Genomic DNA, 53,096 nt, shown 5'->3' on the forward strand with positions numbered 1-53,096 from the left:
GGCGTCAAGGAATCCGGCCTCGGACGCGAGGGCTCGCTGCACGGCATCGATGAGTTCGTCGAGATCAAGTACATGCTGATGGGAGGGCTCGGCGCGTGAGCGACGCTCTGAAGAAGGCGGCGGCCGACGCGGCCCTCGCGCTGGTCGCGCCCGGCATGCGGCTCGGCCTCGGCACCGGCTCGACTGCGAAGCTCTTCGTCGACGGCCTCGGCGCCAGAGTCGCGCAGGGCCTGCAGGTCATCTGCGTCGCGACCTCGGAAGCGACCCAGGCGCAGGCCGAGAGCCTCGGCATTCCGATGTCGACCCTCGATCTGACGCCGGAGCTCGACCTGACCATCGACGGCGCCGATGAGGTCGATGCCGAGCTCCGGCTCATCAAGGGCGGCGGCGCCGCCCTGCTGCGCGAGAAGATCGTCGCGGCGGCCTCGAAGCGCATGGTCGTGATCGCCGATGCCGGCAAGCTGGTCGGAACCCTCGGACGCTTTCCGCTGCCGATCGAGGTCGTGCCCTTCGGGCTCGAGGCGACCAGGCAGGCAGTCGCGGCGGCCATCGCCGCTTCGGGCGCGAATGGCGAGCTCGTGCTGCGCAAGCGGCCGGACGGGACGACCCTTCTGACCGATGGCGGCCATTTCATTCTCGACGCCCATCTCGGCAGCATCGCCGATCCCGAGCGGCTTGCGGCTTTGCTCAACCAGGTGCCGGGCGTGGTCGAGAGCGGCCTGTTCATCGGCCTGGCGACGGCGGCTTTCATCGCGCGGCCCGAGGGCGTGCAGATACTTGGGGACATCGCGGCGCAGCGCGACTGAAGCCGCTCGTCGCCACGTTCGCGCCCGTTTTCCCGGCAATGCCCGGGCAGCGAACATGCCCAGCAAAAGTGGTTTCCACTTTGGCTGGACATGTTCTAAGAGCGGCCACTGGTGTGTCGGTCCGTGCACCGCCGCATGTGGCGCGTCTGATCGCGCGCGCTTCGACAAAGGGGAAACCTGCATGATCCGTCACAGCCTTGCCGGCGCGATCCTTTCGCTGGCGCTGTTTGCCGCGCCTGCCTCGGCGCAGCAGGGGCCAAGCCCCGAGCATCTCAAGGCAGCTCGCGAGGTCGTCGTCTCGTCGGGGCTCGCCCAGTCCTTCGATTCGATCTACACCGAGTTCGTCGCGGGCGTCCGCCAGAGCGTCGGCACGACCCGCCCCGAGCTGAAGAAGGACATCGAAGACGTCCTTGCCAGCCTCAAGGACGATGCCGAAGCCAAGCGCGGCGAGATCGTCGACACCTCGGCGCGCGCTTTCGCCGGCAAGATGACCGAGGCCGATCTCAAGGAGGTCGCCGCCTTCTTCAACTCGCCGGTCGGCCAGCGCTACAACTCGTTCCGGCCCGAGGTCATCGACGAGATCTATACCCTGCTGCAGCCCTGGAGCGTGGCGACCAGCAACCTGCTCTATGACCGCTTCTATGCCGAGATGCGCAAGCGCGGCCACCAGCTCTGAGCGAACCAGCATCGTTGCAGAAACAAAACCGCCGGTGGCAGCACCGGCGGTTTTTTGTTGGTTTCGCAAGTGCGGGCGGCAGGGCCGGGGTGGCTAATCCTCCGCCGCCTTGAACCGGTTCAGCCCCTTCATCACGAACGGAGCGACGAGCGCGATGAAGGCGATGCCGAGCAATGTCGCCGAGCCCGGATTTTCGAGCAGGATCATCGGGTCGCCGAGGCTGATCTGCAAGGCGCGTCGCAATTGCGCTTCCGCCATCGGCCCGAGGATCAGGCCGACCACCATCGGTGCCACCGGATAGTCGTAGCGGCGCATCAGATAGCCGAGATAGCCGAAGAGGAAGAGCATGCCGAGCTCGACCGGCGAGGGATTGACCGCGAGCGTGCCCATGGTCGCGAAGACGAGGATGCCGGCATAGAGCCAGGGCTGCGGCACTGCCAGCAGCCGGACCCAGAGCCCGATCAGCGGCAGGTTCAGGATCACCAGCATGACGTTGGCGACGAAGAGCGAGGCGATCAGGCCCCAGACCAGGTCCGGCTTCTCGGCGAAGAGCAATGGCCCGGGGTTGAGCCCGTATTGCTGGAAGCCGGCCAACATGATCGCGGCGGTCGCCGAGGTCGGCAGGCCGAGCGTCAGCAGTGGCACCAGCGTGCCGGCGGCCGAGGCGTTGTTGGCGGCCTCAGGCCCGGCGACGCCCTCGATCGCCCCCTTGCCGAACTCCTCGGGATATTTGCAGAGCTTCTTCTCGGTCGAATAGGACAGGAAGGTCGGCACCTCCGCGCCGCCGGCCGGCAGCGCCCCGATCGGGAAACCGTAGGCGGTGCCGCGCAGCCAGGGCGCCCAGGAGCGCTTCCAGTCCTGCTTCGTCATCCAGAGCGAGCCCTTGATCGGGATGATCTCCTCAGGCTCGCGCCAGCGCTTCGACGCGACGTAGAACGCCTCGCCGACCGCGAACAGGCCGACAGCGAGCGTCGTCACCTCGATGCCGTTGAGCAGTTCCGGCACGCCGAAGGTCAGGCGCGCCTGTCCGGTCAGCTTGTCGATGCCGACGAGCCCGAGCAGCATGCCGAGGAACAGGCTGGTCAGGCCGCGCAGCGGCGAGTCGCCGAAGGTCGCCGAGACCGTGACGAAGGCGACGATCATCAGCGCGAAATAATCCCAGGGCCCGAACTTGATCGCGAGCTCGACCAGCCAGGGCGCGAGGAAGGCAAGGCCGATCGTGGCGATCAAGCCGGCGACGAAGGAGCCGATGGCGGCGGTGGCAAGCGCCGGCCCGCCGCGCCCGGCCTTGGCCATCTTCGAGCCTTCGAGCGCTGTCGCCAGCGAGGCGCTCTCGCCGGGTGCATTGAGCAGAATTGCGGTCGTCGAGCCGCCATACATGCCGCCGTAATAGATGCCGGCGAACATGATCAGCGAGCCGGCCGGATCGAGCTTGAAGGTCACCGGCAGCAAGAGGGCGACCGTCAGCGCCGGCCCGATGCCGGGCAGCACGCCGACGGCGGTGCCGAGGAACACGCCGATCAGGCAGAACAGCAGCTTGGAGGGCTCGAAGGCGACGGAGAAGCCGTTGGCGAGGGAGAGCAGGGTGTCCATCGGATGCGCCTTTCAGCCCAGCAGCCGTTCGAGCGGCCCGGCCGGCAGCGACAGGGTCAGGAGCTTGAGGAAGAGCAGATAGATCGCGCTGCCGAGCACGAGGCCGATCGCGATGTCGGCCGGCAACGCGTCGCGGCCGAAGCCACGTGCCGTGCAGGAAAACAGGATCGCGGTGGCGACGATGAAGCCGCCGCCCAGCGCGATGCAGGCGATCAGCCCTGCGAGCCCGCCGCCGATCCAGAGCAGCGCCCGCACATCGGCCACTTCCGGCTTCGGCAGCCCTTCCTTGAAGGCCACGACGAGATGCGCGAGGCCGAGCACGACGAGCCCGGCGCAGACGACATAGGGCATGGCGGTCGGGCCGACGCCGTAGTTCGAGGTGATCGTCTGGCGCGAGGCGTCGAAGGCGACGATCGCCGCCGCAGCCAGCAGAAGCAGCCCGACGACGAGGGCAGGGCGGTCGATTGTGCGGGACATGGGCTTGCCGTCGAGCGGGAGCAGGAAAGGGTGGGCGGCGACGCCGCCCACCGGTCGAACGGAATCGGCTTACTTCACCATGCCGACATCACGCATCACCTTCTCGACGCGCACGGTCTCTGCCTTCAGGAAGGCGTCGAACTCGGCGCTGGCGAGATAGGCGTCGTCCCAGCCGCGGGCCTTGAGAATCTCGGCCCATTCCTTCGACTTCGCCATCTTGTCGATGGCGCCGGACAGCGTCGCCTTCTGCGCGTCGGTCAGGCCGGGGGGCGCCACGACCGAACGCCAGTTCAGCAGCTCGAGATTGACGCCGCCTTCCTTCAGGGTGGGCGCGTCGGGGGCATTGTCGAGGCGCTTGCTCGCGCTGACGCCGATCACGCGCAGCTTGCCGGCCTTGATCTGGCCTTCGAACTCGCCATAGCCGGAGATGCCGGCCGTGACCCGGCCGCCGAGCATGGCGGCCAGCGCCTCACCGCCACCCGAGAACGGGATGTAGTTGATCTTCTTGGGATCGCCGCCGGCGGCCTCGGCGAAGAGCGCGGCGAGGATGTGGTCGGCGCCGCCGGCCGAGCCGCCGGCCCAGGTCACCTTGGCCGGGTCGGCCTTGACGCGCTCGGCGAGATCCTTGGCGGTCTTGATCGGCGAGTCGGCGGGAACGACGATGACCAGCGCCTCGGCGGTCAGTCGCGCGATCGGCGTGGCCTGGCTCAGGTTGACCGGCGATTTGTTGAGCAGGATCGCGCCGACCATGACGAAGCCGTTGACCATCAGCTGATTGCCGTCGCCCTTGGCGCCGATCAACTGGGCGAGGCCGATCGTGCCGCCGGCGCCGGTGACATTGGTCACCTGGACGCTCTTGGCGATGCCGGCGGCGGTCAGCGCCTGCTGCATCGAGCGGGCCGTGCCGTCCCAGCCGCCGCCGGGCGCGGCGGGAGCCATGATCTTCAGTTCGAGCTGGGCGAAGGCGGCCGTGGTCAGGCCGGCGAGCGCGACCGCCGTGACGGCGCCGCGCTTCAGAATGGCTGTCAGCATGTTCTACCTCCCGCGCGCGGCCGTTCCGCGCAAAATGTTGTAGGCGCCTGCCTGTGACATCGCGTCGCCCGGTCGGTCAATTGCGCCTGATTGATCAATCCCAAGTCAAGGTCTTTCACGACGTCGCCGGACGCCCCTGTTGCGCGCCGGCGCGATGGCGTAAGAGCACGCCGATGTCTCGATCTGCTTCTCCCGTGGCGACGGGCACCCCCCTTGCCGGAGCCGCCGCCGCGGTCGGCCATGGTCTGCTCGCCGCCCTTCCTCTCGCCATGTGGGCCGCGACGCGCTCAGCGCCGCTGTTCCTCGGTTTGGCGGCGCTTGCTTTTCTTGTGGCGGGGCTGACGCGAGGCGGCGTCGGTGGGCTGTGGCGTGGCGTTGCGCCGTTGCTGCGCGCGCCGATCGGGGTTCTGTTGCTGGGCTTCGCGCTCTGGGCCCTGGTCAGCGCGGGCTGGAGCCATCGCCCGGCGGCCGGCCTGCGGATGTGGGGCGAATTCGTGCTGCCGCTGCTCGCCGGGCTGACGATCGTGGCGAGCGGCGCCTTCCATCCCTCCCGGCGCTTCATGCGCGTGCTCGCGGTCACGGTGATCCTGGCGTCCTGCCTGCTCTATTACGAGTTCGCCACTGAGTTCGCGCTGCGCAAATGGCTCGCCCTCGACCGGCGCCAGGAGAGCTTCTACTTCAACCGCGCCGCGCTCACCTGCCTCGTCCTGGCGGTTCCGGTGATCGACCGCCTCTGGCGCGAAGGGGCAAGGCGCGACTGCGTCCTGGCCTGCCTGCTCGGCCTCGTCGTCGCGACCCTGGTCTTCGCTTCCGACAGCGAGGCGGCCAAGCTCGGCCTCGTCGTGATGGTCGCAGCCAGGGTCGTCTTTGCCGCGGCGCCGCGGCTGATGCTCGCCGCTACGGCGGCCGCCTTTCTCGCCACCATGGCGCTCGCCCCGGCGATCGGGCCGACATTGGAGGCGCAGCTGCCGGCCTCGCTGCGCAGCCATCTCCAGCCTTCGCACGAGGTCCGCATCGACATCTGGGAGACCTTCGGCGAGGCGGCGATGCTGCGGCCGTTGCGCGGCTACGGCTTCAACGCCGCCGCGACATTGGACCAGGATCCGGTCGCGCAGACCATTTCGCCTCCGCGCCGGGCGATGCTGGCTATCGGCCATCCCCATAGCGCCCCCTTGCAGGCCTGGGTCGATACCGGCCTCGTCGGAGCCGCCTTGCTTTCGGGGGCCGGCTTGCTGCTGCTCGCTCGCTTGAGACGGCTGCCGCCGCCGCGGCCGGCGATGCCTGCCGCCTTCTTCGCCGGTTGCTTCGCGATCGTCGTGGTCGCGCACGGCGCCTGGCAGGGCTGGTGGATCGCCGTCCTGACCCTTGCGGCGCTGCTGTTCGCCGCTGCTCCCATAGACATGCGAAATCTCGAGGACAGGACATGAGCGCGTTCGACGTCGACCTCTTCGTCATCGGTGCCGGCTCGGGCGGCACCCGTGCTGCCCGCATCGCCGCCGGCCACGGCGCCAGCGTGGCGATCGCCGAGGAGGACCGTATCGGCGGCACCTGCGTGATCCGCGGCTGCGTGCCGAAGAAGCTCTTCGTCTATGCCAGCCGCTTCGCCGACGAGTTCGAGGATGCCGCCGGCTTCGGCTGGAAGCTCGGCAAGCCGGAATTCGACTGGCCGACCCTGCGCGATGCCGTCGCCAACGAGGTCGGCCGGCTCTCCGGACTCTATCGCAAGGGGCTGGAAGCGGCGCTGGTCCAGATCCACGAGGAGCGTGCCGTCGTCGAGGACGCGCGCACCGTAAGGCTGCAGCGCAGCGGCAAACCCGTCCGGGCCCGCCATATCCTCGTCGCCACCGGCGGTTACCCGGCCTTCGATCCGCCGATCCCGGGCGGCGAATACGGGATCTCCTCCAATGAGATCTTCCATCTGCCGGAACTGCCCCGCCGCCTTCTGGTCGTCGGCGGCGGCTATATCGCGCTCGAATTCGCCAGCCTGTTCGCGCGGCTCGGCGTCGCCGTCACCGTGCTGCATCGTGGCGACAACGTGCTGCGCGGCTTCGACGAGGATATCCGCACCCGCCTGCGCGAGGCGCTCGCCCATGCCGGCATCACCTTCAGGCTCGGCTGCACCATCGACCGCATCGAGTTGCTGGGCGACGGCACGCGCCGCGCCCATTGCGCCGGTGGCGAGCCTATCGATGCCGATGTCGTTCTGGTCGCCACCGGCCGCCGGCCCAACACGACCGGGCTCGGGCTCGAGGCGGCCGGCGTCAAGCTCGGGCCGATCGGGCAGATCCTGGTCGACGAGGGGTCGGCGTCGAGCGTGCCCTCGATCCACGCGGTCGGCGACGTCACCAACCGGATCAACCTGACCCCGGTCGCGATCCGCGAGGGCCACGCCTTCGCCGACTCGACCTTCGGCGGCAAACCCTGGACGACCGACCACAGCATCGTCGCCTCGGCGGTCTTCACCACGCCGGAGATCGGCACCGTCGGCCTCACCGAGCAGCAGGCGGTCGCTGCCGGTCATGAACTGCGCGTCTTCGAGGCCGGTTTCCGGCCGATGAAGGCGACTATTTCGGGCCGTCAGGAGCGCATCTACATGAAGCTCGTGGTCGACGCGAAGACCGACAGGATGCTGGGCGTCCACATTCTCGGCCATGATGCGGGGGAGATCATCCAGGCCGTCGCCATCGCCGTGACCCTGGGCGCGACCAAGGCCGATTTCGACCGCACCATCGCTCTGCATCCAAGCGCCGCGGAGGAGCTCGTCACCATGCGCACGGCCCGCAAGAGCGCGCTCTGAGGGCGCGCGAAACCGTCCAAAAGCCCGCTCTTTCACGACGCGCGCTTTGCTTCCGCCTCGCGATGAGCGCTTCGGCGGTTCGCGCGTGGCCTCACGGCTCGCGGTCCGAGCGCCTGCTGTCATAAAGCAGGCTTGCGTCGTTCAGGCCGAGGTCACGGCTCATGTGAGCGCTCAGCCCTTCCGGGTCGAGGCGTGCGTCCAGCGTGACCTTGTTTCCCCGTGTTCGCCTCAGGAAGCGGGGCCAGCGCAGCTTCAGGGGCGGCATAAGGCTGACATATCCGTTTTTTCTGCTAGTTTCGGCCGTCATCGTTCGGCTCCCGGGAAAGTCGATCTTTCGCTAGGGAATGCCGATCGAGGGCGCCGCGGACAAACCGGATTTCATGTCTGACGCATAAGGACAGCTGATGTCTGATCTGGCGATCGGCCTGCCGCCGCTCAGTGCCGTGCGGGCCTTCGAGGCAGCGGTGCGGCATGGCAGCTTCACCCTGGCCGCAGCCGAGCTCGGCATGACGCAGGCTGCGGTGAGCTATCAGATCAAGCTCCTGGAGGAGCGGCTCGGCGCGCCGCTGTTCCGGCGCCGGCCGCGCGGCGTCGTCCTCACCGAGACTGGGGAAAGGCTGGGCGTTTCGGTGACCGATGCGTTCGACGGCCTGCGCGGCGCCTTCGCTGCCGTCACCGAGACGGCCGAAGGCGTGCTTTCGGTGCAGGCGCTGCCGACGATCGCCGCGAACTGGCTGGCTCCACGGCTCGGCCTGTTCCAGTGCGCCAATCCCAGTCTCGCCATCCGGCTGGTTCCTCAAGTGAGCCAGCGTCAACCGGAGCTCGACGATTGTGACGTCGTCATCCGGCGCGGCAGCGGGCAATGGCCGGGGCTGGAGGCGCACTGGCTGATGACCAATGAATACACCCCGCTCTGTGGCCCGGGGCTGTTCCGGCATCTCGGTGGCGCGGCGCAGCCATCGGATCTGCTGGCGGTGCCGCGCTTCGGCTGTCCGAAATCCTGGGCCGGCTGGTTCGCCGCGGCGGGGGCCTCGGCGGACCAGGCTGGTGAAGCGCGGATCGATCTCGTCGTGCAGCAGTTCGAGGTCACGGCAGCGCTGGCCGGGAACGGCGCGGTGATGGCGCAGCCGGCCTTCTTTCGGCGGGAGCTGAACCAGGGCGTGCTGGTCCAGCCTTTCGACGTGATGCTGCGCGACGGGCAGGACTACTGGCTGACCTATCCGACCAGGCGCCGCAACGCCCGCAAGATCCGCCTGTTCCGCGACTGGCTGCTCAAGGAAGCGCGCGACGGCTGAGCCTACGCGGCGCGCCGGGCTTCGCGCTCAGCCAGCCTTGCCGAGATAGGCGGTGGCGTCGATCTCGACAAGGCAGTCGGGAGAGCCCAGCCCGTTGACGATGCAGGAGACCCGGTGCGGCGGTTCCTCGGCGAAATTCGCGAAATAGACCTCGTTCATCGGCTCCCAATAGGCGCGGTCGGTGACATAGACGGTGCACTTGACCACGTCTTTCAGGCTCGCGCCGGCCTCTTCGAGCAGGGCCCTGATATTGTCGATGCATTGCTGGGTCTGGCGCCTTGCATCGCCGATGGCGTACTTCCCCTGCAGATCCGCGCCGACGCAGCAGACGAACATGAAGTCGCCGGCGATCGTGGCCTGGGCGAAGGGCAGCCGGCTCTTGTAGACGCGGTCCGAGGAAACGCTGCGCTTGGGCATGGGCGGATCGTCCTTGTCTGGCCCGGCACCGCCGCAGGCGGTCCCCGGGCGGGTTGAGCTCATGGCTCGCAGGTCCGACCGCGATCGTGGCCGAAGGCGCGAGGCGCTTGCCGGCACGCGGTTTTTCGCCTGTCGGGCGCTGGAGTTCTGGCTTGCTCGTTGCCGTAGCGGTGGTCAGCGGCGGTCTTGGGGTGTATAGGCCGGCCTTCGCGCTTCAAAAGAGGTTAACGCAGGCGCGATTTGTGAAATCAGGAGCACTATGATGTCCGAGCGGTGGACGCCCGAGAGCTGGAGGGCAAAGCCCGTCCAGCAGATGCCGGAATATCCGGACCAGGCAGCCTTGAAGGCGGTTGAGCAGCAGCTCGCCGGCTTTCCGCCGCTCGTTTTTGCAGGCGAGGCGCGCAAGCTCAAACGGGCGTTGAGCAAGGTCGCGGCCGGCGAGGCCTTCCTTCTCCAGGGCGGTGACTGCGCCGAGAGCTTCGCCGAGCATTCGGCCGACAACATCCGCGATTTCTTCCGGCTCTTCCTGCAGATGGCGGTGGTGCTGACCTTCGCCGGCGGTTCGCCGGTGGTGAAGGTCGGGCGCATCGCCGGCCAGTTCGCCAAGCCGCGCTCGGCCCCGACCGAGACGATCGGCGGCGTCGAGCTGCCGAGCTACAAGGGCGACATCATCAACGAGAACGAGTTCACGGCCGAGGCCCGGATTCCGGATCCGCGCCGTCAGCTCGAGGCCTATCGCCAGTCGGCGGCGACGCTGAATCTGATCCGTGCCTTCGCGTCCGGCGGCTACGCCAATCTCGACAACGCGCATCGCTGGATGCTCGGCTTCGTCAAGGACAGCCCCCAGTCGGGCCGCTATGACGAGGTCGCGCAGCGCATCACCGAGGCGCTCGACTTCATGCGCGCCATCGGCATCGATCCGGAAACGCATCCCGAGATGCGCTCGACCGAGTTCTACACCAGCCATGAGGCGCTGCTGCTCGGTTATGAGCAGGCGATGACCCGCACCGACTCGACCACCGGCGAATGGTACGACACCTCCGGCCATATGCTCTGGATCGGCGACCGCACGCGCCAGCTCGACCATGCCCATGTCGAGTTCTTCCGCGGCATCCGCAATCCGATCGGCCTGAAATGCGGGCCGTCGCTGAAGCCGGACGAGCTGCTCAAGCTGATCGACGCGCTCGATCCGCAGAACCAGCCCGGCCGCCTGACGCTGATCGCCCGTTTCGGCGCCGACAAGGTCTTCGACCATCTGCCGGCCCTGGTGCGCGCCACCAAGCGGGAAGGGCGCAATGTCGTCTGGTCCTGCGATCCGATGCACGGCAACACCGTCAAGGCGGCGAGCGGCTACAAGACCCGGCCCTTCGACCTGATCCTCTCCGAGGTGAAGAACTTCTTCGCCGTCCATCAGGCCGAGGGCACCTATGCCGGCGGCCTGCATCTGGAGATGACGGGCAAGAACGTCACCGAATGCACGGGCGGCGCCCGCGGCATGACCGACGCCGATCTGAACGATCGCTATCACACCTTCTGCGATCCGCGCCTCAACGCGGAGCAGGCGCTGGAGATGGCTTTCCTCGTCGCCGAACTGGTCAAGCGCGAGCGTTCCGGACGGGCTCGTCCCGAGGTCGAGGCGGCCGAATAGGCCGCTATCGGCCTGCGGGGCACGCGCACAAAGCAAGAGGGCCGCAGCTCAGCTGCGGCCCTTTTTTGCGATCCGTAGGTTGCGTCAGAATTTCAGTGCGGCCGCGATGCGTCCGGTGTTGACCGTCGTACTCGTGCCCTCGACCTCGCCGAAGCCGATATACTGGTACTCGGCGCGCAGGAGGAGATTGTCGGTCACGGCCCAGTCGACGCCGGCGCCGAACGCCATGCCGAAGCCCCAGATGTTCTTGCGGGCGACGCCGACGCGCAGCGGATAGCCTGCCGCCATGCGTGATGTCTCGGTCGCGGTGTTGGCGTTGGTGACGATCGCGGCCGTCGCATCGATCGTTGAATAGGCGTCGAAGCGGCCGAAGGCGGCACCGATGGTGGCGAAGGGCATGATCCGCCCATAGGCGTAGCCCATGCGCAGGCGTGCCGTGGCATAGTCGTGCAACCGCGCCCCGAGCTTGGTGTCCATCGACCAGTCGAGTGTCTGGCCGCCGGCGGTGGTGCGGCGCGCGATGAAGTCGCGGAAGCCATAGCCCTGGTCCGCGCGCGTATAGTCCGCCTCGAGTCCGAGCACGACATCGCCGAACAGGTAATTATAGCCGAGGAAGCCGCCGAAATTGGTGCCGCTGTCGCGCCGTGCTCCCTGGTCGACGACGAACTGGCCCATATCGACGGTCTGGCCGAGTGCCGTGTTGCGGAAGGCGGAGCGGGCGAGGTCCGGCAGACCAGGCCCCGGTTCGAATTCGGTTTCGCTCTGGCCGGCGAAGCCGCCGAAATAGAAGCCCGACCAGTCGAAAGCGCCGGCACCGAAGGAGGGCGCCTCGATCGGCTGTTCGATCTGCGAGCCCCTGAGATAGTCGGCGCCCTGCGCCGCCTGCGGCAGCGTGAGCGCACAGGCCATCGCGACGACCGGGGTGAGGGCGGCGATAGATGCAGCACGCATCGATGACTCTCCGAACAGCCGCCGACAGAGAGTGCGGCAGGCTCGGCGATGATTCATGCCCGATTAACCCTAATACCGGGTTAATGATGCGGCATTCCCGGCCGATGGCGCGCTGAGTCCTCAGGCCGCATCGACGACTCGGCCGGCCGGCCGCTAACAGTCCGCCGGAAAGCCGGCGCGGCCGGTCCAGCGAGTTCGGGAACGAGACAATGCTACGTCACATCGTGTTCTTCACGGCGAAGGACCCTGCGCAGCGCGAGACGATCCTCCATGCCCTGCGCCGCCTCGGCGAGATCCCGCATTCGCTCGCCTTCGAGGTCGTCGCCAACGGCAAGATCGACCCCTACGGCAACGACATCGACATCGTCGTCTATGGCGAGTTCGCCGACGAGGCGGCGCTTCAGGCTTTCAAGGCGCATCCGATCTATGACGAGACCACCCGGCTCGTCCGTCCGATGCGCGAATTGCGCTACTCCGCCGATTTTCGTTCGACCTTGAGCTGATCGCCGTCCGGGAGAACCTGCGAGGAGGGACAGGGGACAACGCGCAAACGCAGACCGGCACGCACGCGCTGCCGTTGCCGCTCTCACGCCCGCAAGCTAAATCCGGATCATGACCGCGAACACGCTCCGCCTGGCCCTGGCCCAGCTCAACCCGACCGTCGGCGATGTCGCCGGCAATGCCGAGAAGGTTCGCACCGCAAGGCGCGAGGCGGCGACGCTCGGCGCCGAGCTGGTGATGTTCTCGGAACTCTTCCTCTCGGCCTATCCGCCAGAGGATCTGGTGCTGAAGCCGGCCTTCCAGGACGCCTGCCGCAAGGCCTGCGAGGAATTGGCGCGCGAGACCGCCGATGGCGGTCCAGCCTTGCTCTTCGGCCTGCCCTGGCTCGAGGACGGCAAGCTCTACAACGCCTATGCCCTGCTCGATGGCGGGCTGATCCAGTCGGTGCGCTTCAAGGTCGACCTGCCCAATTACGGCGTCTTCGACGAGAAGCGGGTGTTCGAGCCCGGTCCCTTGCCGGGCCCGGTGGTGTTCCGGGACAGGATCCGCCTGGGTATCCCGGTCTGCGAGGACATCTGGGGCGACGAGGTCGTCGAGTGCATCGCCGAGACCGGCGGCGAGATTTTGCTGGTGCCGAACGGCTCGCCCTTCCGCCGTAGCGTCATCGAGGAACGGCTCAACGTCGCCGTCGCCCGCGTCGTCGAGAGCGGTCTGCCCATGGTCTATCTCAACCAGCTCGGCGGCCAGGACGAACTGGTCTTCGAAGGCTCCTCCTTCGTCCTCAACGCCGACCGCAGCTTCGCCCACCAGCTTCCTGCCTTCCGCGAGGCGCTGGTCTTGACGCAATGGGAGCGCGGGCCCGAGGGCTGGCACTGCCTGCAAGGCGAGGTCACGGCCGTGGAGAGTGGCGACGAGGCCGATTATTCGGCCTGCGTCCTCGGGCTGCGCGACTATGTCGAGAAGAACCGCTTCCCCGGCGTCGTGCTCGGCCTCTCCGGGGGCATCGATTCCGCGATCTGCGCGGCGATGGCGGTCGACGCGCTCGGTGCGGAGCGCGTGCGCTGCGTGATGATGCCCTATCGCTTCACCTCGCAGGAGAGCCTGGACGATGCCAAGGCCTGCGCCGAGGCGCTCGGCGTCGCCTACGAGATCGTCTCGATCGCCGAGCCGGTCGAGGGCTTTGAGCGGGCGCTGGCCGGGCTCTTCGCCGGCACCAATCGCGGCCTCACCGAGGAGAACCTGCAGAGCCGGGTGCGCGGCACGCTGCTGATGTCGATCTCCAACAAGTTCGGGCCGATGGTGGTGACGACCGGCAACAAGTCGGAAATGTCCTGCGGCTACGCCACGCTCTATGGCGACATGAACGGCGGCTACAACCCGATCAAGGATCTCTACAAGACCGAGGTCTTCCGCCTGTCCGCGCTGCGCAACCGCTGGAAGCCGGTCGGCGCGCTCGGGCCGGATGGCGAGGTGATCCCCGAGAACATCATCGTCAAGCCGCCGAGCGCCGAGCTGCGCGAGAACCAGAAGGACCAGGACTCGCTGCCGCCCTATGACGTCCTCGACGACATTCTCGCCTGCCTGATCGAGCACGAGATGCGGCTTTCCGACATCGTCGCCCGCGGCCACGATCTCGAGACGGTGAAGAAGGTCGAGCGCCTGCTCTATCTTGCCGAGTACAAGCGCCGCCAGGCGGCGCCGGGCGTCAAGGTCACTCGCAAGAACTTCGGCCGCGACCGGCGCTATCCGATCGTCAACGGCTTCCGCGACCCCGGCAACGGCGCCCACAGGCCCGATGCGACGCTGGTCAAGGGCGTCGGCAAGGCGGGCGGCGAGAGCTTCGATTTCTGATCGCTCCGGCGCAGTGGGAGTGCTGCGCGGTTACCCCGGGGCCTGAACGAATCGCCTGAGGCCGTGCCGCCTCAGTGGGCGGGGGCCGGCTTTGCCCCCTCGGCCTTGTGGTGCTCGCCGAAGCGCTCGACCAGCGTGGCGCTGGCTTCGTTGAGGCCGATCACGGTGACCTCGGCGCCGGCGCCGCGGAACCGCAGCACAGCCTTGTCGAGCGCGCCGATCGCCGTGATGTCCCAGAAATGAGCCTGGCTGACGTCGATCGTCACGCGGCCGGGCGCGTCGTCGAAGGCGAAGCCGCGCAGGAAGCTCTCGCTCGAAGCGAAGAAGATCTGGCCGCGGACCAAATAGGTTGGCTCGGCCTCGTCGCCGCGCTTCTCGACCTGGACCAGCCGGGCGACCTTGCCGGCGAAGAACACACCCGAGAGCAGCACGCCGACGATCACGCCCTTGGCGAGATCGTGCGTTGCCACCGTGGTGATGACGGTCGCGAGCATGACGATGGAGGATGGCAGCGGATTGCGCCCGAGGTCGAGGATCGAGCGCCATGAGAAGGTGCCGATCGAGACCATGATCATCACCGCGACCAGCGCCGCCATCGGGATGATCCGGACGAGATCGTCGAGCACGAGGATCAGGAACAGCAGGAAAGCGCCGGCGACGAAGGTCGAGAGCCGGCCGCGCCCGCCCGAACGCACATTGATCACCGACTGGCCGATCATCGCACAGCCTCCCATGCCGCCGATCAACGCGGAGGCGATGTTGCTCGCGCCCTGGCCGTAGCATTCGCGGTTCTTGTTGCTCTGCGTCTCCGTCATGTCGTCGACGATCTGGGCGGTGAGCAGGGATTCGAGCAGGCCGACGGCCGCCAGGGCAAGCGAATAGGGGAAGATGATCCGCAGCGTCTCGAAGGTCAGCGGCACCTGCGGCAGCGTCAGCATCGGCAGCGTCGAGGGCAGTTCGCCGAGATCGCCGACGCGGCGCAGATCGAGTCCGGCCCACCACGCGACCAGCGTCAGCACCCCGATCGCGACCAGCGGCGAGGGGATCGCCTTCGTCAGATAGGGGATTAGGTAGATGATCGCGAGGCCGGCTGCGATCATCGCATAGGTCAGCGAGGGCACGCCGATCAGCTCGGGCAACTGAGCCATGAAGATCAGGATCGCGAGCGCGTTGACAAAGCCCGTGATCACCGAGCGCGAGACGAAGTTCATCAGGCGTCCGAGCTTCAATACGCCGGCCGCGAGTTGCAGCACGCCCATCAGAATGGTTGTGGCAAAGAGGTATTGCAGCCCGTGCTCCTTGACGAGCGTCACCATCAGCACGGCTGTGGCGGCCGTCGCGGCAGAGATCATGCCCGGCCGGCTGCCGAGGAAGGCAGAGACGCAGGCGATGGCGAAAGAGGCATAGAGGCCGACCTTGGGGTCGACGCCGGCGATGACGGAAAAGCCGATCGCTTCGGGGATGAGTGCGAGTGCGACGACGATGCCGGACAGCACGTCGCCACGGACATTGGAAAACCATTGCCTGCGATAGGTGGAATGCTTGGACATGAGGAAAATCCGCAAGAGACGTCAGCGCCCCGCCGTAAGGCGGGCCGGTCAGCCAGTCATTTGCGTGGTCCGGCGGATTGGCGGCCGGAAGAGCCACCCGGAGTTTCACCGGGTCCGATCGAATGGGCGCAAACTAGCGCGCTCCCGCATTGCGGCGCAACAGGACACGCCCCGCGCAGGCGGAATGGCGACGTGCCGTCCCGCGCCGATGCCGCCTAGCCTGGAAGCGCTCCCTACAGCCAGAAGCCGCCGATCTGGTTGGCCGCGGGATTGGCGATGCAGGCGGTCATGCGGTCGAGCCAGATGCGCTGGTATCTGGCGTTCTGTCCGTGCTGGGTGTCGATGTCGTAGCGGCGCTGGATCAGCTTGACGCGGCGCTTGATGTGCAACTCGACGAGGCTGTTGAGCTGGGTGACCAGCCCGGCGATCGTCGGGGCGCGGGCGATGGTAAGCTGGTGCGCCAGCGCCCGGCAGACGACGAAGCCGACATCGTAATGGAACTGCTCATGCGCGAGCAGGCCCGCATCCAGGGTCACGCCGATCCTGACCTGGGCGCTCGGCCAGACCTCGATCTCGTTGGGCACGCCGAAGGCATAGTCCGTCCCGACCATGCGGGCGCCCTTGTCGAAGATCTCGTATTCGAAGGCTGTGTAGGCGTCCTGCACCGTGCCGTCGGCCGGATCCATCACCACCGGCACCTGCAGGAAATCGCCTGGCTTGAGCTTCACCGGCAGGCGCATCGCGCTGACCACGACGCCGGCCGGCGCCGGATTGCTGGCCATGTGCAGGAAGGTCTTGCCGCCAGGGTCGACCCGCGAATCCGGGTTCGCGATCTTGAGGAAGACCTGCTGGTAGCGCGTGATGCCGCCGCGGGTCAGCGGTCCGCAATCACCGTCGACCTCGAGCAGCGCGATGCCGAGCGCTGCCGCATGCGGATTGATCATTGCCTGGACCAGACGGGTGTCGGGAACGGTGTTCTTGCCGCCGAGCCCGACCGAAGCCGTGATGCTCATCCTCGCCTCCTCGCTCAGACAGCCCGCCACCCTCCGTCGCTAACCTTGCGTCAATCAGGGCGCCTGTCGACAGCCCCGGCAGCGCGAAACGGCGATGCCCTTGCTCTCGCGCCCGTCCCGCGCGAAAAGCGCCGGCCATGACCGTACCTTTCGTTCGCACCGCGCCGTCGCCGACCGGCTATCTTCACATCGGTAACGCCCGCTCCATCATGTTCAACTGGCTCTTCGCCATGCGTCATGGCGGGCGCTTCCTGCTGCGCTATGACGACACCGACAGGGTACGCTCGAAGCCCGAATTCGCCGCGGCGATCCCTGAGGATCTCGCCTGGCTCGGCGTGATCCCCGATGCCAGCATCAAGCAGTCGGAGCGACTCGCCCTCTATGACGAGGCGGCCGAGCGCCTGCGCGCCGCCGGCCGGCTCTATCCCTGCTATGAGAGCGCCGACGAACTCGACCGCAAGCGCAAGCGCCAGCTCGCGCGCGGTTTGCCACCGGTCTATGACCGCGCCGCGCTGAAGCTGACGGCAGCCGAGCGGGCGGCGCTGGAGGCCGAGGGCCGCAAACCGCATTGGCGCTTCCTGCTGGATTGGGAAGAGGTCGGCTGGAACGATCTGGTCCGCGGCCCCTCGCATGTCGACTGCGCCTCGCTTTCCGATCCGGTTCTGGTCCGCGAAGACGGTACCTATCCCTACACGCTGCCCTCGGTGGTCGACGATGTCGACATGGGCATCACCCATGTCATCCGCGGCGAGGACCACGTCACCAACACGGCGGTGCAGATCCAGATCATCCAGGCGCTCGGCGGCGCGCTGCCGATCTTCGGCCATCACAATCTCTTGACCACGGCGAGTGGCGAGGGGCTCTCCAAGCGCCTCGGCCATCTCTCGCTCAGGGGCCTGCGCGAGGCCGGCGTCGAGCCGCTCGCGGTTGCGGCGCTGGCGGTGCTGACCGGCACCTCCGATGCGGTACGACCCGTGGCGAGCCTCGACGAGCTCGCCGGGCTGGTCGAGTTCGCCCATGTCTCGCGCGCCTCGGCGAAATTCGACGAGCACGAGCTTGAGGCGCTCTCGGCGAGGACGCTGCATCATTTCGGGTTCGCCGCCGTGGCCGATCGGCTGGCAGCGCTCGACATTCCCGCGACGGAACCGTTCTGGCTGGCGGTGCGCGGCAATCTCGCGCGGCTGAGCGATGCCGCTGGGTGGTGGCAGGTGGTCGAGGGTCCGATTACGCCCGAGATCGCCGACCCCGCCTTCGCCGCAGCTGCCGCGGCGTTGCTGCCGGAAGGGCCCTTCGATCAGACGACCTGGAAGAGCTGGACGCAGGCGGTCGCCGCCACGACCGGGGCCAAGGGCAAAGCGCTGTTCATGCCGCTACGCCAGGCGCTGACCGGGCTCGATCACGGCCCCGAGCTTGCGGCCCTGCTGCCGCTGATCGGGCGCGACAAGGCGCTGAAGCGGCTGGCGGGCGAGGCAGCCTGAGCGCGGAATTACTTCTGGAGCTCGCTGGAGGACCGAAGTCGGCCCGTTGCTGACGTGTCGAGGCAGTGCGCGCTGGCATCGGCAACTGCTAGACGGGTGCCGATGCGACGGATCCTGACCCCGGGGAACGCTGGTCGCGGAAAAGCGACTTTGTTTCGCGCATTAGGGCAGCAGCTCGCGCTACCGGTCCTGCACTTGGATCGGCTGTTCCGGGAGCCAGTTGGGCCAAGGCCGACACAGAGGTTTTCCGCAGGTGCATCCGGCAAGCCATCTCTTGCGACGGCTGGATTCGCGAGGGGAACCATCATTGCCAGAGTTTCGATTTGAGGCTCTCCGATGCCGATCTGGTTATCTGGGCTGTCCTAGCGAGAGCCGCCACTGTCTTTGCGCCTCTTGTATCCACGCTTACGTCAGATAATGAACTCTGGCCGGGTATGACCAATGAGGAGCCGGGGGGGCTACTATGAAACTACTTCGACCGTCGAGTGTGATTGCGCTTCTGATAATTGCAGCACCCGCGCTGGCTCAGCCGGCCGGCATGGGCGCAGGGTGCATCAAGGGCTACGAAGTCTACGCTGGATCCAAAGGCTCGAAGGCTTTCGCCAAGGGCAAGACCAAGGGTTGCGGCTATGCGTATGGCAAGGCGGACATCGCCGAAGCGCGCAAGGCCGCTCTCAACTTTTGCCGCGGGCACGGGGGCGATAGCTGCCGTGTGGTCGAAAGCAGCAGATAGCACGGTGCGATCTCGCTGCCATCCGGGGCTGACGAAGCAGCCCCGGATGGCAGCGAGGTTCTGACCATCACCGTAGAGGCCCGCCGCCAATCAGCGGCGGGCTTTTCTCAGGTTGGAGGCATTGGGCAAGCAACACCGAACAGCCCGGCATGATTTGAATCGGCAAGCGGACTTCCAAGCGACCGATAACGACCGCTGTCGACCCGATGCCGACGCCGCTCCGGTCTTCGCCGGTCGTTCGGTCCGGTGCTATAATACTGAGATAGATCATGTGACTGCGTCCGAACGGACGCGCGGCGATCTAATGTCCACATCGGCGATAAGCGCTGCCACGTCGCGGCGGTCCAGCCATTCATGTGCGGGACAATACGTGCGCTCTCTCAATCATGCCGGTGCATCGCCGATTCATGCTTGGTGTCGCGCATGGTCGAGTAGACCAGGAGCGAGATGAAGATCATGCCGGCGAGGTAGTAGTAGAACCATTGCTCATGGCCCTGCTGCTTGAAGAACAGGGCGATGGCGGGCGCCGTGCCGCCGAAGATCGAGACCGTCACCGCATAGGGCAGGGCGACGCCGGTCGCCCGGATCGAGGTCGGGAACAATTCGGCCTTCACCACCGCGTTGATCGAGGTATAGCCGGCGACGAAGACCCAGGCGCCGGCGATCAGCAGGAAGGCGGTCCAGGGCGACTTGGTGTGCGAGAGGGTCGTCAGGATCGGCACGGTCAAAAGGGCGCCGGCGAGGCCGAAGAACACCAGCAGCGGCTTGCGGCCGATCCGGTCGGAGATCCAGCCATAGATCGGCTGCAGGATCAGCGCGAAGATCAGCGATCCCGCGATGACATAGGTGGTGGTGATGTCGGAGAGGCCGACCGTCTGCTTCACGAAGGTCTGCATATAGGTGGTGAAGGTGTAGAAGGCGGCGGTGCCGCCGGCGGTGAGTCCGACCACGATCGAGACCTCGCGGGGATAGCGCGTGAGGCCGCGCAGCGAGCTCTCCTTCTTCGGCCCGGCCTTCTTGGCTTCGACGAAGGCTTCGGTCTCGTGCATGTGCCGGCGCATGAACATTGCGGTGATCGCGAGCAGGGCGCCGATCACGAAGGGGATGCGCCAGCCCCATGCCACCAGTTGTTCATGCGTCAGGAAGACGTTCTGCAGGAGCAGCAACACCAGGATGGCGGTCAGCTGGCCGCCGATCAGTGTCACGTACTGGAAACTCGAATAAAAGCCGCGATGCTCGGGATGGGCGATCTCGGTGAGATAGGTGGCGCTCGCCCCGTACTCGCCGCCGAGGCTGAGGCCCTCGATCACCCGCGCCAGCGCCAGCATCACCGGTGCTGCGAAGCCGATGCTCGCATAGGTCGGCGTCACCGCGATGATCAGCGAGCCGAAGCACATCATCACCACCGAGAGCGTCAGCGAGAGCCGGCGGCCATAGCGGTCGGCGAGATGCCCGAAGAGCCAGCCGCCGAGCGGGCGGACGATGAAGCCGGCGGCGAAGAGGGTGGCAGCGTTGAGCTGCTGCACCACGGGGTCGCTGGACGGGAAGAAGTGCGGCGCGAAGTAGAGCGCGAAGGCGGTGTAGGCGTAGAAATCGTACCATTCGACGAGATTGCCGACCGAGCCGATGAAGATCGCCTTGAGGCGCCTGCCGGTGTCCGCGAGATCCATGCCGCCATCAGCGGTGATTGCCGGTTCCGACATGGCCTTGCTCCGCGCTCAGTCCGGTCCGAGCGAGCGAATCGCTCAGGCGCGGGTCATAAACGCGCAAGCTCGCCAGACGTTCCGCCTGCGCGATGAAGATCGTGCAGGACTGCTCTGCCCACGCAGCATGTTACGGATGATAGCGGCCCGCCCGCGTTGACGCCTGCGTGACCTTGCGGCAAAGCACCCGGCCCCAATGATCCGTCCCGATCAGCCAGCCCCAGACCGGTCGCCGCGATGCCCGCCTTTTCCCTTGCGATCTTCGATTATGACGGGACGTTGGCCGACAGCTTTCCGTGGTTCTGCTCGGTGCTCAACCAGACGGCGCGCCAGTTCGGCTTCCGGGAGGTCGCCGCGGGCGAGGCCGACGCGCTTCGCGCACTCGAATCACGCGAGATCATGGCGCGCCTCGGCGTGCCCTTGTGGAAGCTGCCGGTTATCGCGGTGCATATGCGCCGGCTGAGCGCCGAGGCCGGGGATGCGGTGCCGCTCTTTCCGGGCGTCGAACCGATGCTCGCGCGCCTCACCGCAAGCGGGATCACGATCGCGATCGTCAGCTCCAATGGCGAGGATGCGATACGCCGCACGCTGGGGCAGGCTGCGAGCCACGTCAGCCATTTCAGCTGCGGCGCCTCGCTCTGGGGCAAGAGCGCCAAGTTCAAGACGGTGATCGGCCGGGCAGGGGCTTCCAGGGAGCGGACGATCTCGATCGGCGACGAGATCCGCGACATCGACGCGGCAAGGCGTGCCGGCATTGCGGCTGGCGCGGTGACCTTCGGCTACAACACGGCAGCGTCGCTGCGGGCGCGGGGGCCTGATCTGATCTTCGACAGCTATGAAGAGCTGACAGCGAAGCTTACGGCCTGATCAGGGCCGGGCGGTCGCGCCGACGCCGAGATTGGGCGCGAGGTTCGGCGCGACGATCCGCACCGTGCGGCGCTCGCCGGTGACGCTCTTGCTCTCGCGCTTCAGCCCGTCGCCCTGCTGTACCGTCTTCTCACTATCGATCCTTTGCGGGCCGACGCCGGCGGATTCGGTGCTCGCTGTCGGCACATTGGCGTCCGCCGTGGGTTCGTCGCCGGGGGCGGCCTGGAGCACGGTCGGGGCAGGCGCCGCGGGCGCCGGCTTGGTCTCCGGTGCATTGGCGGCGCCCTTCTTGCCGCGCGCCGGTGCCTCCGGCTTCGGTCGCGACATCTCCAGCGAGCGCTGCTCGGTGACGATGATGTCGCCCTTGCGCTGTTCGATCAGGCTCTCGGCGTCCTGCAGGGCCTGGGCCCAGCTCTGGCCGGGGGCCCGGCAGGTGCAGGTCGCGTCGAAGCTGCGGGTATATTTCAGGGCGTTCGGCAGCGAGGCATAGGGCGTGCCGGTGCTGCGCGAGACCGCGTTCTGGATGTCGCCGCCATTGCTCATGCCGAAGGCGAGCGTCTCGGTGCCGGGGCAGAGCGCCTGGCACATTTCGTCCTGGCCTTCGCGGCCGCCGGGGCTGTTGGCGAGCGGAAAGAAATAACCGTCACAGGTGCGGACGCAGACGCTGTAGGGGCCACCCTGGCGCGGCTGGCTTTCGCCGGGGTCCAGCGGATCGGGATCGAGCTCGGGCATGGTGGAGTCGATCTCGCCGCGGCGCGGCTCGATGCCGAAGATCGTCTCGAAAAAGCCGCGGCGCTGCTCGCGGCAGTTATTGTCGATGAGAGCGGCGAGCTGGGCTCGGCGCTGCTCGATGCCACCGTTCTGCGCCTGCCGCTGCAAGGCGCCGTACTGGGCCTCGAGCTGGCCGAGTTGGGCCCGGATGCCACCGCATTGCGGCGGCGTCTGCTCGCCGAAGAACAGGAAGCCGCCGCGGTCACAACCCATCGAACGGTATTGCCCGGAGAGCCGGGCGATCTGCGACGCGACGCGCTGCGCCGCCTGTGCGGCGCGGGGATCGCCGCCCCGCTGTCCCTGCAGGCTCGCCAGTTCGGCACGCCAGTTGTTGCAGGCGGGCGATTGCGCGACGGCCGCACCGGTCAGCGCGGCGAGCGCCAGAGCCGGAGCGAGGAGACGTCGGAGCGTAGCGAAGATCATCGGAGGACGCGTCTGAACCCTTGTTGGCCATCGGGCGCCGCTGGTGGCGCGCAGTGTTCGAGCACATGTCACAAAGGCGACGGAACTATGGAGCCTTAGCCATGCAGATTCGCATCTGCATGCCAGACGAAGGCCGAGATGGCATATTTGCGGGATGTCGACAATCGCCCGCGCCACCGCTCGTCCTTCAGGAGAGGGCAGTCCGAGGTCCCACCCGCGAGGCAAAGGGCGTGGTGGTGCGGGGCCTGCCAAACGACTAGAAGCGAAGGCAGCGCGGACCGTCGTCCCGCGCATTCCTCGACCAGGCGAAGCGAACCATGCCCCTCCATCAAGCGCTCGACGAGGCGTTCATCCCGGAACTGCCGAACTATTATCGCGGCAAGGTCCGCGAGAACTACGACCTGCCTGACGGCCGGCGCATCCTGATCTCGACCGACCGGCTCAGCGCTTTCGACCGCGCCATCGCCGCGATTCCGCTGAAAGGGCAGGTGCTGACGCAGGTCGCCCGCTACTGGTTCGAGAACACCGCCGACATCTGCCCCAACCACGTGCTCGAATACCCCGATCCCAATGTCGTGGTCGGCAAGCGGCTCGATATCCTTCCGGTCGAGGTGATCGTGCGCGGCTATCTCGCCGGCACCACCGGCACCTCGGTGCTGACGCTCTACAAGGAGGGCAGGCGCGAGATCTACGGCATGCGTTTCCCCGATGGCATGCGCGACAACGAGAAGCTGCCCGAGCCGATCATAACCCCGACCAGCAAGGCTTTCGACGGCGGCCATGACGAGCCGCTCACCGCACAGGGGATCGTCGACAGCGGCCTTCTGACCAAAAAGCAATGGGACACGGTATCGGAGTATGCGCTGGCGCTTTTCGCCCGGGGGCAGAAGCTGGCCGCCGAGCGCGGCCTGATCCTGGCCGACACCAAATACGAGTTCGGCACCGACAAGGATGGCAACATCCTGCTGGCGGACGAAATCCATACCCCGGATTCGAGCCGCTACTGGTTCGCCGGGAGCTATCCGGCGCGCTTCGCCGCCGGCGAGAAGCCCGAGAGCTTTGACAAGGATTTCGTGCGCAACTGGGTGGTGGCGCGCTGCGATCCCTACAAGGAGGACTTGCCGCCGATCCCCGACGAGCTGATCGCGCAGACCAGCGCGGTCTATGTGAAGGCCTTCGAGACGATCACCGGCACCGCCTTCGTCCCGCCGCCCGCCGGCGAGCCGCCGCTGGCACGGATCAGGCGCAACCTCGCCAGGTATTTTTAGGCGGCGGGCTCGCGGCCGCCCCTGCTGCGGAATGCGCCTCTGCCTTTTTGGGCGATCAGGCGCCTTCCTCGTGATAGGTGCCGGCCAGAAGCCGCCCGCGCTCGGTCAGCACCGCAAGCACGCGCTCGAAGGTCCGCAGCTCGTCGGGCGCGATGCCCTCGGTCCAGCGCTGCTCGAAGGCGAGCGCCAGCGGCACGATCTGGGCGTAGACCCGCGCCCCGGCGGCAGTGAGCGAGACGAAGGATTCGCGCCGGTCTGCCCGGTTCTCGCTGCGCGCCACGAGGCCGCGCTGGTCGAGTCCGGAGACGGCGCGCGAGACCTTGGTCTTGTGCATTTGCGAGAGCTCGCCGATGTCGCGCGAGGTCATCCGTCCGAATTCGCCGAGCTGGGCGATCACCCGCCATTCCGGGATGCCGATACCGAATTTCTCGCCATAGATCCGCGCCAGCGCCCTGCTCGCGAACACCGCCGCCACATTGATGCGGTAGGGTACGAACTGCTCGAGATGCAGGGCGTGCTCGCCGTCGGCCATGGTTGGTTTCATTGACATTAGTTTCACTTGCAACTAATCAGCAGCGGACGGGCAGCGGGCATGGAGCGGATGGAAGCCGGTTTTCGCAGAAGCCGTGCGCCATTTCCACATCCCTTGCCTGAAGCGCGATCATTGTCGGACCGGTTCCGCTGCAAAAGGCGCCGACGGCCAGGGAGGAAGCAGCCATGAACGTCCAGACGACGTCGCTCTCGGCGATTGGCCAACAGGTCCAGAACGGCCTGCGCTACATGTCGGGCTTCGGCAATTCCTTCGAGACCGAGAGCCTGCCGGGGGCGCTGCCGATCGGCCGCAACTCGCCGCAGAAGGCGGCTTACGGGCTCTATGCCGAGCAGCTCTCCGGCTCGCCCTTCACCGCCCCGCGCTCGACCAATGAGCGATCCTGGCTCTACCGCATCCGACCGAGCGTCAAGCATGGCGGCCGCTGGACGCTCGTCGACAAGGGGCTGGTCCGCACCGCGCCCTGCCGCGACGAGACCAAGCCTTCTCTGGGCCCGTTGCGCTGGAGCCCGATCCCGCTTCCGCAGGAGAAGCTGACCTTCCTCACCGGCCTGCGCACCCTGACCACCGCCGGCGACGGCGACGCCCAGGCCGGCATGGCCGCGCACATGGTCTTCGTCACCGCCTCGATGGAGCGCGAGTACCTATTCTGCGCCGATGGCGAGCTCCTGGTCGTCGCACAGGAGGGCCGCCTGCGCTTCTTCACCGAGTTCGGCATCATCGAGATCGAGCCCGGCGAGATCTGCGTCATCCCGCGCGGCGTCGTCTTCCGCTGCGAGCTGATCGACGGGCCGGCCCGTGCCTATGTCTGCGAGAATTACGGCGGCGGCTTCACCCTGCCGGATCGCGGGCCGATCGGCGCCAACTGCCTCGCCAATCCCCGCGACTTCCTGACCCCGGTCGCGGCCTATGAGGATATCGAGGAGCCCTCGACCCTCTACGCCAAATGGGGCGGCGAGATCTTCTCGACGGAGCTCGGCCAGTCGCCGCTCGACGTCGTCGCCTGGCATGGCAATTACGCGCCCTACAAATACGATCTGCGGCATTATTCGCCGGTCGGCGCGATCTCCTTCGACCATCCCGACCCGTCGATCTTCACCGTGCTGACCGCGCCCTCGGAGACGCCCGGCACCGCGAATATCGATTTCGTGATCTTCCCCGAGCGCTGGATGGTGGCGGAAAACACCTTCCGGCCGCCCTGGTACCACCGCAACATCATGTCGGAATTCATGGGGCTGATCTACGGCGTCTACGACGCCAAGCCCGAGGGCTTCACGCCCGGCGGCTTCAGCCTGCACAACATGATGCTGCCGCACGGGCCCGACACCCAGGCCTTCGAGCATGCGAGCACGGTCGAGCTCAAGCCGGTCAAGCTCACCGGCACCATGGCCTTCATGTTCGAGACGCGCTTCGCACAGCGCGTCACCGGCTATGCCGCCGCGCTGCCGGAGCTGCAGGAGAACTATGCCGATTGCTGGAGCGGGCTGAACAAGCGCTTTGACCCGAAGAAGCGCGAGGCCTGGTGAGCTCCGCTGTCACTCCGGCCCTTCGCGCAGCGAAGGGCCCGGAATTCTCAGCCGCGTTTTTTTCGTCATGGTCGGGCCTGTCCCGACCATCTACGTCTTCCCTCGCCGAAAGCGGTGTCCAAGACGTGGATGCTCGCCACAAGGGCGAGCATGACGAGTTGGAGAAGCGTTGCGCCTCAGCGCGACTTCAGCCGGTTCATGAAGGCGTCGTAGGAGAGCTCCGCGACCTGCCACCAGAGCAGGTTCTCGCCGCGGAAGGCGACCATCGACTCATAGCCCTTCTTGAACAGCTCGCTCTTGGCCGAGGTCTCGGCGTAGTACTCCTCGGCCGCCTTGAGCGAGGCTTCCATGATCGGCTGCGGGAAGGCCCGCAGCTGCGCGCCCTGGCCGACCAGCCGGCGCAGGCCGCCCGGATTCACGGCGTCGTACTTCGCCAGCATCCAGTTATTGGCCGCCTCGCAGGCATGGTAGACCATGGCCTGGTAGTGCTTGGGCAGCTTGCTCCACTGCTCCTGGTTGATGACGAGGTGCAGCATGGCGCCGCCCTCCCACCAGCCGGGATAGTAGTAATAGGGCGCGACCTTCACGAAGCCGAGCTTCTCGTCGTCATAGGGGCCGACGAATTCGGCGGCGTCGATCGTGCCGCGCTCCAGCGCCGGATAGACGTCGCCGGGGGCGATTTGGGTCGGCACCACGCCGAGTTTGGCGAGCACCGAGCCGCCCATCCCGCCGATGCGGAACTTGAGGCCCTTGAGGTCGTCGACCGTCTTCAGCTCCTTGCGGAAGAAGCCGCCCATCTGGCAGCCGGAATTGCCGCAGGGGATCGCGTAGGCGTTGAACTTGGCCAGGGCCTCGTTGATGATCTGCTCGCCGCCGCCGAAATACCACCAGCTATGCTGCTGGCGGGCGTTCAGGCCGAAGGGGATGCCGGTGCCGAGGCCGAAGGCCGGCTCCTTGCCGATGTAGAAATAGGTCGGGGTATGGGCGCATTCGACCGTGCCGGAGCTGACCGCGTCGAGCGCCTGCAGGCCGGGGACGATCTCGCCGGCCGAGAAGGTCTGGACCTGGAAGCGGCCGTCGGTGGCGTCCGACATGAACTTGGCGAACTGCTGGGCGGTGCCGAAGATCGTGTCGAGCTGCTTGGGGAAGCTCGAGGTCAGTCGCCATTTCACTTCGGGCATCGACTGGGCGATTGCCGGCATCGCGATCGAGGTCGCAGCGGCGGCGAGCGCCCCAGTTTTCAAAAACGTGCGGCGTTCCATATGGTCTCCTCCCGAAAGCTCGTTGCGCTCTTCATGGCGTGTCCGGGGAGGAATGAAAAGAGATGAAGCTTGCATCGCTCACGCATGGCCGCGACGGCCGTCTCGTCGTCGTCTCGAACGACCTGACGCGCGCCACGGATGCCTTCCCGGTGGTGGCGACGCTACAGGGCGCGCTGGACGACTGGGCGCGCTGCGCGCCGCGCCTTTCCGACCTCGCCGAGGGACTGGAGCACGGCTCGGTGCCGTCCTTCCGCTTCCACGAGCACGATTGCGCCTCGCCGCTGCCGCGCGCCTATCAATGGGTCGATGGCTCGGCCTATGTGAACCATGTCGAGCTCGTCCGGAAGGCGCGGGGGGCCGAGATGCCCGCGAGCTTCTGGACCGATCCGCTGATGTATCAGGGCGGCTCCGATTCGTTCCTCGGCCCGCGCCAGCCGATTCGGATCGCCAGCGAGGATTACGGCATCGACCTCGAGGCCGAGATCGCGGTCATCACCGGCGACGTGCCGATGGGCGTGAGCCCCGAGGAGGCGCGTGGACTGATTCGCCTCGTCATGCTCGTCAACGATGTCAGCCTGCGCAACCTGATCCCGGCCGAACTCGCGAAGGGGTTCGGGTTCCTGCAGTCCAAGCCATCCTCGGCCTGCTCTCCCGTCGCGGTGACACCAGAGGAACTCGGTTCCGCCTGGAAGGACGGGAAGCTCCACCTGCCATTGCTCGCCCAGATCAACGGCAAGCCCTTCGGCAAGCCGCAGGCCGGTATCGACGTGACCTTCGATTTCGGCGTGCTGATCGCCCATGCCGCCAAGACCCGCCCGCTGATCGCCGGCAGCGTCGTCGGTTCCGGCACGGTCTCCAACCGCGACGCCGATGGCGGGCCGGGCCGGCCGATCGCCGAGGGCGGGCTGGGCTATGCCTGCATCGCCGAGCAGCGCATGGTCGAGACCATCCGCGAGGGTGCGGCCAGGACGCCCTTCCTGCGCTTCGGCGACAGCGTCCGGATCGAGATGAAGAACGCTTCCGGCCATTCGATCTTCGGCGCCATCGAGCAGGAAATCATGCCCTATGTGCGCTGAGGCGGCTCCGTCATTTCAAGAGCTCGCATGACGACCAGCTCCGGAGCCGCTTTGTCATCCCGGGCTTGTCCCGGGACCCATCGGTGGGAGACGGAGCCTTATGATGGATCCTGGATCTGCGCCGCTTCGCGGCTTGTCCGGGATGACGAAGTCATTTCGAACGAGCGCAACGCGCACCAGAAAAAGTCTGAAAGGTCCTGACGATGTCCTCCCCCGCTTTCGCCTCCACCGCCGATCTCGGCGAGAAGACCGTCTCCTTCGACGAGATCGGCAAGGGGGTCTACGCCTATACAGCCGAGGGCGACCCCAATAGCGGCATCGTCGTCGGCGACGACAGCGTGCTCGTTTTCGACGCGCAGGCGACGCCGGCCATGGCCGAGCGCGTCATCGCGAAAGTGCGCGAGGTCACCGACAAGCCGGTCAGCCATGTCGTGCTCTCGCACTACCACGCGGTCCGCGTGCTCGGCGCGCCGGCTTATGGCGCCCGCGAGATCGTCTGCTCGGATGCGGCGCGAGCGATGATCGTCGAGCGCGGCGAGGAGGACAAGGCGAGCGAGATCGGCCGCTTCCCGCGGCTCTTCCAGGGCGCCGACTCGATCCGCCCTGGCCTGACCTGGCCGACCACGACCTTCTCGCATAATGCCTCGATCTGGCTGGGCTCGCGCGAGGTCCGCCTGATGAAGCTCGGGCGTGGCCATACCGCCGGCGACATCGTCGCCTGGATGCCGGACACCAATGTGATCTTCGCCGGCGACCTCGTCGAATACGGCGCGACGCCCTATTGCGGCGATGCGCATTTCACCGACTGGCCGGCGACGCTCGATGCGCTGGCGAGCTTCGCGCCGGCTGCCATGGTGCCGGGCCGCGGTGCCGCCCTGACCAACCGGGCGATGGTGGCGGACGGCATCAAGGGCACCCGCGCCTTCCTCTCCGATCTCTTCGAGGCGGTCAGGGACCATGTCGCGGCCGGCCGCTCGCTGCGCGAGACCTTCGAACGCGTGCACGAGGCCTTGAAGCCGGCCTATGGCGACTGGGTGATCTTCGAGCACTGTCTGCCCTTCAACGTCACCCGCGCCTATGACGAGGCCGGCGGCCTCGATCACCCACGGATCTGGACCGACGAGCGCGACCGCCAGATGTGGCTGGACCTGCGGGGCTAGGGCGCGAGGGGCCGATGCAGCCCTTCCGCCAATTCGCCTATCGCCGCAGTCCTGACCAGGACGCGGCCATGCCGGTGAAGCGCCCGGTGGTCGTGGTGGGGGCGGGCCCGGTCGGGCTGACCCTGGCGCTCGACCTCGCGCGCCGCGCCGTGCCGGTCGTGCTGATCGATGATGCCGACCGGATTGGCGAGGGTTCGCGCGCGATCTGCTTCGCCAAGCGCACGCTCGAGATCTTCGACAGGCTCGGCCTCGCGCAGGCGATGGTCGAGAAGGGCGTCACCTGGCAGAAGGGCAAGGTCTTCCGTGGCGATGCTGGGCTCTACGAGTTCGATCTCCTGCCCGAGGGCGGCCACAAGCAGCCTGCCTTCATCAACCTCCAGCAGTTCCATGTCGAAGCGGCGCTGGTCGACGCCGTGCTCGCCGAGCCTTTGGTCGATCTGCGCTGGAGCAACCGGCTGGCCGGACTCGCCAACCGCGACGACGGAGTCGCGCTCACCATCGCCACGCCGGACGGGAACTATTCGCTTCACGCCGACTGGCTGATCGCCTGTGACGGCGCCCGCTCGCCGAGCCGCGACATGCTCGGCCTGGAGTTTCGTGGCGAGGCTTTCGAGGACCGCTTCCTGATCGCCGATGTGAAGATGCAGGCGCCGTTCCCGACCGAGCGCTGGTTCTGGTTCGATCCGCCTTTCCATTCCGGCCAGTCGGCCTTGCTGCACAAGCAGCCGGACGATGTCTGGCGCATCGACCTGCAGCTCAGCCCCGATGCCGATCCCGAGCATGAGAAGCGCCCGGAGATCGTGCGGCCCCGGATCGAGCGCATGCTCGGCCATGCCGAGTTCGCCTTGGAATGGGTCTCGGTCTATCGCTTCCAGTGCCGCCGGCTCGACCGTTTCCTGCACGGGCGCGTGATCTTCGCCGGCGACGCCGCTCATCAGGTCTCGCCCTTCGGCGCCCGCGGCGCCAATTCCGGCATCCAGGACGCCGACAATCTCGGCTGGAAGCTGGCGCTCGTCCTGCAGGGCAGGAGCCCGGTTTCGCTGCTCGAAAGCTATGATGGCGAGCGTGGCGCGGCCGCCGACGAAAACATTCTGAACTCGACGCGTGCGACCGATTTCATCGCGCCGCGCTCGCCCGGCGAGCGTCTGCTGCGCGCTGCCGCCCTGTCGCTGGCGCCGCTCGCTCCCTTCGCCCAGCGTTTCGTCAATTCCGGCCGGCTCTCCTTGCCGAGTGCCTATGCGGATTCGCCGCTCTCGACGCCGGATTCCGACTGGGAGGGAGGCCTGCCGCCGGGAGCCCCGTTCCTCGATGCGCCGCTGTCCGGCCGGGCAGAGGGCGCTGCCTGGCTGAGCGAGGCGCTGCGGTCGGGCAGGCCCGTGATCATTGGCGAGGGGACCTCGCGCCTCGCCCCGCCGGGAGTGGTCGCGGTCGAGCCGGCTGCGGATACGAGCGATATCCTCAGGCGGCGCTATGCGCTCGCACCCGGCGATGCCGTCCTCCTGCGGCCGGACGGTCATGTTGCGGCCCGGTTCCATCAGGCGAGCCCGGCCGAGATTGCCATCGCCATCGAAAGGCTGGAGGGCCGCGCTTCATGACCGAGCCCGTCGCTCTTGCGCGCGAAGCCCGCTTCGCCGATCCCGATGCCGCCTATCGCCTGCTGGCCGAGGCGCATCGCGATCTCGACGAACGGGAGAGCGCTGCGCTGAATGCGCGGCTGGTGCTGATCCTCGCCAACCAGCTCGGCGACCTCGCCCTGCTGCGCGAGGCCGTGGCGCTGGCGCGGCAAGCACGGTAACCTCGTCCCGGACCATGGATTCTGGAGCCTGCCGCCAGATGGACGATCTCGCGCCCTTCTACCCGACGCTGATCCCGCTCGCCTTCTTCTTCTGGGGGCCGGCGCTGGTGATGCTGCTGTTCTGGCTGGTCGGGCTCTGGGCCCGCAGGCTCGGCGTCGCCCGCGCTTTGGAGAGCGACTGGGACGGCTTCAGCAAGGACGATGTCGAAAAGCTCTTCGCCGCCTATGGCGAGCGGCTCCGCGCCGCCTATCGTTACAAGCTTCTGCCGGCCGATGCGGCTGTCGCCCTGACCTATGCGATCGTCGGCGGCGTCCTCATCGCCGGCCTGTCGATGCGCGGCTATCCCTGGTGGGTGGCGGCTCTGTGTGGTGGTGGCTGGCTCTTCGGCGGGCTCTGCGACATTGCCGAGAACCTCGCCGTCGCTCGTCTGCTCGACCGCTATCCGAGGGTCGAGGAGGGTACGGTCGCCTTCGCGAGCGGCTTCACGCGCATCAAGCTCGTGCTGTTCGCGCTCGGCGTGGTCGGAGCGATCGTCGCCGCCTATCTCGCCTTCAAGCCGCTGGCGGTCTGAAAGCCGCGCCTGCGCGAGCCTGCCTGGCACGTTGCACTGGCGCGAAACCCCGGGCCATCCCATATCCTGTCGGCCTTCGGGCGATGCAGAGTCGGGAGAATTGTGAATGCGGTTTCGTCGTCATGTCCTGTCCGTGCTGGCCGCGTTCGCCCTCGGAGGCGCCGCGCTTGCCCCGGCCCAGGCCCAGGAGGACCTGATTTTCCGCAAGTCGACGGTCTGGAAGATGATGACGCCGGACGACAAGCTGGCGGTCTACGGCGTCGACGATCCCGTGGTCGAGGGCGTCGCCTGCCACTACACCGTGCCCGAGAAGGGCGGCGTCTCCGGCATGTTCGGCGTCGCCGAGGAGGTCTCCGACGTCTCGCTCTCCTGCCGCCAGATCGGCCCGATCAAGTTCAAGGAAAAATTCTCGCAGGGCGATGTCGTCTTCCGAGAGCGCCGCTCGTTGATCTGGAAGAAGATGCAGATCGTGCGCGGCTGCGACGTCAAGCGCAACGTGCTGATCTACATGGTCTACACCGACAAGCTGATCGACGGCTCGCCGCAGAACTCGACCTCGAGCGTGCCGATCATGCCCTGGGGCGGCATGGGCGAAGTCGCGAAATGCGCCGAATGGGTGCGCTGAGGAGGGTGCGGTTGAACAGCGACCTCTAGCGCGGCGTATAGGTGCCGACATAGTTGCAATTGGCGCCGTGGAAGAGCGAGCAGTGGCCGCTTTCGGACACCTCGATGCCGCGGCCCTTGCGGCGGATTTCCAGCCGGCAGACCTCGCCATCCTCTTTCGCTTCGGCGACGAGCCGGTTGCCCTGAAGGCCGCCGCGTGCGGAGATCTCGCCGACGCAGCGACTGCTTGATATCTCGGCATCGACCTTGAACAGGCCAGAGCCCGTCGAGCGGATCGTCATGCTGTTGGCCGGCGTACGGTAGCGGCCCTCGAATGCCAGGGCGGGCAGGAGGCTCGCCAGAATGAAGCCGGCGACGAGTGCCGGATGGGTCAGTGCTGAATGAGGCATGGCCGACGCTCCCTGCTACGGCCTCGGTCGATCCGCGGCCGCTCAGGTTAGCGCTTGCCTCGCTCTGGGGAAAACTCGCCCGGAGGGGTCAGTGCCCGCAGGTGATGACGAGCGGCCGCTCGGTCTCGCTTTGGGTCGAGGCCCTGACCGCGCCGGTGAAATCCTCGGCCGAGGCCACGCCATAGGCCTTGGCGATACGGTGGCCCTGCGCTTCGCACCAGGCATTGGCGACGATCTGGCCGCATTCGGCCTTGCTGGCGATGCAGTCGGCGACGCCATAGCCGTCGCTGGCGGGGATCAGATAGGTGCGCTCGGGCTTGGGGGCGGCGACGGTGCCGGAGGTGGGAACCACGGCGAGCGAGAGCCCAGCTCCGATGATGCCGAACAAACCGACCAGAGCCACTGCGCGGCGCATGATATTTTCCCTGAGCTTCGAAGAGCTCTGAACCTTCGACATCACAGCTTGGTTCCGAATGCTTAAAATACGGTGAAGTGCGGTCAACTTTGTTGCAGCGCACAAGGGGAGGGCGCTTGTGGCGGGATTGCGGCAGCCAGAGCCGGAATCGCTGGACAGGGGGCTGCGAGCGGCACTTCGGCGCAGGAGCGTTGCAGCGCTGCCACTTGACGTAAGCGCACGCCGCAGGCATTCACGAGCATGATGACGCGAGCCCTCGCCATTATCTGCATTATTTGCCGCTAGCTTTCGCTGGCCGGCTGCTCACGTCCTCGTCCCAACGAAAAGACAGACAGCGCCCCGGCCAGCGGCCTGGATACGCCTTCTTTGTCGCCTTTTCGCTAGGATACCGGATCGATGCAGCCCAATCTCAGGCTCCACAACACGCTGACGCGGACCAAGGAGGCTTTCGCCCCGGTCGATCCGGCAAATGTCCGCATGTATGCCTGCGGCCCCACGGTCTATGACTACGCCCATATCGGCAATGCCCGGCCGGTCATCGTCTTCGACGTGCTCTACCGGCTGCTGCGGCATCTGTATGGCGAAGCCCATGTGCGCTATGCCCGCAACCTCACCGACGTCGACGACAAGATCAATGCGCGGGCCGCCCGCGACTATCCGGGCCTGCCTCTGAACCAGGCGATCGCCAAGGTGACCGAGACGACGACGGCGCAGTTCCACGCCGATGTCGACGCCCTCGGCAATCTGCGGCCCGATGAGGAGCCCCGTGCCACCGGCCATATCGAGGAGATGAAGGCGATCATCGAGCGGCTGATCGCCCGCGGCGTCGCCTATGTCGCCGAGGAGCATGTGCTGTTCCATGTTCCGGCAGTCGCCGGCATGAAGCAGGCGCCGCGCTATGGCTCGCTCGCCCGCCGCTCGCTCGACGAGATGATCTCCGGCGCCCGCGTTGATGTCGCACCCTATAAGCGCGACCCGATGGATTTCGTGCTCTGGAAACCGAGCCGCGAGGGCGTCGATCCCGGCTGGCCGTCGCCGGCCGGCATCGCGACGCCGGGCCGTCCCGGCTGGCATATCGAATGCTCGGCCATGTCGATGAAGGCGCTGCTCGAGCCCTTCGGCGGCGGCCTCTCCTGCGATGATCCCGCCAGGAACGTCTTCGACATCCATGGCGGTGGCATCGACCTCGTCTTCCCGCATCACGAGAACGAGCTGGCGCAGTCCTGCTGCGCCTTCGGCGGGGAGGGCGGCGCGCCGCTGATGGCGAACTACTGGATGCACAACGGCTTCCTGCAGGTCGAAGGCGAGAAGATGTCGAAATCGCTCGGCAACTTCGTCACCATCAACGAGCTTCTGGCGACGGAGAAATTCGGCGGCCGCACCTGGCCGGGCGAAGTGCTGCGCCTCGCCATGCTGCGTACCCATTATCGCCAGCCGATCGACTGGACGGTGAAGGCGCTGGAGGAGGCGGAGAAGACGCTTCTCGACTGGGCTGCGGCTGTCGGTGACAGCGCGGCCGGCGAGGTCTCCCCTGCCGTGCTCGATGCCCTGTCGGACGATCTCAACACCTCCCAGGTGCTCGCGGAGCTGCACGCCTTGCGCAAGGCTGGTGACTTCGCGGGCCTGAAGGCGAGCCTCGATCTGCTCGGCATCGCGCTCCCCGCGATCGCCGCCAGCACGATCGATCCCGCGCTGCGTGCGAAGGTGGACGGCTTGATCGCCGCCCGTCTCGACGCACGCCGCGCCAAGAATTTCGCCGAATCCGATCGCATCCGCGACGAGCTCGCCGCCATGGGCATCGCCCTCAAGGACGGCAAGGACCCGGCGACAGGCGAGGCGATCACGACCTGGGACCTGAAGCGGTGAACCGCGCCCGCACTCCCTCTCCCCCTGCGGGAGAGGGTTGGGGTGAGGGGTCTCGCGACGCTGATCGCTGGCCCCGAGAGGTGCAGGCCGGAGAGGGCAGCGCGACCCCTCATCCGGCCGCTGCCCGGCCACCTTCTCCCGCAGGGGGAGAAGGGGAGCGTGCGCCTGCTTCACGGGAGACCCTGACGAAGCGCGCGCGGACCATGCGCAGGGAGCCGACGGAGACGGAGCGGAAACTCTGGCATCTGCTGCGGGACCGCCGATTCAGCGGCTTCAAGTTCCGTCGGCAGGTGCAGATCGGGCGCTACATCGTCGATTTCGTCTGCCCGGCCAAGCGATTGATCGTTGAGGTCGATGGTGGTCAGCACGCCAAAAGCGCCTATGACGCGGCTCGCGACGCCTGGCTGATTGCTCAGGGATTTCGCGTCCGCCGCTTCTGGAATGCCGACATCCTGCTGCGCCCCGACGAGGTCAGGGACACGCTCTGGCACGATCTCGATGGCGCCACTATCCACGAGCCGGAGATCGCTGAGGCAACGCGGCCGGACACATCATTGAACCAAGAAGAAGGAAGAAGCGCATGAACCCGCCCCGCATTCGCCCCGCCGGCTCGCTTTCGATCGCGATGAAGCTCGTCATGCTCGCCATGGTGATGCCGAAGCTGCTGCGTTATCGCCTGCGAGCCCGGCGATGAGCGCCCGCGTCCATCTCTTCGACACGACGCTGCGCGACGGCGCCCAGACAACCGGCGTCGACTTCTCGCTGGACGACAAGCGCGCGATCGCGGTGATGCTCGACAAGCTCGGTATCGATTATGTCGAGGGCGGCTATCCCGGCGCGAACCCGCTCGACACCGCCTTCTTCGAGCAGAAGCCGACGCGGCAGGCGAAATTCGCCGCCTTCGGCATGACCAAGCGGGCAGGGCGCTCGGCCGCCAACGACCCTGGCATCGCCGCGCTGCTCGAAGCAAAGGCCGACGCCATCGTCTTCGTCGCCAAGAGCTGGGACTACCATGTCCATGTCGCGCTCGAGATCCCGCTGGAGGAGAACCTCGCCGGCATCGCCGAGAGTGTCGCGGCGGCAAAGGCGGCCGGGCGCGAGGTGATGCTCGACTGTGAGCACTTCTTCGACGGCTACAAGGCTAATCCAGAATACGCGCTGGCCTGCGCCCGCACCGCCTATGAGGCCGGGGCCCGCTGGGTCGTGCTCTGCGACACCAATGGCGGCACCCTGCCGGATGAGATCGGTGCGATCGTCGCCGCGGTGGCGAAGGTCGTGCCGGGCGAAAGCCTCGGCATCCACGCCCATGACGATTGCGGCTGTGCCGTCGCCAACTCGCTCGCGGCCGTCGAGGCCGGTGCCCGCCAGATCCAGGGCACACTGAACGGACTCGGCGAGCGTTGCGGCAACGCCAATCTCGTGACCCTGATCGGCACGCTGAAGCTGAAGGAGCGCTATCGCGAGCGCTTTTCGATCGGCGTCGCGGATGAGCGCCTCGGCGAGCTCACTCATGTCTCGCGGGCGCTCGACGAGATGCTGAACCGCGCCCCGAACCGCCACGCGCCCTTCGTCGGTTCATCCGCCTTCGCCACCAAGGCCGGTATCCACGCCTCGGCCGTGCTGAAGGACCCGCGCACCTATGAGCATGTCGCGCCGGAAGCCGTCGGCAACAGCCGCAAGGTCCTGGTCTCCAACCAGGGCGGCAAGTCCAACCTGCTGGCCGAACTCGAACGCGTCGGCGTCACGATCGCTCGCGACGACCCGCGGCTTTCGCGGGTGCTCGAGGAGCTGAAGGACAAGGAGGCGCAGGGCTATGCCTTCGAGGGGGCCGATGCCTCCTTCTACCTGCTGGTGCGCCGCATCCTCGGCGAGGTCCCGGAATTCTTCGGGGTCGAGCGCTTCGCGGTGAATGTCGAGCGCCGGCACAATGCGCTCGGCGAGCTCGTCACCTTCTCGGAGGCGATCGTGAAGGTGAAGGTCGGCGAGGAGGTGCTGATCTCAGCGGCGGAGGGCGATTCCGGCCCGGTCAACGCACTCGACATCGCGCTGCGCAAGGATCTCGGCCGCTACCAGTCGCTGATCGAGGGCTTGCGCCTCGTCGACTACAAGGTCCGCATCTTCCAGGGGGGTACGGACGCCGTGACCCGCGTGCTGATCGAATCGGCGGATGAGCGCGGCGAGCGCTGGACCACGGTTGGGGTCAGCGCCAACATCATCGACGCCTCGTTCCAGGCGCTGACCGACTCGATCGTCTACAAGCTGATGCGCGAGGGCGCGACGGCCTAGATCGCGGCACATCCGTTCGGACGCGGTCACGGTGATCTATTTCATTGGTATCGCATCGGATTTATCCGAAAAAGTGGATTCCACCTTCGGTCCGATGCTACAGATGCCGGGCGAGGAGATCGCCGCTGCCTGGATCGCCGCAGCGTGGCGGTTCAGGCAGCGCGTTCGGCGATGGCGGTCCCGGCCGCCCAGCCGGACGACCAGGCCCATTGGAAATTGTAGCCGCCGAGCCAGCCGGTGACATCGACCACTTCGCCGATGAAGTAGAGCCCATCGACCGCCTTGGCCTCCATCGTCCGCGAGTTGAGCCCGGCGGTGTCGACGCCGCCGAGCGTCACCTCCGCGGTCCGGTAGCCTTCCGATCCGATCGGCATCACCTCCCAGCCCTGGATGGTCGAGGCGACCGCCGCGAGCTTCTTGTCGCTCGCATCGCCTATCGGCCCGGCCCAGCCATGGTTCTCCGCGAGATAGGATGCGAGGCGCTTCGGCAGGATCTCGCCGAGCGCATTGGCGATGCTCCTGCGGCCGTTTTCCTGTCTGGAGGCGCGGAGCATGGCGAAGACGTCCTGTGTCGGCAGGAAGGCGATGCTGATCGGCTGCTTTTCGCGCCAGTAGGAGGAGATCTGCAGGATGGCGGGGCCGGACAGGCCGCGATGGGTGAACAGCAGCGCCTCGTCGAACGCGGTCTTGCCGCAGGAGACCCGCGCCTCGGCGGCGAGGCCGGCAAGCTCGCGGAAGCCGGCGAGAACCTCGTCGCCGAAGGTCAGCGGCACCAGTGCCGGGCGCGTCTCCGTCAGCGCCAGGCCGAACTGGCCGGCGATCTGGTAGCCGAGACCGGATGCGCCCATTCTCGGGATGGATTTTCCGCCGGACGCCACGACGAAATGCTGGCAGCGGATCGCCCCGGCGCCATCACCGCCGAGCCTGAGCGCAAAGCCGTCAGTTCTGCGCTCCAGGCTTTCCAGCGTCGTTCCGAGGCGCAGTTCGCAGCCGGCGCGCGCCATCTCGCCGGTCAGCATCGCGATGATGTCCTTGGCGGAATGGTCGCAGAAGAGCTGCCCGAGCGTCTTCTCGTGATAGGCGATGCCGTGCTTCTCGACGAGCGCGACGAAATCATGCTGCGTGTAACGGCTCAGCGCGGATTTTGCGAAATGCGGATTGCCCGACAGGAAGTTCCGCGCGCTCGTCCCGATATTGGTGAAGTTGCAGCGGCCGCCGCCGGAAATGCGGATCTTCTCGCCGGGGGCCTTGGCATGATCGAGGATCAGGACGCGTCCGCCGCGCGCCGCGGCGTGGATCGCGCACATCATGCCGGCCGCACCTGCGCCCAGGATGACAGTGTCGAAACGCTCTGTCGTCATCGCGTATTGCTGGCCCCGGAAACCGCCCTGACGGCCATCCTGCCGCGCCCGGCCTCGGGGTAGATGATCCGGTCTCCTCGTTCAACCGGGGAAGCTGCGCGCGAAAGCCCTGGCGGCGGCAAGCGAAGGACGACCTATCGGGGTGCGGAACCGGCGAGGCACCCAGGACGGAACGCCGGAGCGGCGCAAAACCTCGCACCGGCAGTCACTGCAGCGTGCCTCCCGAGGCGTCGTGAAGGCCCGCGCTTTCCAGCGAGCCTTCGCGCGTCCAGGACCGGCCGCCGTCCGCAAGCCCGGGCCGTCGGCGATGACCTCGGCTCGCTGGTCAATCCGTCAGGCGCAGCGATCTTTCCTTGCAGAGATCGACGCCGTCATTGTCGCTTTCGACATCGTCGCTGAACTTGCCGAGCAGGTAATAGCTGCAGCCCGAGGGCTTGTTGAGCTTCAGCGAGACGCTCTTGCCGGGCGCGAGCGGCTTGGTGAGCTTGGCCACGAGCCGGGCCTGCTCGCCCGTCGTCGTGATCTCCAGCGAATCGAGCGGAACGCTGCGGGCGTTCGTGATCTTGATCTGCGCCGGCGGGCGGGCTGATTGCGCGAGCGCGGGCAGGGTGGGCAGAAGCGCAAGCGCGCCGGCGACAGGCAGGATTTGGCGCAGGTTCAAGACATGGCGAAGGTTCATGGGCGTTCGTCCTCGATCTCAGCCTTGGCAGGCCTGGCAATCTGGCATTGCCCTTGCGACGAGAACAAGGCCCCATCGGCGCCAGAACAAGGCATCGCCTGTGGCCGGCGGCGGCCGAGGTGAGAGGGATAGCGGGATGGCATGGCGATGAGTGAGATTGCGCGCATCGCGGCTTTGATCGCCGGACGGGCAGAGGGGAGCGGTCGCATCCTGGTTGCGCTGGCCGGCCCGCCCGCTGCCGGCAAGTCGGAAATTGCCGGCCGGCTCGCGCAGTTGCTGCCGGAGACGGCCGTCGTGCCGATGGACGGCTTCCATTTCGATAATGCCGTCCTTGCCGAACTCGGATTGCTGCAACGCAAGGGCGCGCCGGAGACCTTCGATTATGAGGGGCTCGAAACCTGTCTGCGGCGGCTTCGGTCGGGCCAGGCGGCTGTCGCGGTGCCGCTCTTCGACCGAGCGCTCGAACTCGCCCGCGCCGGGGCGGCGCTGGTCCCCGCCCGGACCCGCATCGTCCTGGTGGAGGGTAATTACCTTCTGCTGGACCGTGCGCCCTGGAATCGGCTGGCACCGCTCTTCGACCTGACGATCTTCCTCGCAGTGCCGCTCGAAGAGCTGGAGCGCAGGCTCCTCGCGCGCTGGGCGGGGCATGGCCGGGCGCCGGAGGCGGCTCGGGCCTGGGTGGAGGGGAACGACTTGCCGAATGCGCGGCTGGTGCAGGATGCGAGCCGCCGCGCCGACATCGTCTGGGCCAATACCGGGCCGCTGGCCTGAGCGCCGCGCGCTTTCGGCCGGCGGCCATGCTCCGCAGGCCCCTGCAATCGCGAGAAAACTAGCCTATATCGGCGCTTCAATTTGGAAGAATGACAATGTCTCCGCCTGCCGCGCCGCCACCGGCGAACTTTGCACGTTCGGCCGTACTCCAGCCGGGCTCCGGTTTCCTCGCGACCTTCGGAGCGCTCTGGCCCTATCTCTGGCCGCCCGATCGGGCCGATCTGCGCCGGCGCGTTGTTCTCGCCTTCGCGCTGCTGGTCGTCGGCCGCCTCGTGCTGATGGGCGTGCCCTTCACCTTCAAATGGGCGACGGACGCGCTCGCGGGGACGCCGACGACGCTCGAAGCCTGGCTGCCCTGGCTGGTCGGCGCGCCGCTGGCGCTGACGGTGATCTACGGGCTGGCAAGGGTCGGTGCTGCGGCCTTCGTGCAGTTGCGCGATGCGATCTTCGCGCCGGTCTTCATGCATGCGGTCAGGACGCTGGCGCTGCAGACCTTCGGCCATCTCCATCATCTCTCGCTGCGCTTCCATCTCGAGCGCAAGACCGGCGGGCTCACCCGCGTGCTGGAGCGTGGCCGCAATGGCATCGAGGAGATGGTGCGCCTCGGCCTCAACCAGCTCGTGCCCGTGATCATCGAGGTCACGCTGATCATCGCCGTGCTGCTCTGGCTGTTCGACTGGCGTTATGTCGTGGTGCTCGTCGCCATGGTCGTCGGCTATATGGCCTACACCATCAAGGCGACCGAATGGCGTATCGCCATCCGCGCCCAGATGAACGAATCCGACACCGACGCCAACGCCAAGGCGATCGACTCGCTGCTCAACTACGAGACGGTGAAGTATTTCGGCGCCGAGGCGCGCGAGACGGCGCGCTACGATGTCTCGATGGCGCGCTATGAGCGCAATTCGATCAAGGCCTATACCTCGCTCGCCTGGCTCAATTTCGGCCAGGCCGCGATCTTCGCTGCGGGCCTGACCGTCTCGATGGTGATGTGCGTGCGCGGCTTCCAGGCCGGGACCAACACGGTCGGCGATTTCGTGCTGATCAACGCCATGCTGATCCAGCTCTATATCCCGCTGAACTTCATGGGCACGGTCTATCGCGAGATCAAGCAGGCGACGCTCGATATCGGGCAGATGTTCGCCCTGATCGGCCGCGATCCGGAGATCCAGGACAAGCCGGGCGCGCCGCCACTCGCCATTCGGGCCGGGACCGTCACCTTCGAGGACGTGCATTTCGCCTATGTGCCGGAGCGGCCGATCCTGCGCGGGGTCTCCTTCTCGGTCCCGGCCGGCCGCACCATCGCCATCGTCGGCCCGTCCGGCGCCGGCAAGTCGACGATCTCGCGGCTGCTCTTCCGCTTCTACGAGCCGCAGAAGGGCCGCATCCTGATCGACGGGCAGCCGATTGCCGATGTCCAGCAGGTCTCGTTGCGGGCGGCGATCGGCATGGTTCCGCAGGACACCGTGCTGTTCAACGACACGATCGAGTACAATCTGCGTTATGGCCGGCCCGAGGCGACGCAAGCCGAGATCGAGGAGGCGGCCCGCCTCGCCCAGATCGATCGCTTCATCAGGACGCTGCCCGAGGGCTATGCCACCTCGGTCGGCGAACGCGGCCTCAAGCTCTCCGGCGGCGAGAAGCAGCGCGTCGCCATCGCCCGCACCATCCTGAAGGGACCGCCGGTGCTGGTGCTCGACGAGGCGACCTCGGCGCTCGATTCCTTTACCGAGAAGGAGATCCAGGACGCGCTCGACCGGGTCAGCCAGGGCCGCACCACGCTGGTGATCGCGCATCGGCTCTCGACCGTGATCAATGCCGACGAGATCATCGTGCTCGACAAGGGGCAGATCGTCGAGCGCGGCCATCACCGCGAACTGCTCGTGGCCGATGGTGTCTACGCCGCGCTCTGGAACCGCCAGCGTCAGGTCGACGAGGCCAAGGCGACGCTGCAGCGCGCCACCGCCGAGGAGGGCGAGAGCGTCCGCGTCAGCCTGACGGACTGAAGCCGGCGCCGTCCCGGCCGGGCCGGGGCGGCCCTGCCGGCGTGCGGCCGGCTGCTCGAAATAGCGGCTTGGCACCCGCGAGGCGCGGGCGCAGACTGCCCTTGCGTAATGAGGGGGCCTGCAATGTTCGCGCTCGACCCGACGACGCTGGTCGGCTTCCACACCTGGCTAAGCCTGATCGCCATCGTCGCCGGCTTTCCGGCGGCGGCGGCATTGCTGAAAGGCCAGCTCAGCCGGTCCTGGAACGGGATCTTCCTGTGGACGGCGATCGCGACCAGCGCCACCGGCTTCCTGTTTCCGTTCAGCGGCGTCCTGCCTTCGCACATCGTCGGGGCGATTTCGCTGGCGCTGCTCGCAGCCGCCGCCATCGCGCTCTATGTCCGCGGCCTGGAAGGCGCCTGGAGGCGGACCTACGCCATCTCCGCCATGCTCTCCTTCTACCTGCTGATCTTCGTGCTGATCGCCCAGCTCTTCCTCAAAGTGCCGGCGTTGAACGCCATGGCGCCGACGCAGGCCGAACCGCCCTTCGCCATCGTCCAGGGCATCGTACTGGCGCTCTTCCTTGCGCTGACCGTGCTCGCCGCAAGGCGTTTCCGCGATGACCGGCCGGCGGCCCGCGCGGTCTGAAAGCCTGCGCTCGCGGCCGGGCGCTCGATCTAGAGGCTGTTGATCCGGTACTTCTCGACGACGCCGACGAGAGCCTCCTCGCCGCGAAGCCGCTGATTGTAATGGGCGTCTGTCGCGAACGCGTGCTCGGGGGCGAGAAGGGCCTCGATCAGCTTTGCATGATTGGCCGTCGATGCGGTGCGGTAGTCCGGCGTCTGCAGGCGCAGGGCGATGCGGTGAGCCCGCAGGACGAAGTCGCGCATCTGACAGCCGACTTCGTGCAGCTTGCGGTTTCCCGAAAGCCGCATCAGCGCGCGGTGGAATCGTTCGTCGGCTTCGCCCCAGGCGTCGACGTCGTCGGCCACGATCGCCGCCTCCATCCGCCGCGTCTCGTCGACCAGTTCGGCCAGGTCATCACGAGACGGTCGCCGACGCGTCAGCAGGGCCACGGCCGCGACCTCCAGCCCGGAGATGACTTGATACATCTCACGCATGTCGCTGCTCGAAAGGGGGGCGACGCGGATGCCCTTGCCCTTGCCGATCTCGACGAAGCGCTCGGCCTGCAGGCGCAGCAGCGCCTCGCGCACGGGGGTCCGGGAAATGCCGAGGGTCTTGGCCGTAGCCGACTCGTCGATCGTCTGGCCCGGCGGAATCTCGCCACGCTGAATCAGATCCTTGATGGCGGCGTAAGCCGTGTCCGACGCGCGAGCCACCTCTCGTCCTCCGTACGCAGTCGCTCGCCCTGTCGGCGAATCCCACTGCTGTCCGGTCTATCACGGAAGCCAGTCCATCCGACTGTGCCGAACCGGGGCGCCGAGGGGCGATGTCCTGCCAGTAGGTCACGATTGAATATTATCAAATATATTTGTTGATATTCATGAATGGCCCGATTACGGTTCCTCCATCGGCAGCGGCGTCGATGTTTCGTCGTCGCTGCAAACGCCGGAGAGGGACGGGAATCCGATGCGCTACGAGATCGCTGTGGTCGATGGAGACGGGATCGGAGAGGAGGTCTGCCAATCGGCTCTCAGTGTCGTGAAGGCGACGCCGGGACTCTCGGGCGTCTTCGACTTCAGGAGCTATGTCGCCGGGGCCGAGGAATACCGCCGCTCAGGCAGCGCCTATCCCGAAGCGAGTTTCGAGGGCTGCCGCAAGGCGCACGCCATCCTGCACGGCGCTACCGGCATTCCGGGCGTCACCTATCCCGACGGCACGGAGACGGGCATCGAGTTCGGTCTGCAAACCAGGTTCAGGCTCGACCTCTACGCAAATGTCCGGCCGATCAAGCTTCGTGCGGGCGTGGAATCGCGTCTGCGTGATCGCAGGCCGGGCGATATCGACTATGTCATCGTGCGAGAGAACACCGAGGGCATGTATGCGGCCCGCGGCAGCGGCTCGATCCTGCGCGACGAGATCGCGGTCGACAATCTCGTCGTCACCCGCAAGGGCATCGAGCGCATTTCCCGCTTCGCATTCGAGCTTGCGCGCAAGCGCAACGGAGCTCCCGGCGACGGCAAGCGGCGGGTCACCTTGTGCGACAAGGCGAATGTGCTGCGCAGCTATGCCTTCTTCCGAAAGGTCTTCAACGAGATCGCCGAGCACTACCCGGATGTCGAAACCGACTATGCCTATGCCGACGCGATGACCTGCCATCTCGTCGAGCGGCCGGAATTCTACGACGTCATCGTCACCGAGAACATGTTCGGTGACATCATTTCGGATCTTGCCGCAGTGACCGTCGGCAGCATGGGTATGTCGCCATCCTCCGAGCTCGGCGACCACAACGGCTTTTTCCAGGCCGCTCACGGCTCGGCTCCGACCATAGCGGGGCAGAACATCGCCAATCCCTATGGCACGATCCTTTCGGCCTCTTCGATGCTGGTTTGGCTCGGCGAGCGCCACGGCGATCCGCGTCTGATCAGGGGCGGGGCGGCGATCGAGCGGGCGGTCGATGCGGCCATGGCGAGCCCGGGCGGGCTGACCCGCGATCTTGGCGGTTCGGCGACGACCTCGGACGTCACGCGCCGCGTCATCGCCAACCTCGCATCGCAAACGTCGGTCGCGGCCGAATAGCCCCCGAACAAGGCCAGTCGTCCGAGGGAGGAAATCATGCTTCGTCCTCTGCGGGAGCGGTTGCGAGACGAGGCGCCGCTGCTCGCCATCTTCTCGATCATGCGTAGCGTCGAAGCCGTCGAGATCATCGCGCTGGCAGGTTTCGATGCAGTGATCCTCGATATGGAGCACGGACCCTACGGAATCGACGAACTGGGCGGGCTGATCCTGGCGGCGCGCGCGAGGGGAATCTATCCGATCGTGCGCGTTGCGCGGAACGAGGCCTCGCTGATCGGAGCGGCACTGGATGCCGGTGCGGCCGGCATCCTGGTCCCGCAGATCGGGACGGTCGCAGAAGCGCGGATGGCGGTTTCGGCCGCCCGTTTCGCCCCGGATGGTGCGCGGGGCGCCAATTCCTGGGTGCGGGCCGCCGATTATGGCGGGGCGCCTGACTGGTTCGGCCGCGCCAATGCCGAGGCCGCGATCATCTTGATGATCGAGGGCAAGGCCGGGCTCGCCAATCTTGCCGAGATCATCGCGGTGCCGGGATTGGATGGTGTCTTTCTTGGCCCCGTCGACCTCTCGCACGCTCTCGGGGTCCCCGGTCAGATCGACCATCCGAGCGTGCTCGACCGGATGCGTGCGGTGATCGCTGAAGCACGGATGCGTGGCCTCTCGGCCGCCGTCTTTGCGCCGGGGATCGCGGGCGCCCGCGGCTGGTTGGCCGAGGGCGCGACGCTGGTCGCCGTCGGTGTGGAAACCGGCCACCTGCGCAGCGCGCTCCTCCAGGTCAACGCGGCTGTGCGCGCCCTGGCCTGAGCGCTGCGGCGGCGCTGCGACGACGCAGATATCGATGAACGAGCGACGGACACCGCTTCCGGCGAACGGTGAACCCTTGCCGCAAAGACCACCCGTACCGGTTCGGGCTTGCCTTGCCCGGGACGGGTTTCGCAAGAAAACCGTGGGAGGAATCGATGCGAAAAATGCTCGCTCTGCTGGGAGCGGCCCTCTGTGTGCTGGCCGCGCCTGGTTCCGCCGCAGCGAAAGACTATCCGGACCGCCCGGTGACACTCGTCGTGGCCCAGGCTGCCGGCGGAACGAACGATGCCGTGGCGCGCTTCATCGCCGATAGGCTCAGCCGAAACATGGGGCAGCGCTTCGTCGTCGAGAACAAGGCCGGCGCCGGCGGCAATATCGGCACGGCATCGACGGCGCGGGCCGAGCCGGACGGATACACGCTGCTTGTCTCCGTCAACAACCCGCTCACGATCAATCCCTCGCTCTATCGGAGCACGGGATTCGATCCGGTCGCGGATTTCGTGCCGGTCTCGCTGTTGGCGACGGCGCCCTATGTCCTCGTCGCCAACCCGAAATTTCCGGCGAAAACGATGCCCGAGCTGCTCGCCCTCGCTAAGGAGAAGCCCAATCAGATCCAGTATGCCTCATCGGGAATCGGTACCGTCAACCACCTCCTGGTCGAGATGCTCGGCTTCGAGACCGGTACGAAGTTCGTGCACGTGCCCTATCGCGGCGTCTCGTCGCTGATGAGCGATCTCGTGGCCGGACATATCGAGCTCGGCTTCGCCACGATGCCGGCGGTGCAGTCCTTTCTGGAAGGAGGCAAGCTCACGGCGCTCGGCGTCAGCTCGACGAAACGCCTGGGCATCGCGCCGGAGATTCCGGCCGTCGCCGAAACGGTTCCCGGCTACGGCTCCGAGCTCTGGGTCGGGCTGTTCGCCGTCCGCGGTACGCCGCCGGAGATCGTCGCGCGGTTGCACCGGGAGATCACCAAGATCCTCGATGACCCGAAGGAGCGTGCAGCCTTGACTGCGATGGGCGTCAATCCCGCCACCAGTACGCCGGAGGAGCTGGCCGCGGTGCTGAAGCAGGATCTCAAGCTCTGGCAGGGCATCGTCGCCAAGGTCGGCGTAAAGATCGATTAGTGGCGGATTTTTCCCGGCCGCGCCCGGTCGCTTGATCGGGTGCGGCCATAGCTGCCGACTCCCGCGTCGGCCCGGTGCGTGAGCGGCCAACCGTACCGCCGGCTGCCTGCAGCCCTTGCGGCATCGCGAATTCTCGGCAAGCTCGGCGCAAGCGCGAAAGCCGTGGGTGGGCGAGGGGGGAAAATGGCCGAGGACGCCGATGTCGTGATCGTCGGTGCCGGGCTCGCCGGCCTCGTCGCTGCCGCCGAACTCGCCGATGCCGGCCGCAGGACCGTCATCGTCGAGCAGGAACCGCAGGCCTCGCTCGGCGGCCAGGCGCACTGGTCCTTCGGCGGGCTGTTCCTGATCGATTCGCCCGAGCAGCGCCGGCTGCGCATCCGGGATTCGCTCGACCTTGCCCGGCAGGACTGGTTCGGCTCGGCCGGCTTCGACCGCGAGGAGGACCATTGGCCGAAGGCCTGGGCCGAAGCCTATCTCGATTTTGCCGCCGGTGAGAAACGTAGCTGGCTGCACCGGCAGGGCATGCGCTGGTTCCCGGTCGTCGGCTGGGCCGAGCGCGGCGGCTATCTCGCGACCGGCCATGGCAATTCGGTGCCGCGCTTCCATGTCACCTGGGGCACGGGGCCGGGCGTCCTCGACCCCTTCCTGCGCCGCGTCGCCGAGGCGCAGAAGAAAGAGCTGGTCGACTTTCGCTTCCGCCATCGTGTCACCGGTCTCTCGCGCAGTGCCGGCGCGGTCGACGGCGTCGCGGGCGAGATTCTCGAGGAGAGCGCGGCCGAGCGCGGGCAGGCGAGCGCCCGCACGGTGACGGGAAGTTTCGCGATCAGGGCCCAGGCGGTCATCGTCGCCTCCGGCGGTATCGGCGCGAATCACGCGCTCGTTCGGCGCAATTGGCCGGCCCGCCTCGGCGAGCCGCCGGCCCGGATGCTCTCGGGCGTGCCGGCCCATGTCGACGGCGCCATGCTTGCCGTTGCGGAAGGCGCCGGCGGCCGCCTGATCAATGGCGATCGGATGTGGCACTATGTCGAAGGCATCGCCAACTGGGCGCCGATCTGGCCGGCTCATGCGATCCGCATCCTGCCCGGCCCGTCCTCGCTCTGGTTCGATGCGCGCGGCAACCGCCTGCCGGTGCCGCTCTTTCCCGGCTTCGACACGCTCGGCACGCTCGAGCATCTGCGCCGCACCGGCTTCGACCATTCCTGGTTCGTTGCGAGCCGCAGCATCGTCGCCAAGGAATTCGCGCTCTCCGGCTCCGAGCAGAATCCCGACCTTACCGGTAGGAGCTGGCGTCAGGTGATCCAGCGGGCGAGGGCCGGGATGCCGTCGCCGGTCCAGGCCTTCCTCGACGAGGGCGAGGACTTCATCGTCGAGAGCGATTTCTCGCGCCTGGTCGCCCGGATGAACGCACTTGGCGGCGCCGGGCTGATCGACGAGGCCCATCTGCGCGCCCAGATCGAGGCCCGCGACCGCGATGCCGACAACCCCTATGGCAAGGATCTCCAGGTCACGGCGCTGCGCGGCGCGCGCGCTTATCTCGGCGACCGGCTGATCCGGACGGCAAAGCCCCACCGCATCCTCGACCCCGCCCACGGTCCGCTCGTCGCCGTCCGGCTCAACATCCTGACGCGCAAATCCCTCGGCGGATTGATGACCGATCTGTCTTCCCGCGTACTCGGAGGAGACGGAGCGCCGGTGCCCGGTCTCTACGCTGCCGGTGAGGCGGCTGGCTTCGGCGGCGGCGGGTTGCATGGCTATCGCGCCCTGGAAGGGACCTTCCTCGGCGGCTGCATCTTCTCGGGGCGAAACGCCGGCAGGGCGGCGGCGAGGGCGGTCGGCTGAGGCGCCATCCCGCCCGCGTCAGCGATGCCTCTTTCCCCGCGGCTCGCGAGCCCCTAAACAGCCTCCTTCGCCCAGCGGCCATGATCTGGCGGCGCAGGCACAGGCCATGACGGCGCGGTGCGCCAGCAAGACCAACAGGATGCCACCCATGTCGCTCGTCGATTCCGTCCGCAAGCTGATCGTGCCGATCCACAAGGAAGGCTATATCTTCATCGCTATCGGCGCCGTCGCGACGCTGGTGCTCGGCCAGCTCTGGGCGCCCTTCGGCTGGCTCGGCACGCTGATCACGCTGTGGATCTGCTATTTCTTCCGCGATCCCGTGCGCATCGTGCCGCAGCGGGAGGGGCTGGTGGTTTCGCCGGCCGATGGCCGCGTCAGCCAGATCGGCACGGCCCTGCCGCCGCCCGAGCTCGAGCTTCCGGCCGAGCCGATGACCCGCATCTCGGTGTTCATGAACGTCTTCGACTGCCATGTGAACCGCAGCCCGGTCGCGGGCCGGATCGCCAAGATGGTCTATACGCCGGGCCTTTTCCTCAATGCCGAGCTCGACAAGGCGAGCGAGGATAATGAGCGCAACGCGCTGGCTATCCAGACCAAGGCCGGCATTGTCGGCGTCGTCCAGATCGCCGGTCTCGTCGCCCGCCGCATCGTGCCCTTCGTCAAGGAGGGCGATGAACTCGCCCCGGGCGAGCGCTTCGGCCTGATCCGCTTCGGCTCGCGCGTCGACGTCTACCTGCCGCAGGGCGTCACCCCGCTGGTCAGCGAGGGCCAGACCATGATCTCCGGCGAGACCGTGCTGGTCGATTTCTCGGGCAAAGACACGGATCGCGTGTTCCGCGCGATCTGAGGCCGCGCCGTCCTTCCTGGGGCGAGCGCGATGCTCGCCCCGGGAAATTTTGCAGGGTGATGCTCGGCTCAGGCCGGGCATGGCGTGTGGACCCCGCCTAGCCTGCCGCCTGAAAACCGCGTATTCCGGCTGGCATGAGCGATCTCTTCCCCCCTTTCGAACCCGAGCGCGTCGAGACCAAGCGCGCGCGCTTCAAGCCGATCCCGTTCCGGCTCCTGGCGCCGAACGTCATCACCCTGCTGGCGCTCTGCCTGGGCCTGACCGCGATGCGGCTGGTGGTCGAGGGCAAGCTCGAGACGGCGACGATCTGCATCCTGATCGCAGCGGCGCTCGACGGCGTCGACGGACGGCTGGCGCGCATGCTCAAGGGCACTTCGCGCTTCGGCGCCGAGCTCGATTCTCTCTCCGATTTCGTCAATTTCGGCGTCGCCACCGGCTATGTGCTGTGGATATTCGTCCTGCACGACCTGAAGTCCTTCGGCTGGATCGCGGTGCTGACGCTGGCCTGCGCCATGGCGCTCAGGCTCGCCCGCTTCAACGTCATGATCGACGATCCCAACCGCCCGGAATGGCAGAAGAACTTCTTCGTCGGCATGCCGGCCCCGGCCGGTGCGATCACCGCCATGCTGCCGCTCTACCTTCATTTCATCGGCGTGCCGGTGCAGGATTACGGCGCGCCCTTCGTCGGCCTCTACATTCTGTTCATCGCCTTCCTGACGATCTCGCGCATCCCCTGCTATGCGGGCAAGACGCTCGGCACCCGCGTCCCGCGCGATCAGGTTCTGCCGATCTTCGTCGCGGTCGTCGTCGTCGCCGGCCTGCTCTTCGCCTATCCCTTCGAGATGCTGACGCTGATCGTCGTCGCCTATCTCGGGCTGATTCCGCTCAGCGTCGCGCGCTATCGCAAGCTCGAGCGCGAGCATGACGCGAATCCGCAGCCGGTTGCCGAGGCGGCGATGCCGGTTGCGATGGCGGATCAGTCCGAGACGCCGGAACGCTAGTTTCCAACTTGCTCTCAGCCGCGCCGGCCAGACAACCGGCTGGCATTGGCACTGGTGCGCTTCGAGAACGGCTCGAGCGTGTTGTGCGCCGCCTTGGCCGCGGCTTCGCCGAGCCCGCGTGGGGTCAGCGGCGTCACTGCCATGTTCAGCCAGAACAGGGTCGCAGCATGGCCGATGGCGAAGCTGCTCTCCATCACGGCCGAGACCTTCTCGACCACGGCCTTGCTGGCCTCGCGCTGGCCCCTGGCGTCTCCGAGGGCGCCCTGCAGCAGGATGGGCAGTCGCATGGCGATCGTCAGCCCGGCATCGGCCTGCATGGTGATCATCTTCGAGACGATCGTCTGCGCCTGCGTTTCCGCCTGGCCAGCGTGCGAGCGCCTCTTCGATGTCGCCATGTTCGAATATCTCCGCGAGAACCGAGCGCTGGGCCTGCGCTGGCGCGGCTGCCAGAGCCGCGAGCCGGCGAATTTGGCAGTGCCGCATCCGTTGTGCAATGCGGCGGGGGCCGTAAAATATGCGTTACTCGCATGAAACCTGCTTGACGCCGGCGCTTGTATTGCGTCCAGCGCATCGGCCCGCCGTCGCATTCCCCCTTTCGCCAAATTGTTCTAAAGCCATCGAGAGGGCCTTGCATGGCCGGATCCGGAGCGAGCTAGACCGCGTTGAACCTTTTCGCCTCCTCGAAGCCGGCCGGTTCGCGGCCGCAGCTGGTGCTGGCTTCGGCCTCGCCGCGCCGCCTCGCCTTGCTCGAACAGGCCGGCCTCAAGCCCGATGCGCTGCTGCCCTCTGATCTCGACGAAACGCCGCTCAAGGGCGAGCGGCCGCGCGACCTCGCCCGCCGTCTCGCCCGGGCCAAGGCCGAGGCCGGCCATGCCGCGCTGAAGAGCCGCCCCGATCTCGAAGGCGCCTATGTGATCGCGGCCGACACGGTCGTCGCTGTCGGCCGTCGCATCCTGCCCAAGGCCGAGGTCGTCGACGAGGCCGCGGCCTGCCTGCGGCTGCTTTCCGGCCGGGCGCACCGGGTCTACACCGGCGTCGCGCTGGTGACGCCGTCGGGCGCGATCCGGGAGCGCATCGTCGAGACGCGGCTGCGTTTCAAGCGGCTCTCCAATGATGATCTGGAGAACTACCTCGCCTCGGGCGAATGGCGCGGCAAGGCCGGCGCCTATGCCATCCAGGGCATTGCCGGCTCCTTCGTGGTCAAGCTTGTGGGCTCCTATACCGGCGTCGTCGGCCTGCCGCTGCACGAGACTGTCAACCTGCTTGGCGGCGAGGGCTTTCCGATTCGCCTCGGCTGGCTCAACGCCGCCTGATCCAGAACATTGACGATGGAGGAAACGACATGGGCGAACGCCTGAAGGGCAAGGTCGCGATCGTCGCCGGCGCCGGCTCGATCGGCCCCGGCTGGGGCAATGGCAAGGCGACCGCGACCGTGTTCGCGCGCGAGGGTGCGCGCGTGGTCTGTGCCGACCGCAATCTCGACGCGGCGCAGGAGACGGCCGAGATAATCCGTGGCGAGGGCGGCGAGGCCTTCGCGATCCGCACCGACGTCACCCGGCCGGAGGATCTGGCGGCGCTCGTCGAAGCGACGCTCAAGGCTTATGGCCGCATCGACGTGCTCGACAACAATGTCGGCATCGCCGAGGTCGGCGGCGTCGTCGATCTGCCGCTCGAAACCTGGGAGCGGGTCTTCACCGTCAACCTGACCGGCTGCTTCCTGGCGATGAAGCATGTCGTCCCGGTGATGCAGCGCCAGTTCGCCGAGAGCGGGCAGGGCGGCTCGATCATCAACATCTCCTCGATCGCCTCGATCCGCCATACCGGCGTGCCTTATGCCAGCTATGGGGCCAGCAAGGCGGCGATGAACCAGCTCACCCGCACCACGGCGGCGCAATATGCCCGCGAGAAGATCCGCGTGAACGCGGTGCTGCCCGGGCTGATGAAGACGCCGATGGTCGAGCATTCGGCCGGGCTGGCGCAGTCCTATGCCAAGGGCGATGTCGCGGCGATGTGGGCCAAGCGTGATTCGCAGGTTCCGATGGGCCATATGGGCGAGGGTTGGGACGTTGCCTGGGCCGCGCTCTTTCTCGCCAGCGACGAGGCGCGCTATGTCACCGGGCTCGAACTGGTCGTCGATGGTGGAGTGACCTTGCAATATGGTGCCTGAAGAGCTTTCCAAGCCGGCTTCGCCAGGCGGCCGGCCTTGCCCGATCTGCGGCAAGCCGGCGGTGCAGCGCTTCAAGCCGTTCTGCTCGGCCCGCTGCGCCGACATCGATCTCGGCCGCTGGCTGAAGGGCAGCTATGTGATTCCCGGCGAGGCGGTCGAAGATCTGGCGGAGCAGCCGCGGCCGCGCGACGCGGAGGAGTGAGGCGCGCCGCGGCTGGCGGCGCCTGGCGTCGCGCCGGCCCCCGGCGGATTTTTCCACTGCCGCGATTTGCCGGCTGGACAGCCCGGCCCAGTCCCTCTATATCCCCTCGCACCAACCGAGGCGCAGCGCGCTTCGCCGGATGCCCAGATAGCTCAGTTGGTAGAGCATGCGACTGAAAATCGCAGTGTCGCTGGTTCGATTCCAGCTCTGGGCACCATTTCACTTTCTCCCCTTTGAAATCATTGGCTTTT

General features: G+C 67.0%; 53 protein-coding genes, 1 tRNA gene and 1 other annotated feature (1 of these 55 running past the window's edge). Of the genes, 35 read left to right on the forward strand and 19 right to left on the reverse strand.

Translation table 11 applies throughout. The annotated features are described in order from the left end of the window. The first annotated feature begins 95 nt into the window (after positions 1-95). Together rpiA and ACWGRX_RS21310 are read left to right on the forward strand one after the other, a co-directional pair. Entirely contained in the window at positions 96-806 is a 711-nt protein-coding gene (gene rpiA / locus ACWGRX_RS21305; protein WP_452119166.1) for a ribose-5-phosphate isomerase RpiA, read from the forward strand. Positions 807-987: 181 nt separating this feature from the next. Beyond that, positions 988-1,482 (forward strand): DUF2059 domain-containing protein, encoded by a 495-nt coding sequence (locus ACWGRX_RS21310; protein WP_452119167.1) that lies wholly within the window; start codon positions 988-990, stop codon positions 1,480-1,482. A gap of 93 nt (positions 1,483-1,575) precedes the next feature. On the opposite strand, the gene ACWGRX_RS21315 is transcribed toward ACWGRX_RS21310, so the two are convergent. From ACWGRX_RS21315 to ACWGRX_RS21325, 3 genes are all read right to left on the reverse strand, one after another. Further along, on the reverse strand, positions 1,576-3,075 hold the full coding sequence (locus tag ACWGRX_RS21315; protein WP_291650353.1) for a tripartite tricarboxylate transporter permease: 1,500 nt from the start codon (positions 3,073-3,075) through the stop codon (positions 1,576-1,578). A gap of 12 nt (positions 3,076-3,087) precedes the next feature. Continuing rightward, positions 3,088-3,552 carry a tripartite tricarboxylate transporter TctB family protein gene (locus tag ACWGRX_RS21320; protein WP_291642743.1) on the reverse strand — a complete coding sequence of 155 codons (465 nt, stop codon included), beginning with the start codon at positions 3,550-3,552 and terminating at the stop codon, positions 3,088-3,090. A 69-nt stretch (positions 3,553-3,621) separates the two neighbouring features. After that, positions 3,622-4,584: a Bug family tripartite tricarboxylate transporter substrate binding protein gene (locus ACWGRX_RS21325; protein ID WP_452119168.1), complete on the reverse strand. Its 963-nt coding sequence runs from the start codon at positions 4,582-4,584 to the stop codon at positions 3,622-3,624. A 173-nt stretch (positions 4,585-4,757) separates the two neighbouring features. On the opposite strand from ACWGRX_RS21325, the gene ACWGRX_RS21330 reads away from it, so the two are divergent. Together ACWGRX_RS21330 and gor are read left to right on the forward strand one after the other, a co-directional pair. Next, positions 4,758-6,011 (forward strand): O-antigen ligase family protein, encoded by a 1,254-nt coding sequence (locus ACWGRX_RS21330; RefSeq protein ID WP_452119169.1) that lies wholly within the window; start codon positions 4,758-4,760, stop codon positions 6,009-6,011. Continuing rightward, positions 6,008-7,381 (forward strand): glutathione-disulfide reductase, encoded by a 1,374-nt coding sequence (gor, locus tag ACWGRX_RS21335; RefSeq protein WP_452119170.1) that lies wholly within the window; start codon positions 6,008-6,010, stop codon positions 7,379-7,381. The genes ACWGRX_RS21330 and gor overlap by 4 nt, the downstream gene beginning before the upstream one ends. Positions 7,382-7,472: 91 nt before the next feature. Here the strand turns inward: gor and ACWGRX_RS21340 are convergent, their stop codons facing one another. Next, the gene (locus ACWGRX_RS21340; RefSeq protein WP_452119171.1) at positions 7,473-7,688 is read right to left on the reverse strand and encodes a hypothetical protein; all 216 of its coding nucleotides are present in this window, start codon (positions 7,686-7,688) and stop codon (positions 7,473-7,475) included. 97 nt (positions 7,689-7,785) lie between these two features. On the opposite strand from ACWGRX_RS21340, the gene ACWGRX_RS21345 reads away from it, so the two are divergent. Further along, positions 7,786-8,676, forward strand: a complete 891-nt coding sequence (locus ACWGRX_RS21345) for a LysR substrate-binding domain-containing protein (RefSeq protein ID WP_452119172.1) — start codon at positions 7,786-7,788, stop codon at positions 8,674-8,676. Between the two features lie 27 nt (positions 8,677-8,703). Here the strand turns inward: ACWGRX_RS21345 and ACWGRX_RS21350 are convergent, their stop codons facing one another. Beyond that, entirely contained in the window at positions 8,704-9,156 is a 453-nt protein-coding gene (locus ACWGRX_RS21350) for a RidA family protein (protein ID WP_452119173.1), read from the reverse strand. Positions 9,157-9,355: 199 nt separating this feature from the next. Between ACWGRX_RS21350 and ACWGRX_RS21355 the strand changes: the two genes are divergently transcribed. Further along, complete coding sequence (locus ACWGRX_RS21355) at positions 9,356-10,741, forward strand: class II 3-deoxy-7-phosphoheptulonate synthase (protein WP_291650341.1); 1,386 nt, start codon at positions 9,356-9,358, stop codon at positions 10,739-10,741. Positions 10,742-10,825: 84 nt separating this feature from the next. On the opposite strand, the gene ACWGRX_RS21360 is transcribed toward ACWGRX_RS21355, so the two are convergent. Continuing rightward, positions 10,826-11,692, reverse strand: a complete 867-nt coding sequence (locus tag ACWGRX_RS21360; RefSeq protein WP_452119174.1) for an outer membrane protein — start codon at positions 11,690-11,692, stop codon at positions 10,826-10,828. Between the two features lie 209 nt (positions 11,693-11,901). Here ACWGRX_RS21360 and ACWGRX_RS21365 point away from each other — a divergent pair, with 209 nt between their 5' ends. Together ACWGRX_RS21365 and ACWGRX_RS21370 are read left to right on the forward strand one after the other, a co-directional pair. Further along, entirely contained in the window at positions 11,902-12,195 is a 294-nt protein-coding gene (locus tag ACWGRX_RS21365; protein WP_291642752.1) for a Dabb family protein, read from the forward strand. 109 nt (positions 12,196-12,304) lie between these two features. Beyond that, positions 12,305-14,044, forward strand: a complete 1,740-nt coding sequence (locus ACWGRX_RS21370) for an NAD+ synthase (protein ID WP_452119175.1) — start codon at positions 12,305-12,307, stop codon at positions 14,042-14,044. 71 nt (positions 14,045-14,115) lie between these two features. Here the strand turns inward: ACWGRX_RS21370 and ACWGRX_RS21375 are convergent, their stop codons facing one another. After that, entirely contained in the window at positions 14,116-15,594 is a 1,479-nt protein-coding gene (locus ACWGRX_RS21375; RefSeq protein WP_452119176.1) for a SulP family inorganic anion transporter, read from the reverse strand. 63 nt (positions 15,595-15,657) lie between these two features. Beyond that, positions 15,658-15,713: a sequence feature (sul1 is cis-regulatory element that is thought to sense ions involved in sulfur or methionine metabolism; They are found in Alphaproteobacteria), on the reverse strand. Between the two features lie 114 nt (positions 15,714-15,827). Then, positions 15,828-16,607, reverse strand: coding sequence for a hypothetical protein (locus ACWGRX_RS21380; RefSeq protein ID WP_452119177.1), 780 nt, complete (start codon positions 16,605-16,607; stop codon positions 15,828-15,830). Between the two features lie 137 nt (positions 16,608-16,744). Here ACWGRX_RS21380 and gltX point away from each other — a divergent pair, with 137 nt between their 5' ends. Beyond that, positions 16,745-18,085, forward strand: a complete 1,341-nt coding sequence (gene gltX / locus ACWGRX_RS21385) for a glutamate--tRNA ligase (protein ID WP_452119178.1) — start codon at positions 16,745-16,747, stop codon at positions 18,083-18,085. 463 nt (positions 18,086-18,548) lie between these two features. Next, positions 18,549-18,818, forward strand: coding sequence for a hypothetical protein (locus ACWGRX_RS21390; protein WP_452119179.1), 270 nt, complete (start codon positions 18,549-18,551; stop codon positions 18,816-18,818). A 380-nt stretch (positions 18,819-19,198) separates the two neighbouring features. Here ACWGRX_RS21390 and ACWGRX_RS21395 read toward each other — a convergent pair whose 3' ends face one another. Then, positions 19,199-20,521, reverse strand: coding sequence for an MFS transporter (locus tag ACWGRX_RS21395; RefSeq protein ID WP_452119180.1), 1,323 nt, complete (start codon positions 20,519-20,521; stop codon positions 19,199-19,201). Positions 20,522-20,758: 237 nt separating this feature from the next. On the opposite strand from ACWGRX_RS21395, the gene ACWGRX_RS21400 reads away from it, so the two are divergent. Beyond that, positions 20,759-21,388 (forward strand): HAD hydrolase-like protein, encoded by a 630-nt coding sequence (locus ACWGRX_RS21400; RefSeq protein ID WP_452119181.1) that lies wholly within the window; start codon positions 20,759-20,761, stop codon positions 21,386-21,388. Here ACWGRX_RS21400 and ACWGRX_RS21405 read toward each other — a convergent pair whose 3' ends face one another. Next, positions 21,389-22,582, reverse strand: a complete 1,194-nt coding sequence (locus ACWGRX_RS21405; RefSeq protein ID WP_452119182.1) for a DUF2865 domain-containing protein — start codon at positions 22,580-22,582, stop codon at positions 21,389-21,391. It abuts the gene before it with no gap. Between the two features lie 317 nt (positions 22,583-22,899). Between ACWGRX_RS21405 and ACWGRX_RS21410 the strand changes: the two genes are divergently transcribed. Continuing rightward, the gene (locus tag ACWGRX_RS21410) at positions 22,900-23,850 is read left to right on the forward strand and encodes a phosphoribosylaminoimidazolesuccinocarboxamide synthase (protein ID WP_452119183.1); all 951 of its coding nucleotides are present in this window, start codon (positions 22,900-22,902) and stop codon (positions 23,848-23,850) included. Positions 23,851-23,905: 55 nt separating this feature from the next. Here ACWGRX_RS21410 and ACWGRX_RS21415 read toward each other — a convergent pair whose 3' ends face one another. Next, on the reverse strand, positions 23,906-24,382 hold the full coding sequence (locus tag ACWGRX_RS21415; RefSeq protein WP_452119184.1) for a MarR family winged helix-turn-helix transcriptional regulator: 477 nt from the start codon (positions 24,380-24,382) through the stop codon (positions 23,906-23,908). A 185-nt stretch (positions 24,383-24,567) separates the two neighbouring features. Here ACWGRX_RS21415 and hmgA point away from each other — a divergent pair, with 185 nt between their 5' ends. Next, on the forward strand, positions 24,568-25,926 hold the full coding sequence (gene hmgA, locus ACWGRX_RS21420; protein WP_452119185.1) for a homogentisate 1,2-dioxygenase: 1,359 nt from the start codon (positions 24,568-24,570) through the stop codon (positions 25,924-25,926). Between the two features lie 176 nt (positions 25,927-26,102). On the opposite strand, the gene ACWGRX_RS21425 is transcribed toward hmgA, so the two are convergent. Beyond that, a complete protein-coding gene (locus ACWGRX_RS21425) occupies positions 26,103-27,188 on the reverse strand; it encodes a TRAP transporter substrate-binding protein (protein ID WP_452119186.1) in 1,086 nt (361 codons plus the stop codon). A gap of 62 nt (positions 27,189-27,250) precedes the next feature. Between ACWGRX_RS21425 and ACWGRX_RS21430 the strand changes: the two genes are divergently transcribed. The 6 genes from ACWGRX_RS21430 to ACWGRX_RS21455 all read left to right on the forward strand — a co-directional run bounded on the left by ACWGRX_RS21430 (position 27,251) and on the right by ACWGRX_RS21455 (position 32,416). Further along, positions 27,251-28,264, forward strand: coding sequence for a fumarylacetoacetate hydrolase family protein (locus tag ACWGRX_RS21430; protein WP_452119187.1), 1,014 nt, complete (start codon positions 27,251-27,253; stop codon positions 28,262-28,264). 203 nt (positions 28,265-28,467) lie between these two features. After that, the gene (locus tag ACWGRX_RS21435) at positions 28,468-29,424 is read left to right on the forward strand and encodes an MBL fold metallo-hydrolase (RefSeq protein WP_291636540.1); all 957 of its coding nucleotides are present in this window, start codon (positions 28,468-28,470) and stop codon (positions 29,422-29,424) included. A 14-nt stretch (positions 29,425-29,438) separates the two neighbouring features. After that, complete coding sequence (locus tag ACWGRX_RS21440) at positions 29,439-31,019, forward strand: FAD-dependent oxidoreductase (RefSeq protein WP_452119188.1); 1,581 nt, start codon at positions 29,439-29,441, stop codon at positions 31,017-31,019. Further along, on the forward strand, positions 31,016-31,219 hold the full coding sequence (locus ACWGRX_RS21445) for a DUF2783 domain-containing protein (RefSeq protein WP_291636544.1): 204 nt from the start codon (positions 31,016-31,018) through the stop codon (positions 31,217-31,219). Before ACWGRX_RS21440 ends, ACWGRX_RS21445 begins: the two co-directional genes overlap by 4 nt. A gap of 38 nt (positions 31,220-31,257) precedes the next feature. Further along, positions 31,258-31,791: a DUF885 domain-containing protein gene (locus ACWGRX_RS21450; protein ID WP_452119189.1), complete on the forward strand. Its 534-nt coding sequence runs from the start codon at positions 31,258-31,260 to the stop codon at positions 31,789-31,791. A 106-nt stretch (positions 31,792-31,897) separates the two neighbouring features. Next, a complete protein-coding gene (locus ACWGRX_RS21455; RefSeq protein ID WP_452119190.1) occupies positions 31,898-32,416 on the forward strand; it encodes a CreA family protein in 519 nt (172 codons plus the stop codon). 25 nt (positions 32,417-32,441) lie between these two features. Here the strand turns inward: ACWGRX_RS21455 and ACWGRX_RS21460 are convergent, their stop codons facing one another. Together ACWGRX_RS21460 and ACWGRX_RS21465 are read right to left on the reverse strand one after the other, a co-directional pair. Continuing rightward, the gene (locus ACWGRX_RS21460) at positions 32,442-32,804 is read right to left on the reverse strand and encodes a hypothetical protein (RefSeq protein WP_452119191.1); all 363 of its coding nucleotides are present in this window, start codon (positions 32,802-32,804) and stop codon (positions 32,442-32,444) included. Between the two features lie 88 nt (positions 32,805-32,892). Further along, the gene (locus ACWGRX_RS21465) at positions 32,893-33,219 is read right to left on the reverse strand and encodes a hypothetical protein (protein WP_291636552.1); all 327 of its coding nucleotides are present in this window, start codon (positions 33,217-33,219) and stop codon (positions 32,893-32,895) included. 396 nt (positions 33,220-33,615) lie between these two features. Between ACWGRX_RS21465 and cysS the strand changes: the two genes are divergently transcribed. The 3 genes from cysS to cimA all read left to right on the forward strand — a co-directional run bounded on the left by cysS (position 33,616) and on the right by cimA (position 37,371). Next, positions 33,616-35,085 carry a cysteine--tRNA ligase gene (gene cysS / locus ACWGRX_RS21470; protein ID WP_452119192.1) on the forward strand — a complete coding sequence of 490 codons (1,470 nt, stop codon included), beginning with the start codon at positions 33,616-33,618 and terminating at the stop codon, positions 35,083-35,085. Between the two features lie 182 nt (positions 35,086-35,267). Then, positions 35,268-35,669 (forward strand): endonuclease domain-containing protein, encoded by a 402-nt coding sequence (locus ACWGRX_RS21475; protein WP_452119296.1) that lies wholly within the window; start codon positions 35,268-35,270, stop codon positions 35,667-35,669. 106 nt (positions 35,670-35,775) lie between these two features. Further along, on the forward strand, positions 35,776-37,371 hold the full coding sequence (gene cimA, locus ACWGRX_RS21480; protein WP_452119193.1) for a citramalate synthase: 1,596 nt from the start codon (positions 35,776-35,778) through the stop codon (positions 37,369-37,371). 152 nt (positions 37,372-37,523) lie between these two features. On the opposite strand, the gene ACWGRX_RS21485 is transcribed toward cimA, so the two are convergent. Both ACWGRX_RS21485 and ACWGRX_RS21490 read right to left on the reverse strand, forming a co-directional pair. After that, complete coding sequence (locus ACWGRX_RS21485; protein ID WP_452119194.1) at positions 37,524-38,732, reverse strand: BaiN/RdsA family NAD(P)/FAD-dependent oxidoreductase; 1,209 nt, start codon at positions 38,730-38,732, stop codon at positions 37,524-37,526. Positions 38,733-39,057: 325 nt separating this feature from the next. After that, on the reverse strand, positions 39,058-39,411 hold the full coding sequence (locus ACWGRX_RS21490) for a hypothetical protein (RefSeq protein WP_452119195.1): 354 nt from the start codon (positions 39,409-39,411) through the stop codon (positions 39,058-39,060). A gap of 147 nt (positions 39,412-39,558) precedes the next feature. On the opposite strand from ACWGRX_RS21490, the gene ACWGRX_RS21495 reads away from it, so the two are divergent. The 3 genes from ACWGRX_RS21495 to ACWGRX_RS21505 all read left to right on the forward strand — a co-directional run bounded on the left by ACWGRX_RS21495 (position 39,559) and on the right by ACWGRX_RS21505 (position 42,815). Continuing rightward, positions 39,559-40,182 carry a nucleoside triphosphate hydrolase gene (locus ACWGRX_RS21495; protein ID WP_452119196.1) on the forward strand — a complete coding sequence of 208 codons (624 nt, stop codon included), beginning with the start codon at positions 39,559-39,561 and terminating at the stop codon, positions 40,180-40,182. A 95-nt stretch (positions 40,183-40,277) separates the two neighbouring features. Then, positions 40,278-42,188: an ABCB family ABC transporter ATP-binding protein/permease gene (locus ACWGRX_RS21500; RefSeq protein WP_452119197.1), complete on the forward strand. Its 1,911-nt coding sequence runs from the start codon at positions 40,278-40,280 to the stop codon at positions 42,186-42,188. Positions 42,189-42,311: 123 nt separating this feature from the next. Next, complete coding sequence (locus ACWGRX_RS21505; RefSeq protein WP_291636568.1) at positions 42,312-42,815, forward strand: hypothetical protein; 504 nt, start codon at positions 42,312-42,314, stop codon at positions 42,813-42,815. A gap of 29 nt (positions 42,816-42,844) precedes the next feature. Here the strand turns inward: ACWGRX_RS21505 and ACWGRX_RS21510 are convergent, their stop codons facing one another. Next, entirely contained in the window at positions 42,845-43,507 is a 663-nt protein-coding gene (locus ACWGRX_RS21510; RefSeq protein ID WP_452119198.1) for a GntR family transcriptional regulator, read from the reverse strand. 250 nt (positions 43,508-43,757) lie between these two features. Between ACWGRX_RS21510 and ACWGRX_RS21515 the strand changes: the two genes are divergently transcribed. The 6 genes from ACWGRX_RS21515 (at position 43,758) to ACWGRX_RS21540 (ending at position 50,476) form a co-directional block, all read left to right on the forward strand. Further along, positions 43,758-44,867, forward strand: a complete 1,110-nt coding sequence (locus ACWGRX_RS21515; protein ID WP_452119199.1) for an isocitrate/isopropylmalate dehydrogenase family protein — start codon at positions 43,758-43,760, stop codon at positions 44,865-44,867. A gap of 36 nt (positions 44,868-44,903) precedes the next feature. Next, positions 44,904-45,665, forward strand: a complete 762-nt coding sequence (locus tag ACWGRX_RS21520) for an HpcH/HpaI aldolase family protein (RefSeq protein WP_452119200.1) — start codon at positions 44,904-44,906, stop codon at positions 45,663-45,665. Positions 45,666-45,910: 245 nt separating this feature from the next. Then, entirely contained in the window at positions 45,911-46,789 is an 879-nt protein-coding gene (locus tag ACWGRX_RS21525) for a tripartite tricarboxylate transporter substrate binding protein (protein WP_452119201.1), read from the forward strand. A 183-nt stretch (positions 46,790-46,972) separates the two neighbouring features. Then, positions 46,973-48,628: an FAD-binding dehydrogenase gene (locus tag ACWGRX_RS21530; RefSeq protein WP_452119202.1), complete on the forward strand. Its 1,656-nt coding sequence runs from the start codon at positions 46,973-46,975 to the stop codon at positions 48,626-48,628. A gap of 106 nt (positions 48,629-48,734) precedes the next feature. Next, the gene (locus tag ACWGRX_RS21535) at positions 48,735-49,475 is read left to right on the forward strand and encodes a phosphatidylserine decarboxylase (protein ID WP_452119203.1); all 741 of its coding nucleotides are present in this window, start codon (positions 48,735-48,737) and stop codon (positions 49,473-49,475) included. A 134-nt stretch (positions 49,476-49,609) separates the two neighbouring features. After that, positions 49,610-50,476, forward strand: coding sequence for a CDP-alcohol phosphatidyltransferase family protein (locus tag ACWGRX_RS21540; RefSeq protein WP_452119204.1), 867 nt, complete (start codon positions 49,610-49,612; stop codon positions 50,474-50,476). Between the two features lie 14 nt (positions 50,477-50,490). Here ACWGRX_RS21540 and ACWGRX_RS21545 read toward each other — a convergent pair whose 3' ends face one another. Next, positions 50,491-50,871: a hypothetical protein gene (locus ACWGRX_RS21545; RefSeq protein ID WP_452119205.1), complete on the reverse strand. Its 381-nt coding sequence runs from the start codon at positions 50,869-50,871 to the stop codon at positions 50,491-50,493. Between the two features lie 267 nt (positions 50,872-51,138). Between ACWGRX_RS21545 and ACWGRX_RS21550 the strand changes: the two genes are divergently transcribed. From ACWGRX_RS21550 to ACWGRX_RS21565, 4 genes are all read left to right on the forward strand, one after another. After that, complete coding sequence (locus tag ACWGRX_RS21550; RefSeq protein ID WP_452119206.1) at positions 51,139-51,789, forward strand: Maf-like protein; 651 nt, start codon at positions 51,139-51,141, stop codon at positions 51,787-51,789. A 29-nt stretch (positions 51,790-51,818) separates the two neighbouring features. After that, the gene (locus tag ACWGRX_RS21555) at positions 51,819-52,643 is read left to right on the forward strand and encodes an SDR family NAD(P)-dependent oxidoreductase (RefSeq protein ID WP_452119207.1); all 825 of its coding nucleotides are present in this window, start codon (positions 51,819-51,821) and stop codon (positions 52,641-52,643) included. Continuing rightward, positions 52,633-52,845 carry a DNA gyrase inhibitor YacG gene (yacG, locus tag ACWGRX_RS21560; protein ID WP_452119208.1) on the forward strand — a complete coding sequence of 71 codons (213 nt, stop codon included), beginning with the start codon at positions 52,633-52,635 and terminating at the stop codon, positions 52,843-52,845. The genes ACWGRX_RS21555 and yacG overlap by 11 nt, the downstream gene beginning before the upstream one ends. Before the next feature lie 141 nt (positions 52,846-52,986). After that, positions 52,987-53,062: transfer RNA gene (locus ACWGRX_RS21565), tRNA-Phe, on the forward strand. Between the two features lie 2 nt (positions 53,063-53,064). On the opposite strand, the gene ACWGRX_RS21570 is transcribed toward ACWGRX_RS21565, so the two are convergent. Further along, positions 53,065-53,096 carry the end of a tyrosine-type recombinase/integrase gene (locus ACWGRX_RS21570; protein ID WP_452119209.1) on the reverse strand. Its footprint extends 1,090 nt past the window's final position, so 32 of the gene's 1,122 nt are visible here — the last part of the coding sequence; the start codon falls outside the window, past its right edge — the gene reads right to left on this strand; its stop codon occupies positions 53,065-53,067.

This window comes from Allobosea sp. NPDC055594 (assembly GCF_053618995.1).

Bases quoted from the DNA above. Each gene is read 5' to 3' on its own strand.
- ACWGRX_RS21310 (WP_452119167.1), top strand. From the start codon at position 988: ATGATCCGTCACAGCCTTGCCGGCGCGATCCTTTCGCTGGCGCTGTTT.
- ACWGRX_RS21315 (WP_291650353.1), bottom strand. From the start codon at position 3,075: ATGGACACCCTGCTCTCCCTCGCCAACGGCTTCTCCGTCGCCTTCGAG.
- ACWGRX_RS21320 (WP_291642743.1), bottom strand. From the start codon at position 3,552: ATGTCCCGCACAATCGACCGCCCTGCCCTCGTCGTCGGGCTGCTTCTG.
- ACWGRX_RS21325 (WP_452119168.1), bottom strand. From the start codon at position 4,584: ATGCTGACAGCCATTCTGAAGCGCGGCGCCGTCACGGCGGTCGCGCTC.
- ACWGRX_RS21330 (WP_452119169.1), top strand. From the start codon at position 4,758: ATGTCTCGATCTGCTTCTCCCGTGGCGACGGGCACCCCCCTTGCCGGA.
- gor (WP_452119170.1), top strand. From the start codon at position 6,008: ATGAGCGCGTTCGACGTCGACCTCTTCGTCATCGGTGCCGGCTCGGGC.
- ACWGRX_RS21340 (WP_452119171.1), bottom strand. From the start codon at position 7,688: ATGACGGCCGAAACTAGCAGAAAAAACGGATATGTCAGCCTTATGCCG.
- ACWGRX_RS21345 (WP_452119172.1), top strand. From the start codon at position 7,786: ATGTCTGATCTGGCGATCGGCCTGCCGCCGCTCAGTGCCGTGCGGGCC.
- ACWGRX_RS21350 (WP_452119173.1), bottom strand. From the start codon at position 9,156: ATGAGCTCAACCCGCCCGGGGACCGCCTGCGGCGGTGCCGGGCCAGAC.
- ACWGRX_RS21355 (WP_291650341.1), top strand. From the start codon at position 9,356: ATGTCCGAGCGGTGGACGCCCGAGAGCTGGAGGGCAAAGCCCGTCCAG.
- ACWGRX_RS21360 (WP_452119174.1), bottom strand. From the start codon at position 11,692: ATGCGTGCTGCATCTATCGCCGCCCTCACCCCGGTCGTCGCGATGGCC.
- ACWGRX_RS21365 (WP_291642752.1), top strand. From the start codon at position 11,902: ATGCTACGTCACATCGTGTTCTTCACGGCGAAGGACCCTGCGCAGCGC.
- ACWGRX_RS21370 (WP_452119175.1), top strand. From the start codon at position 12,305: ATGACCGCGAACACGCTCCGCCTGGCCCTGGCCCAGCTCAACCCGACC.
- ACWGRX_RS21375 (WP_452119176.1), bottom strand. From the start codon at position 15,594: ATGTCCAAGCATTCCACCTATCGCAGGCAATGGTTTTCCAATGTCCGT.
- ACWGRX_RS21380 (WP_452119177.1), bottom strand. From the start codon at position 16,607: ATGAGCATCACGGCTTCGGTCGGGCTCGGCGGCAAGAACACCGTTCCC.
- gltX (WP_452119178.1), top strand. From the start codon at position 16,745: ATGACCGTACCTTTCGTTCGCACCGCGCCGTCGCCGACCGGCTATCTT.
- ACWGRX_RS21390 (WP_452119179.1), top strand. From the start codon at position 18,549: ATGAAACTACTTCGACCGTCGAGTGTGATTGCGCTTCTGATAATTGCA.
- ACWGRX_RS21395 (WP_452119180.1), bottom strand. From the start codon at position 20,521: ATGTCGGAACCGGCAATCACCGCTGATGGCGGCATGGATCTCGCGGAC.
- ACWGRX_RS21400 (WP_452119181.1), top strand. From the start codon at position 20,759: ATGCCCGCCTTTTCCCTTGCGATCTTCGATTATGACGGGACGTTGGCC.
- ACWGRX_RS21405 (WP_452119182.1), bottom strand. From the start codon at position 22,582: ATGATCTTCGCTACGCTCCGACGTCTCCTCGCTCCGGCTCTGGCGCTC.
- ACWGRX_RS21410 (WP_452119183.1), top strand. From the start codon at position 22,900: ATGCCCCTCCATCAAGCGCTCGACGAGGCGTTCATCCCGGAACTGCCG.
- ACWGRX_RS21415 (WP_452119184.1), bottom strand. From the start codon at position 24,382: ATGGCCGACGGCGAGCACGCCCTGCATCTCGAGCAGTTCGTACCCTAC.
- hmgA (WP_452119185.1), top strand. From the start codon at position 24,568: ATGAACGTCCAGACGACGTCGCTCTCGGCGATTGGCCAACAGGTCCAG.
- ACWGRX_RS21425 (WP_452119186.1), bottom strand. From the start codon at position 27,188: ATGGAACGCCGCACGTTTTTGAAAACTGGGGCGCTCGCCGCCGCTGCG.
- ACWGRX_RS21430 (WP_452119187.1), top strand. From the start codon at position 27,251: ATGAAGCTTGCATCGCTCACGCATGGCCGCGACGGCCGTCTCGTCGTC.
- ACWGRX_RS21435 (WP_291636540.1), top strand. From the start codon at position 28,468: ATGTCCTCCCCCGCTTTCGCCTCCACCGCCGATCTCGGCGAGAAGACC.
- ACWGRX_RS21440 (WP_452119188.1), top strand. From the start codon at position 29,439: ATGCAGCCCTTCCGCCAATTCGCCTATCGCCGCAGTCCTGACCAGGAC.
- ACWGRX_RS21445 (WP_291636544.1), top strand. From the start codon at position 31,016: ATGACCGAGCCCGTCGCTCTTGCGCGCGAAGCCCGCTTCGCCGATCCC.
- ACWGRX_RS21450 (WP_452119189.1), top strand. From the start codon at position 31,258: ATGGACGATCTCGCGCCCTTCTACCCGACGCTGATCCCGCTCGCCTTC.
- ACWGRX_RS21455 (WP_452119190.1), top strand. From the start codon at position 31,898: ATGCGGTTTCGTCGTCATGTCCTGTCCGTGCTGGCCGCGTTCGCCCTC.
- ACWGRX_RS21460 (WP_452119191.1), bottom strand. From the start codon at position 32,804: ATGCCTCATTCAGCACTGACCCATCCGGCACTCGTCGCCGGCTTCATT.
- ACWGRX_RS21465 (WP_291636552.1), bottom strand. From the start codon at position 33,219: ATGCGCCGCGCAGTGGCTCTGGTCGGTTTGTTCGGCATCATCGGAGCT.
- cysS (WP_452119192.1), top strand. From the start codon at position 33,616: ATGCAGCCCAATCTCAGGCTCCACAACACGCTGACGCGGACCAAGGAG.
- cimA (WP_452119193.1), top strand. From the start codon at position 35,776: ATGAGCGCCCGCGTCCATCTCTTCGACACGACGCTGCGCGACGGCGCC.
- ACWGRX_RS21485 (WP_452119194.1), bottom strand. From the start codon at position 38,732: ATGACGACAGAGCGTTTCGACACTGTCATCCTGGGCGCAGGTGCGGCC.
- ACWGRX_RS21490 (WP_452119195.1), bottom strand. From the start codon at position 39,411: ATGAACCTTCGCCATGTCTTGAACCTGCGCCAAATCCTGCCTGTCGCC.
- ACWGRX_RS21495 (WP_452119196.1), top strand. From the start codon at position 39,559: ATGAGTGAGATTGCGCGCATCGCGGCTTTGATCGCCGGACGGGCAGAG.
- ACWGRX_RS21500 (WP_452119197.1), top strand. From the start codon at position 40,278: ATGTCTCCGCCTGCCGCGCCGCCACCGGCGAACTTTGCACGTTCGGCC.
- ACWGRX_RS21505 (WP_291636568.1), top strand. From the start codon at position 42,312: ATGTTCGCGCTCGACCCGACGACGCTGGTCGGCTTCCACACCTGGCTA.
- ACWGRX_RS21515 (WP_452119199.1), top strand. From the start codon at position 43,758: ATGCGCTACGAGATCGCTGTGGTCGATGGAGACGGGATCGGAGAGGAG.
- ACWGRX_RS21520 (WP_452119200.1), top strand. From the start codon at position 44,904: ATGCTTCGTCCTCTGCGGGAGCGGTTGCGAGACGAGGCGCCGCTGCTC.
- ACWGRX_RS21530 (WP_452119202.1), top strand. From the start codon at position 46,973: ATGGCCGAGGACGCCGATGTCGTGATCGTCGGTGCCGGGCTCGCCGGC.
- ACWGRX_RS21535 (WP_452119203.1), top strand. From the start codon at position 48,735: ATGACGGCGCGGTGCGCCAGCAAGACCAACAGGATGCCACCCATGTCG.
- ACWGRX_RS21540 (WP_452119204.1), top strand. From the start codon at position 49,610: ATGAGCGATCTCTTCCCCCCTTTCGAACCCGAGCGCGTCGAGACCAAG.
- ACWGRX_RS21545 (WP_452119205.1), bottom strand. From the start codon at position 50,871: ATGGCGACATCGAAGAGGCGCTCGCACGCTGGCCAGGCGGAAACGCAG.
- ACWGRX_RS21555 (WP_452119207.1), top strand. From the start codon at position 51,819: ATGGGCGAACGCCTGAAGGGCAAGGTCGCGATCGTCGCCGGCGCCGGC.
- yacG (WP_452119208.1), top strand. From the start codon at position 52,633: ATGGTGCCTGAAGAGCTTTCCAAGCCGGCTTCGCCAGGCGGCCGGCCT.